At 72.0% G+C, this 57,177-nt stretch carries 49 protein-coding genes and 1 tRNA gene (1 of these 50 only partly in view); 18 read left to right on the top strand and 32 right to left on the bottom strand.

The window, feature by feature from the left end; translation table 11 throughout:
- Window positions 1-1,138 carry the 3' portion of an AMP-binding protein gene (locus ACFWGN_RS19380; RefSeq protein ID WP_377619192.1) on the top strand. It extends 485 nt beyond the left edge of the window, so 1,138 of the gene's 1,623 nt are visible here — the last part of the coding sequence; its start codon lies off the left edge, out of view; it ends in the stop codon at window positions 1,136-1,138.
- Between the two features lie 7 nt (window positions 1,139-1,145).
- On the opposite strand, the gene ACFWGN_RS19375 is transcribed toward ACFWGN_RS19380, so the two are convergent.
- Window positions 1,146-1,826, bottom strand: coding sequence for a hypothetical protein (locus tag ACFWGN_RS19375; RefSeq protein ID WP_191802129.1), 681 nt, complete (start codon window positions 1,824-1,826; stop codon window positions 1,146-1,148).
- Window positions 1,827-2,146: 320 nt separating this feature from the next.
- On the opposite strand from ACFWGN_RS19375, the gene ACFWGN_RS19370 reads away from it, so the two are divergent.
- Window positions 2,147-5,782 carry a S8 family serine peptidase gene (locus ACFWGN_RS19370; RefSeq protein WP_377619190.1) on the top strand — a complete coding sequence of 1,212 codons (3,636 nt, stop codon included), beginning with the start codon at window positions 2,147-2,149 and terminating at the stop codon, window positions 5,780-5,782.
- A 24-nt stretch (window positions 5,783-5,806) separates the two neighbouring features.
- Here the strand turns inward: ACFWGN_RS19370 and ACFWGN_RS19365 are convergent, their stop codons facing one another.
- Entirely contained in the window at window positions 5,807-6,103 is a 297-nt protein-coding gene (locus ACFWGN_RS19365) for a recombinase family protein (protein ID WP_377619188.1), read from the bottom strand.
- 1,009 nt (window positions 6,104-7,112) lie between these two features.
- Here ACFWGN_RS19365 and ACFWGN_RS19360 point away from each other — a divergent pair.
- Genes ACFWGN_RS19360 through ACFWGN_RS19350 form a run of 3 tightly spaced genes read left to right on the top strand, consistent with a single transcriptional unit; the run spans window position 7,113 to window position 9,728 of the window.
- Window positions 7,113-8,099 carry a hypothetical protein gene (locus tag ACFWGN_RS19360; RefSeq protein WP_377619186.1) on the top strand — a complete coding sequence of 329 codons (987 nt, stop codon included), beginning with the start codon at window positions 7,113-7,115 and terminating at the stop codon, window positions 8,097-8,099.
- Window positions 8,100-8,140: 41 nt separating this feature from the next.
- Window positions 8,141-9,262 carry a hypothetical protein gene (locus ACFWGN_RS19355; protein WP_377619185.1) on the top strand — a complete coding sequence of 374 codons (1,122 nt, stop codon included), beginning with the start codon at window positions 8,141-8,143 and terminating at the stop codon, window positions 9,260-9,262.
- On the top strand, window positions 9,231-9,728 hold the full coding sequence (locus tag ACFWGN_RS19350; RefSeq protein ID WP_377619183.1) for a hypothetical protein: 498 nt from the start codon (window positions 9,231-9,233) through the stop codon (window positions 9,726-9,728). Before ACFWGN_RS19355 ends, ACFWGN_RS19350 begins: the two co-directional genes overlap by 32 nt.
- Window positions 9,729-10,296: 568 nt before the next feature.
- On the opposite strand, the gene ACFWGN_RS19345 is transcribed toward ACFWGN_RS19350, so the two are convergent.
- From ACFWGN_RS19345 to ACFWGN_RS19305, 9 genes are all read right to left on the bottom strand, one after another.
- Window positions 10,297-11,703: an alkaline phosphatase family protein gene (locus ACFWGN_RS19345; protein WP_377619181.1), complete on the bottom strand. Its 1,407-nt coding sequence runs from the start codon at window positions 11,701-11,703 to the stop codon at window positions 10,297-10,299.
- Window positions 11,700-12,983, bottom strand: a complete 1,284-nt coding sequence (gene eboE, locus ACFWGN_RS19340; RefSeq protein ID WP_377619179.1) for a metabolite traffic protein EboE — start codon at window positions 12,981-12,983, stop codon at window positions 11,700-11,702. Before eboE ends, ACFWGN_RS19345 begins: the two co-directional genes overlap by 4 nt.
- Window positions 12,983-13,861, bottom strand: a complete 879-nt coding sequence (locus ACFWGN_RS19335) for a TatD family hydrolase (RefSeq protein WP_377619177.1) — start codon at window positions 13,859-13,861, stop codon at window positions 12,983-12,985. The genes eboE and ACFWGN_RS19335 overlap by 1 nt, the downstream gene beginning before the upstream one ends.
- Window positions 13,861-14,649 carry an EboA domain-containing protein gene (locus ACFWGN_RS19330; RefSeq protein ID WP_377619175.1) on the bottom strand — a complete coding sequence of 263 codons (789 nt, stop codon included), beginning with the start codon at window positions 14,647-14,649 and terminating at the stop codon, window positions 13,861-13,863. Before ACFWGN_RS19330 ends, ACFWGN_RS19335 begins: the two co-directional genes overlap by 1 nt.
- Window positions 14,646-15,590: a sugar phosphate isomerase/epimerase family protein gene (locus ACFWGN_RS19325; RefSeq protein ID WP_377619174.1), complete on the bottom strand. Its 945-nt coding sequence runs from the start codon at window positions 15,588-15,590 to the stop codon at window positions 14,646-14,648. The genes ACFWGN_RS19330 and ACFWGN_RS19325 overlap by 4 nt, the downstream gene beginning before the upstream one ends.
- Entirely contained in the window at window positions 15,587-16,576 is a 990-nt protein-coding gene (locus ACFWGN_RS19320) for an SCO3242 family prenyltransferase (protein WP_377619172.1), read from the bottom strand. The genes ACFWGN_RS19325 and ACFWGN_RS19320 overlap by 4 nt, the downstream gene beginning before the upstream one ends.
- The gene (locus tag ACFWGN_RS19315; protein WP_377619170.1) at window positions 16,573-17,793 is read right to left on the bottom strand and encodes an inositol-3-phosphate synthase; all 1,221 of its coding nucleotides are present in this window, start codon (window positions 17,791-17,793) and stop codon (window positions 16,573-16,575) included. The genes ACFWGN_RS19320 and ACFWGN_RS19315 overlap by 4 nt, the downstream gene beginning before the upstream one ends.
- 313 nt (window positions 17,794-18,106) lie before the next feature.
- Window positions 18,107-19,564 (bottom strand): hypothetical protein, encoded by a 1,458-nt coding sequence (locus tag ACFWGN_RS19310; protein ID WP_377619169.1) that lies wholly within the window; start codon window positions 19,562-19,564, stop codon window positions 18,107-18,109.
- A gap of 56 nt (window positions 19,565-19,620) precedes the next feature.
- On the bottom strand, window positions 19,621-20,217 hold the full coding sequence (locus ACFWGN_RS19305; RefSeq protein WP_377619167.1) for an RNA polymerase sigma factor: 597 nt from the start codon (window positions 20,215-20,217) through the stop codon (window positions 19,621-19,623).
- Window positions 20,218-20,338: 121 nt separating this feature from the next.
- Here ACFWGN_RS19305 and ACFWGN_RS19300 point away from each other — a divergent pair, with 121 nt between their 5' ends.
- Window positions 20,339-22,177: a DUF4012 domain-containing protein gene (locus ACFWGN_RS19300; RefSeq protein ID WP_377619165.1), complete on the top strand. Its 1,839-nt coding sequence runs from the start codon at window positions 20,339-20,341 to the stop codon at window positions 22,175-22,177.
- Between the two features lie 181 nt (window positions 22,178-22,358).
- Window positions 22,359-23,075: a peptidase gene (locus ACFWGN_RS19295; protein ID WP_191802148.1), complete on the top strand. Its 717-nt coding sequence runs from the start codon at window positions 22,359-22,361 to the stop codon at window positions 23,073-23,075.
- 79 nt (window positions 23,076-23,154) lie between these two features.
- Here ACFWGN_RS19295 and ACFWGN_RS19290 read toward each other — a convergent pair whose 3' ends face one another.
- The 4 genes from ACFWGN_RS19290 to ACFWGN_RS19275 form a co-directional block, all read right to left on the bottom strand.
- On the bottom strand, window positions 23,155-23,865 hold the full coding sequence (locus ACFWGN_RS19290; protein ID WP_377619164.1) for a hypothetical protein: 711 nt from the start codon (window positions 23,863-23,865) through the stop codon (window positions 23,155-23,157).
- Between the two features lie 236 nt (window positions 23,866-24,101).
- A complete protein-coding gene (locus ACFWGN_RS19285; RefSeq protein ID WP_377619162.1) occupies window positions 24,102-26,756 on the bottom strand; it encodes a glycosyl hydrolase family 18 protein in 2,655 nt (884 codons plus the stop codon).
- Window positions 26,757-27,020: 264 nt separating this feature from the next.
- Entirely contained in the window at window positions 27,021-28,985 is a 1,965-nt protein-coding gene (locus tag ACFWGN_RS19280; RefSeq protein ID WP_377619160.1) for a glycosyl hydrolase family 18 protein, read from the bottom strand.
- 186 nt (window positions 28,986-29,171) lie between these two features.
- Window positions 29,172-32,201: a LuxR C-terminal-related transcriptional regulator gene (locus ACFWGN_RS19275; RefSeq protein WP_377619158.1), complete on the bottom strand. Its 3,030-nt coding sequence runs from the start codon at window positions 32,199-32,201 to the stop codon at window positions 29,172-29,174.
- Between the two features lie 461 nt (window positions 32,202-32,662).
- On the opposite strand from ACFWGN_RS19275, the gene ACFWGN_RS19270 reads away from it, so the two are divergent.
- Both ACFWGN_RS19270 and ACFWGN_RS19265 read left to right on the top strand, forming a co-directional pair.
- Window positions 32,663-32,965, top strand: a complete 303-nt coding sequence (locus ACFWGN_RS19270; protein WP_377619157.1) for a hypothetical protein — start codon at window positions 32,663-32,665, stop codon at window positions 32,963-32,965.
- The gene (locus tag ACFWGN_RS19265) at window positions 32,962-33,972 is read left to right on the top strand and encodes a CorA family divalent cation transporter (protein ID WP_377619155.1); all 1,011 of its coding nucleotides are present in this window, start codon (window positions 32,962-32,964) and stop codon (window positions 33,970-33,972) included. The genes ACFWGN_RS19270 and ACFWGN_RS19265 overlap by 4 nt, the downstream gene beginning before the upstream one ends.
- 92 nt (window positions 33,973-34,064) lie before the next feature.
- On the opposite strand, the gene ACFWGN_RS19260 is transcribed toward ACFWGN_RS19265, so the two are convergent.
- The 9 genes from ACFWGN_RS19260 to ACFWGN_RS19220 form a co-directional block, all read right to left on the bottom strand.
- Window positions 34,065-35,624 carry a glycosyl hydrolase family 18 protein gene (locus tag ACFWGN_RS19260; RefSeq protein ID WP_377619154.1) on the bottom strand — a complete coding sequence of 520 codons (1,560 nt, stop codon included), beginning with the start codon at window positions 35,622-35,624 and terminating at the stop codon, window positions 34,065-34,067.
- A gap of 257 nt (window positions 35,625-35,881) precedes the next feature.
- Complete coding sequence (gene dtd, locus ACFWGN_RS19255; RefSeq protein WP_377619152.1) at window positions 35,882-36,307, bottom strand: D-aminoacyl-tRNA deacylase; 426 nt, start codon at window positions 36,305-36,307, stop codon at window positions 35,882-35,884.
- A complete protein-coding gene (locus tag ACFWGN_RS19250) occupies window positions 36,304-37,302 on the bottom strand; it encodes an asparaginase (RefSeq protein WP_377619150.1) in 999 nt (332 codons plus the stop codon). Before ACFWGN_RS19250 ends, dtd begins: the two co-directional genes overlap by 4 nt.
- Before the next feature lie 5 nt (window positions 37,303-37,307).
- Complete coding sequence (locus tag ACFWGN_RS19245; protein ID WP_377619148.1) at window positions 37,308-37,661, bottom strand: DUF2516 family protein; 354 nt, start codon at window positions 37,659-37,661, stop codon at window positions 37,308-37,310.
- 9 nt (window positions 37,662-37,670) lie between these two features.
- Window positions 37,671-38,096 carry a type II toxin-antitoxin system VapC family toxin gene (locus ACFWGN_RS19240; RefSeq protein ID WP_377619146.1) on the bottom strand — a complete coding sequence of 142 codons (426 nt, stop codon included), beginning with the start codon at window positions 38,094-38,096 and terminating at the stop codon, window positions 37,671-37,673.
- 12 nt (window positions 38,097-38,108) lie between these two features.
- Window positions 38,109-38,372 (bottom strand): type II toxin-antitoxin system prevent-host-death family antitoxin, encoded by a 264-nt coding sequence (locus ACFWGN_RS19235; protein WP_354508284.1) that lies wholly within the window; start codon window positions 38,370-38,372, stop codon window positions 38,109-38,111.
- Between the two features lie 77 nt (window positions 38,373-38,449).
- Window positions 38,450-39,601, bottom strand: a complete 1,152-nt coding sequence (locus tag ACFWGN_RS19230; RefSeq protein ID WP_377619143.1) for an aromatic acid exporter family protein — start codon at window positions 39,599-39,601, stop codon at window positions 38,450-38,452.
- Window positions 39,602-39,685: 84 nt separating this feature from the next.
- Window positions 39,686-40,897 carry a YgfZ/GcvT domain-containing protein gene (locus ACFWGN_RS19225; RefSeq protein WP_377619141.1) on the bottom strand — a complete coding sequence of 404 codons (1,212 nt, stop codon included), beginning with the start codon at window positions 40,895-40,897 and terminating at the stop codon, window positions 39,686-39,688.
- An 88-nt stretch (window positions 40,898-40,985) separates the two neighbouring features.
- Window positions 40,986-41,606, bottom strand: a complete 621-nt coding sequence (locus ACFWGN_RS19220; protein WP_377619139.1) for an FABP family protein — start codon at window positions 41,604-41,606, stop codon at window positions 40,986-40,988.
- Between the two features lie 259 nt (window positions 41,607-41,865).
- On the opposite strand from ACFWGN_RS19220, the gene ACFWGN_RS19215 reads away from it, so the two are divergent.
- The gene (locus ACFWGN_RS19215; protein ID WP_318244430.1) at window positions 41,866-42,270 is read left to right on the top strand and encodes a DsrE family protein; all 405 of its coding nucleotides are present in this window, start codon (window positions 41,866-41,868) and stop codon (window positions 42,268-42,270) included.
- Between the two features lie 98 nt (window positions 42,271-42,368).
- On the opposite strand, the gene ACFWGN_RS19210 is transcribed toward ACFWGN_RS19215, so the two are convergent.
- From ACFWGN_RS19210 to ACFWGN_RS19195, 4 genes are all read right to left on the bottom strand, one after another.
- Window positions 42,369-43,040 carry a pentapeptide repeat-containing protein gene (locus tag ACFWGN_RS19210; RefSeq protein ID WP_377619137.1) on the bottom strand — a complete coding sequence of 224 codons (672 nt, stop codon included), beginning with the start codon at window positions 43,038-43,040 and terminating at the stop codon, window positions 42,369-42,371.
- A gap of 87 nt (window positions 43,041-43,127) precedes the next feature.
- Window positions 43,128-43,589: a DUF4395 domain-containing protein gene (locus ACFWGN_RS19205; protein WP_056645122.1), complete on the bottom strand. Its 462-nt coding sequence runs from the start codon at window positions 43,587-43,589 to the stop codon at window positions 43,128-43,130.
- 90 nt (window positions 43,590-43,679) lie between these two features.
- A complete protein-coding gene (locus tag ACFWGN_RS19200) occupies window positions 43,680-44,108 on the bottom strand; it encodes a thioredoxin family protein (RefSeq protein ID WP_377619135.1) in 429 nt (142 codons plus the stop codon).
- Between the two features lie 53 nt (window positions 44,109-44,161).
- Window positions 44,162-44,896 carry a hypothetical protein gene (locus tag ACFWGN_RS19195; RefSeq protein ID WP_377619133.1) on the bottom strand — a complete coding sequence of 245 codons (735 nt, stop codon included), beginning with the start codon at window positions 44,894-44,896 and terminating at the stop codon, window positions 44,162-44,164.
- A 207-nt stretch (window positions 44,897-45,103) separates the two neighbouring features.
- Between ACFWGN_RS19195 and ACFWGN_RS19190 the strand changes: the two genes are divergently transcribed.
- Window positions 45,104-45,868 (top strand): winged-helix domain-containing protein, encoded by a 765-nt coding sequence (locus tag ACFWGN_RS19190; RefSeq protein ID WP_377619132.1) that lies wholly within the window; start codon window positions 45,104-45,106, stop codon window positions 45,866-45,868.
- Complete coding sequence (locus tag ACFWGN_RS19185; protein WP_377619130.1) at window positions 45,865-46,797, top strand: alpha/beta fold hydrolase; 933 nt, start codon at window positions 45,865-45,867, stop codon at window positions 46,795-46,797. Before ACFWGN_RS19190 ends, ACFWGN_RS19185 begins: the two co-directional genes overlap by 4 nt.
- 58 nt (window positions 46,798-46,855) lie before the next feature.
- Here the strand turns inward: ACFWGN_RS19185 and nth are convergent, their stop codons facing one another.
- Both nth and ACFWGN_RS19175 read right to left on the bottom strand, forming a co-directional pair.
- Window positions 46,856-47,554, bottom strand: coding sequence for an endonuclease III (gene nth / locus ACFWGN_RS19180; RefSeq protein ID WP_377619250.1), 699 nt, complete (start codon window positions 47,552-47,554; stop codon window positions 46,856-46,858).
- 101 nt (window positions 47,555-47,655) lie between these two features.
- Complete coding sequence (locus ACFWGN_RS19175) at window positions 47,656-48,216, bottom strand: TetR/AcrR family transcriptional regulator (protein ID WP_377619128.1); 561 nt, start codon at window positions 48,214-48,216, stop codon at window positions 47,656-47,658.
- A gap of 252 nt (window positions 48,217-48,468) precedes the next feature.
- Here ACFWGN_RS19175 and ACFWGN_RS19170 point away from each other — a divergent pair, with 252 nt between their 5' ends.
- Together ACFWGN_RS19170 and ACFWGN_RS19165 are read left to right on the top strand one after the other, a co-directional pair.
- Window positions 48,469-49,932: an MFS transporter gene (locus tag ACFWGN_RS19170; RefSeq protein WP_377619126.1), complete on the top strand. Its 1,464-nt coding sequence runs from the start codon at window positions 48,469-48,471 to the stop codon at window positions 49,930-49,932.
- A gap of 195 nt (window positions 49,933-50,127) precedes the next feature.
- Window positions 50,128-50,805 carry a Crp/Fnr family transcriptional regulator gene (locus tag ACFWGN_RS19165; RefSeq protein ID WP_056645111.1) on the top strand — a complete coding sequence of 226 codons (678 nt, stop codon included), beginning with the start codon at window positions 50,128-50,130 and terminating at the stop codon, window positions 50,803-50,805.
- Between the two features lie 121 nt (window positions 50,806-50,926).
- Here ACFWGN_RS19165 and ACFWGN_RS19160 read toward each other — a convergent pair whose 3' ends face one another.
- Both ACFWGN_RS19160 and ACFWGN_RS19155 read right to left on the bottom strand, forming a co-directional pair.
- Window positions 50,927-51,403 (bottom strand): RidA family protein, encoded by a 477-nt coding sequence (locus ACFWGN_RS19160; RefSeq protein ID WP_191802175.1) that lies wholly within the window; start codon window positions 51,401-51,403, stop codon window positions 50,927-50,929.
- Window positions 51,403-51,567, bottom strand: a complete 165-nt coding sequence (locus ACFWGN_RS19155; protein WP_191802177.1) for a hypothetical protein — start codon at window positions 51,565-51,567, stop codon at window positions 51,403-51,405. The genes ACFWGN_RS19160 and ACFWGN_RS19155 overlap by 1 nt, the downstream gene beginning before the upstream one ends.
- 187 nt (window positions 51,568-51,754) lie before the next feature.
- On the opposite strand from ACFWGN_RS19155, the gene ACFWGN_RS19150 reads away from it, so the two are divergent.
- The 4 genes from ACFWGN_RS19150 (at window position 51,755) to ACFWGN_RS19135 (ending at window position 56,711) form a co-directional block, all read left to right on the top strand.
- The gene (locus tag ACFWGN_RS19150) at window positions 51,755-54,097 is read left to right on the top strand and encodes a transglycosylase domain-containing protein (RefSeq protein WP_377619123.1); all 2,343 of its coding nucleotides are present in this window, start codon (window positions 51,755-51,757) and stop codon (window positions 54,095-54,097) included.
- Window positions 54,098-54,108: 11 nt separating this feature from the next.
- Complete coding sequence (locus tag ACFWGN_RS19145; RefSeq protein ID WP_377619122.1) at window positions 54,109-55,053, top strand: metallophosphoesterase; 945 nt, start codon at window positions 54,109-54,111, stop codon at window positions 55,051-55,053.
- 112 nt (window positions 55,054-55,165) lie between these two features.
- Window positions 55,166-55,242: transfer RNA gene (locus ACFWGN_RS19140), tRNA-Pro, on the top strand.
- Window positions 55,243-55,472: 230 nt separating this feature from the next.
- Entirely contained in the window at window positions 55,473-56,711 is a 1,239-nt protein-coding gene (locus ACFWGN_RS19135; RefSeq protein ID WP_377619120.1) for an NAD(P)/FAD-dependent oxidoreductase, read from the top strand.
- The last annotated feature ends 466 nt before the right edge of the window (window positions 56,712-57,177 follow it).

Raw genomic sequence — 57,177 nt, 5'->3', positions numbered from 1 at the left:
TCTGCGGGCCGACCTCGCGTCGTTCGTGCCCGTCGACGTGGACCTGTCCCGGGTCCTCGAGGGCACGAGCTCGGGCAGCACCGGGGCGGCCGTGGTCGTCCCGCTGCACCCCGTCGCGGTCGCGGCCGACCTCGCGCTCCTGCGGCTCCTCGTCCGGGACGCCGGCGCAACCTGGGAACCGCACGAGGACCGGCTGGGTCTCGTGAACCTCGTGGACCAGCGGGCCGCGTTCACCTACGCGTCGGCCATGACGGGCTTCGACGCGGCCTCCGGACGGGCTGCGAGCGATCCCGCCGTGCCGCTCATGGCGCGCGTGAACCTCGACCCCGGCGCGTGGCGGGACCCGGCCGACCGCTCGACGTTCCTGCGCGGGACCGACCCGCAGGTCCTCAGCAGCTCGCCCCTCCCCCTGCTGGCCCTGGCCGACCTCGACGCGCGCGAGGGGCTCGGGCTGCACCCGGTCGCGGTCGTGAGCGGGGCAGCGCACCTCACCCCGCCCGCGCGGGCCCGTCTGCGGGCCGCGTGGGGCGTCCCGGTGATCGACCTGTACGGTCTGCGCGAGACGGGGGCGGTGGCCTCGCGCGCGGACGACGGCCCGTTCGTCGTCGTGCCGCGTCGTGTCTGGGTCGAGATCCTGTCCGACGACGGCACGCCCGTCGCCGACGGCTCGCCGGGCGAGGTCGTGGTCACCACGGACGAGAACCCGTACCTGCCGCTCCTGCGCTACCGCACGGGGGACCGGGCACGGATCGTCCGTCCCCACGGGCCCGGTGGTCGGGTCGAGCTGCACGACCTCGAGGGGCGCTCGCCCGTGCGCTACCTGCACGCCGACGGGCGCTGGCTCGGTTCGGTCGACGCGACCCAGGTCCTGCAGGCGGCCGGGATCGCGGCCTGGCAGCTCCACCAGCGCGCCGACGGGACGATCGACCTGACCGTGGTGCCGGACGCTCCTGCGGGCGCGGCGCCGTCGGGCCGCGGTCCGGGCAGCGCGCCCGGGTCGGGGGCAGCGGATGCCGCCGCGCGCGCACTGCGGCAGTGGATCGGCCGCGACGTCGTCGTGACGGTCACGACGCCGGCGCGCCTGGGACACGGCCGGGCACGTCGCTACTCGAGCGACGTGCCCGGCGGTCAGGCGTGAGTCCCGGTCAGGCGATGTTGCCCTCCGGGCGGAAGACGATCGACGAGGTGCGGTCGTTCATGGACCCGAGGCTCGTGCACAGCGGGACGCAGTTGGTCGTGGTGCCCGTGTAGCTCTCGCCGTCGTAGAGCGTCGACCAGCACCGGGCGTAGGTCGCCATGGAGCTGATGTTGTTGTTCATCAGGTAGGTCGACATCTTGGGGAACCCGTAGGTGTTGCCCGTCATGCACCCATAGCCGCTGCTGCCGTAGAAGACCTTGGCGCCACCGGTCTGGTTGGTGTTCTTGTACGCGATGCCCAGCATCATGGAGCTCGCGGCGGCGGTCGTGACCGCGCCCGCTCGCGCCGTCTGGGGCGCGGCCGCCGCCTTGGCCGCCTGCTCGTTCGCGTAGCCGCGCAGGGCCGTGATGTCTCCCGCGAGGACGCGCGGGTCCGTCACGGGCTCCCCCGAGACCGACTCGAGCGCCTCGCCGAGCGTGTCGAAGCACGCGGTCGTGGGCGCGGGGGTCAGGGCGATGTCCTGCCCGGCCGGGGTCGGCTGCGCGATGACCGTGCAGACCTGGTCGTCGGTGGGGAATCCCTGCGACGTCAGATCGGGGCCGCTCGCGAGGGCAGGTGCCCCGCCGATCCCCCCGAGAACCAGGACGACCGCCGAGACGGCGGCCAAGCGCGTGATGCGTCGTGACATGTGGTGCTCCTTCACAGCGTGGGCCGGGAGCCTTCGCGACCTCGCGAAGGACCGACACGTGGGTGAGGACCGACAGCGGGACAACCTCGTCCCACGCCCCCGCACCGATCCTAGGGGTACGTCGGAGCAGTGTCCCCTTTGTCCCCTGTGTTCACCCACGACCTCCGGATCGGTTGCCCGGGGCCCGTGCGACGCGCGGTCGCCCGGCTTCCCCTATAGCGTGCAGGCACGGTCGTCTGCACACAGCCGTCGGCGACCGCAACGGGGGAACCACCAAGCACCTTCAACGCCACCGGTCCGCACCGGGGAAATGAGTGTCGATGAAGCACCGTTCGTTGTTAGCTGCAGTCTCAGGACTGGCGGTGGTCGCGGCGTCGACGCTGCCCGCCGCGTCCGCACCGTCCGACCCGGCCGGCTCGTCCGGCCCCACCCTCACCTCGCAGTCCGCGGAGTCGCTCGCGCTCGACCCGGGCAAGGTCGCCCCGTCGCTCGCCGAGTCCTCCGGGACCGTGACCGCGTTCGTCCAGCTCGACACCCCCTCGGGGGTCGAGCTGACGGAGCAGGGCGCGAGCGCCGCGCAGGTCGAGGACAACCAGGCAGTCGTCGAGCAGCTCGCGGACAGCGTCGTCCCCGCGCAGACGAACGCCCGCAGCGCCCGTGCCGCGGGCGCGCCCCAGCAGGTGTCGGTCACGAGCAGGCTGGTCCCCGGCGTCGTCGTGACGGGCGACGCCGAGCAGGTCCGTGCCCTGGCAGGTGACGACAAGGTCGTCACGGTCTACCGCATCATCCCCAAGACGCCGTCGAACAAGGGCACCGACGCGTTCACGCGCGCGCTCGAGGCGTGGCAGAGCACGGGCTACACCGGCAAGAGCGTCCGGATCGGCATCATCGACACGGGCATCGACTACACCCACGCCGGGTTCGGCGGTCCGGGCACGCAGGCCGCGTACGACGAGGCGTACGGCGACAAGGGGCAGGACCCCGTCCCCGCCGGGACGTTCGACGACGCCAAGTACCTGGGCGGGTACGACTTCGCCGGGTACGACTACGACGCGTCCGGCCGGGTGCCGGGCACGTCGCTGGTCCCCACCCCCGACGAGAACCCCATCGACTCGCTCGACACGATCGGCTCGGGCCACGGCTCGCACGTCGCGGGCACCACGGGCGGCTACGGCGTCACGGCGGACGGCGAGACGTTCGACGGCGACTACACGACCCTCACGGACATCTCCGACTGGACGGTCGGCCCGGGCTCCGCGCCGGAGTCCGGCCTGTACGCGCTCAAGGTCTTCGGTGACCTGGGCGGCTCGACCAACGTCGTGATCGACGCGCTCGAGTACGCGGCCGACCCGGACGGTGACGGCGACCTGTCGGACCGTCTCGACATCGTCAACCTGTCGCTCGGCTCGGACAACACCCCGGCCGACGACCCGGAGAACCTGTTCATCGACCAGCTCTCGCGCCTGGGCACCCTCGCGGTCGTCGCGTCGGGCAACGCCGGTGACATGACCGACGTGGGTGGCTCGCCCGGCAACTCGCGCACCTCGCTCACGGTCGCGAACTCGGTGGGCGACACCCAGACGTTCGACGGCGTCGAGGTCACGGCTCCCGCAGGCGTCGCAGGCTCCTACCCCGCGCAGAACTCGCAGAGCTACGCGGGCGGCGTGGACGTGACCGCGGAGGTCGCGTTCCTCGGCGCCACGGTCAGCGGCTGCACGCCCCTGACGTCCGCGCAGGCCGCGGCCACGGCGGGCAAGATCGCGTTCCTCTACTGGGACGACGACGACGCCACGCGCCAGTGCGGCAGCGCGGCGCGCTTCAACAACGCCCAGGCCGCGGGCGCCGTGGGCGTGCTGCTGTCCTCCGAGCTCGACGTGTTCGCGGCGGGCATCGCGGGCAACGCGGGCATCCCGGGGGCGCAGCTCACGGGCCCCAGCCACGACGCACTGCGTCCGGCGATCGAGGCGGGCGGCGTCGTCCTGACGCTCGGCCCGTCGTTCGCGAACTCGTCGTTCGTCGAGATCCCGGGCATCGGGGACACGCTCAACGCGGGGTCCTCGCGCGGGGTGCACGGCTCGCTGGGCATCGTGAAGCCCGACGTCGCCGCACCGGGCACGGGGATCGCGTCGGTGGCCTCGGGTCGGCTCACGCAGCCCGGCATCAAGTCCGGCACCTCGATGTCGACGCCGCACGTCGCGGGCATCGCCGCTCTCGTCAAGGAGGCTCACCCAGGCTTCAGCGCCCAGCAGGTCAAGACGGCCGTCATGAACACGGCCTCGCACGACGTGTGGACGGGTCAGGACGGCACGGGCGTGGCCTACGGCCCCGAGCGCGTGGGGTCGGGCCGGGTGGACGCGGTCGACGCGGTGAAGAACTCGACGCTCGCGTACGCGTCGCAGGACCGCGAGCTCGTCTCGGTGTCCTACGGGATCGTGCCCGTGGCCGACAAGCCGGTCACGGTCCGCAAGACGGTCGACGTGCAGAACACGGGCTCGGCGTCCGTGGCGTACGCCGCCGCGTTCACGACGTCCAGCACCGCGGGCGGCGCGAAGATCACGGTCTCCCCGGCGAACCTCACGGTCCCCGCCGGTCAGACCCGCACGGTCACGCTGACCCTCACGGCCGACCCGGCGACGCTCGCCAAGCAGCTCGACCCGACGTCCGACGAGGCGATCGCGGGTGTTCCGCGTGACTTCGTCGGGATGCTCACGGGGCGTCTGGTCCTGACCCCGGCGACGGGCAGCGAGCTGCGCGTCCCGGTCCAGGCGGCACCCAAGCTCGTCAGCGACCTGTCGGGCAAGGACGTCACGTTCGTCGGCCAGGACACGGCCGCCGAGCTCGACCTCGACGGCCGGGGCGTGGACGCGGGCGGCTGGACGTCGCTCGTGGCGCCGTTCGAGCTCAAGGCCACCAGCCCGCGGCTCGAGGCCGACGCGGCGGAGGGCGCCTCGGCGTCGGCCGTCGCGGCCGGTGACATCCGGGCGGTCGGCTTCTCGTCGAGCGCACCGCAGTTCGCGGCGGCCGGGGACGACCCGGCCGGGGACGACCCGGCCGAGGGCCGGATCGGGATCGGCATCGCGATGGACGGCGACTGGGCCACGCTCGGGACCAACGTGATCCCGGCGGTCGAGACGGACGTCGACGGCGACGGGTCGCCCGAGTTCGAGACGACCGTCGAGAAGTACAACGACTCGGACCTGACCGTCGCGATCACCTACACGCTCAAGCCGTGGACGTCCCCCGGCGGGCGCCAGTATGCGGCGGGGGCCTCAGTCACGATCGACGCAGCCAATTCGGTCTGGGGGGACATCGACACCTCGGTGTTCGACAACAACGTCATGATCGTCCCGATCCGGCTCGGCGCCCTGGGGATCGCCCCGGGCTCGGTGCCGACGTTCAGCGTCGCGACGTACTCGTACTACGCCTCGTCGCCGGACCAGGTCATCGACCGGGTCGGACCGTTCACGGGCGACCCCTACGACCCGGCGTACTGGTTCAGCGGCGGCGGACAGCTCCTGTTCGTGGGCGCCGACGATGCGCCGCTCACGGTCAACCGGTCCGCGGCGGCCACCGAGGCCGGCACGGGGCAGCTGCTCCTGCTGCACCTGCACAACGCCACGACGGCCAAGCGCTGGCAGACGGTCGGGGTCTCCACCCTGGACGCGTCGGTCGAGCTCTCGGTCACGGCGCAGTCGCGCTGCGTGTCGGGCAAGGCGCAGGTCACGGTGCGCGCGGTCAACGACGGTGACGTCAAGGCCGACGTCGTGGTCGAGACGGCGTTCGGGACCAAGACGTTCAAGAACGTCGCGCCGGGCAAGTCCGCGTCGCAGTCGTTCAACTCGCGCGCGGTCTCGATCGACGCCGGTGCGGCGACGGTCACGGGCACCGCGATCATCGACGGCGTCAAGGTCACGACGCCGTTCGAGGCCGGGTACGAGGCGATCAGCTGCGGCTGACGTCTCGACCCCTCGCGAGGGGGCTCAGGGTCGGCGTGACTTCGAGGTCACGCCGACCCCGCCCCCCGGAGGCATCTGCGCGACGGCCGCGAGGACGTGGACCATGAGGCGTCCAGCCGCACTCGAGGTGTCGAGGGTCTCGGAGAGTGATCGCAGCGTGACGGCGTGCTCGTCGAGGTCACGCACGAGGCGCGCGACGTGCGCGGCGGAGCGGCCGAGAAGGTCGAGCTTGGTGACGACGAGGGGGTCTCCCTGGCGCAGGCCGGCGAGCAGCCGGGCGAGTTCGGGGCGGTTCTCGCGGGTGCCGGATGCCTTCTCCACGACGACGTCGCGCTCGTCGACGCCACCAGGCCGGCGGCCTGGATGTCTACGTCCGAACCGCGACGGACGCGTTCAAGAGAATCACGACGCCACTCCCTGGCTCAACTGCCCCCGTAACCCCTTCGTACGCGATCGGCAACGTCTCCGCAGACGGTGCCTACGTGTCGGTCACGAGCAACGTAAAGATGTCCTCCGCAGCCGCGCCCTCGGCAAGCGCCTTTTCTGCCTACCGGGTCGTCATCTCGTCTGGGGCGGCGCGGGTCGTGGCGCTGTCACCTCAGACGCCATCGACGCTCAAGTACACCGTTTCCATGTCAGACGACGGGGCCAAGATGCTGGTCGACTCGTCGTTCAGACTTTGGCGCGTCGGCTTGTAGCCACGCTGAGCCGATCACCGTCCATGACCTTGCCAGCGCGGCGCGCTCAGGCTGCGCTGGCAAGGCCGGCGCTCCTTCCTAGACGCGGTGGACTACCGTCCCCTCGCGCGTGAACTCGCGCAGCGTGCGGATCTTCTCGTCACCGCTCGCCACGGCTTGTGCGCCGCGGCCGCGCGCGGGGTGCGGGGTGCGGGGTGCGGGGTGCGGGGTGCGGGGTGCGGGGTGCCGCTTCGACCCAGGCTGCGACGCACGGCCGTTTGTGTGCGCCCGGTCAACTCGCCGATCTCGCGCAACGAACGACCGGCCGTGTACTGCGCGGCCACGAAGACATCGAACCGCCGCTGCTCCACTGGACGGTTGCGGACCTTCACATCGTCGCGGAACTGCGGCAGCAGCTCAAGAACGAGCCGGGGAGGGTAAGGCATGCCTCGACCGTAGCGGAGGGAAGGCTGCGGTCTCACTGCGCGCCCTGCCGGTGCAGCGCTGTGCCTGGCTGCAGCCAACCTTCCGTCCGGGTGCACCTTGCAGTTAAGCAAATGCTTGACACCGAACTGCTAAATATGCCAGTTTTGTCCCGCTTTCATCGAAAGTCAGTCCTTCGGGCCGCTAGCCACCCGAACAGGACCCACCAAATGCACCGAAAGAGAACCTCCGCCGCGCTCGCCCTCACCCTCGTGCTCGCGCTCATCCCCACCTCGGCCCTCGCAGCACCGGCCGACAGTCCTGCCGCAGAGCCGGCCACGGTCAACACCGAGAACTTCAACCAGGTCGCAGGTGACCAAGCCACCGGTCAGGCCAAGGCCCTTGTCGACAGTCACATCGACTCGACCATGCGCTCCTCCGGCATGGTCGCCCCTTCCGACGTCGAGGTGTGGACCACCGAGGTCGACGGGACCGACATCGCAGCAGTGATCCCCGATGGCAGCGTCGTCGAGAGCGTCGCCGTCGTCAGCGACGCTGTCGAGGACACCGACATCGCCGCGTTCGGCGTCGAGATCGCCGAGACCGAAGAGGCCGTCGGAACCGCACCACCTGTCGCGCACATGAAGGGCCGGGGAACACCGCTGCGCGAGGCCTGCCGGACGCTGTGGTTCAACACCCCTGCCTCCACGAACGACGACCAGGTGTACGACTGCTATGAGAAGTACAAGCTGTCGAACTCGTCGTACATCTACAACCGGTACTCCAAGGCAACACTCGCGGCCGCTGCCAGTGGCGTACGTCGCGAGATCCACGAGTTCACGATCCGGTTCCGTCAGTACAAGAACTACAGCCGTATCACCGGCGGTCCGTACAACTACGGTCCTCTGCCCGGCAGCGCCGACTGCAGCAACGGTCAGTTCTCGTACGGCGTGGTGACGATCCCGTTGACCTCGTGCGCGAGCATCGAGAACGTCTCCGGTGGCAGCTACTACAACTCCGGCACCCGGTACAAGGGTCACGCGACCGGTCAGAAGTACGTCGACACGTATGCGCGGTTCACGTCGAACGGGACTGAGCCGATCTTTTCCGACTACGTGTGGCTCACTACGGCAGCGCGCGGCAACATGTGGGTGCCGTGCATCAACACGAACAACAACTACTCGGCCACGTGGAACGACGGGGGCTACAACCGCTAGTGAAACGACGTACCATCACCTACCTTGCAACTATCGCTGCGGTGGGCGTAACTGTTGGGGTCAGCATTGCTCTCAAGGCTGACCCCAACGGGCCGCCCGACGTCAGCGCCGAAACGAGCCCCGCAGCGCACACCGCCACCTACTCGTGCGAATACCCCGCGACCACCGTCGAAGACTTCTGCTCGATGGTCGAAGTGGACAACGCCCAGACGAGGTACGCACTGTTCCGCGCGGACGACGCCGCAGTACGCACAATGATCTACGACCCCGGCGGTCCAGGTGTGTCGACCCTGTCGCGGCACATGGGCGACATCGAAGCGATCGTCGCCGACGCCCACGAACGCAGGTACAACGTGCTGGTCATCGACGAGCCGTGGGTCGTGGCGGAGTACAGCGACGAGTGCCGCACAGCGATGAGCGGGTACTTCGCCAGCGCGACCGACCGATACCCCGCGCTGGCTGACGCCGGCCTTGCCGATGCTGTCAGGGACGAATGCCTCGACGAGCAGGCTCCCACCGGCATGACCGGTGAACGGTACCGGCAGATCATTGCAGAGATCGAGCAGACCGAGAACGTGCATGTCGAACGCCTCGAGGGGTACTCGTTCGCTTCGGTGCGTGCGGCACACCTCGGTTCGACACACCCCGATCTCGTTGTCGCGGTCGGGACGCCGTTCCCCGTCGGAGCGCCCGCGACTGCATTCTTCGGCGCGACGTCCTCCTCGCCGGCTCCGGCCGGTCTAAATACTGGGACATTGGCTTCTGACTCCGCTGCGGCGTACTACCAGATGACCGGCCTGACGACGGACGACATAGATCCCACGGTCGCTGGTCGTGCGTTGTGGCAGGCGGACTCCGACGGGCAGGTATCGCTGTCACGCGTCGGGTACCTGTCGGAGATGTGCCGGTCCTTGACCGGGTGGGACAAGATGTCCGCGGATAACCCTGGCAACCCGATGCTGAACGCGCAACGATCCGTGCACGCAGCGTGCAACGGCGTCGAGCTCGACACGCAGATGACCCTGCCGGAGCGGACTTGCTTCACCGTGCTGAGCAACGACATTCAAACCCCCTGGGTCGAGTCGGCGCTGACCGCTGGAGCCCAGATCGACGTATCGGAGGCAGGGAAGCATGGACAGGTCGACATCCCCGAGTGCGACTAGCCGGGAAATCGACGGGCATCCGTTCACGGCCACGAGCAAGCGCCCGTGGTCGGCGATCTGGGTCGTGTTCGCCGCTGCGATGGGCGTGGCCGCAGTGGACTACGTGACGCTGTTCATGAGCGTGCTGTTCCCCGGGTGGGTCTGGTGTGTCACCACCGGTGGTCTGCTGCTCGCCGCTGGCGTGGTGGCGGTGTTCAGGGACGTAGAGTCCGTGCGTCGCGAGCGCGGGTCGCTGCCGCATGATGCCGTGGCGAAGGTCGTTGCGTGTGTCGCGGTCGCGGTGTGGGCGCTGGCGCTGTGGTGGGAGCTGAACTCCGGCTGCATGGGGCAGGAGTGTGCGGTGGCGTCTCAGACGGTGAGCCTGTTCGTGGTCTTTCCGGTCATCCCGCTTGCTGCTCTGACGCTCATCGGGTACCTGGTGCGCCGTGGGCGGGTCGGGTCAACTGCGCGAGTAGGTGACAGCTGATCTGTGGTGCGGGGGCTGATCTGTGGTGCGGGGGCCTGGGGGTCCTTGGGACGCGTGTTCGCGCGCTGGCTGACCGCTGATGAGGGTCGCGACCAGCGAGACCAGGTCGGCGTGGAAGGGGCTGCTGGATGGGTAGGTGACAGTTCGTTTCAGGCGGCGAGTGCGACCTGAGTGGTCAGGATGGTCTCGTATTCGATGGGGGTCAATCGGCCGAGGCGTGCTTGTCTGTTAGTCGGGCAGTCCCACACGTCGTCGACACTCCCAGGTCAGGGGCGCTTTCGTGTCTTACGACGCGGACGTCAGGCCACCCCGCCATGAAAGCCCGAGGCTAGCTGCGCCAGGGCGGAGGCAAACAGGCTCTTCGCAGTGTCGCGTGACGGGTTCAGTGGAGGCACCGTGCGCACGACGAAGGGCGCGACCCCACGGGTCGCGCCCTTCTGGCGTCCCCGGGTCCAGAAGACACCGAGGGACCGTTCAGGACGAGCGTGGCCCCATGTTCACGCTCGTCCTGACAGCTCTGTGCCCACCAGGGGGCAGCGGGTCTGTGCCCACCAGGGGGCAGAGGGCCCTAGACCTTCACGCCCAGGTTCTGCATCTCGAGCACGAGCCCCTTGATCGCCGCGGCGGGCACCTGCCCCCCGCGCTCGACCAGCGCCGCGACCGATGCCGGGATCTCGGCCTCCGAGCACAGGATGAGCGGGGTGTCGGCCGCCGAGTCGGGCAGCCGCCCGTGCGTGCCGCGCACGTAGGACGCGTCGAGCGGCACGGTGCTCATGGCGTAACGCAGCCCGACCTTCTTCTTGACGAGGTTGAGCCCGGCCTTGGCCTTCGCCAGGGGGTCGGCGGGGTCGAAGAACAGCTCGGCCGGGTCGTAGCCCGGCTTGCGGTGGATGTCGACGCCGCGCGCGTACTCGGGCGCACGGGCGTCGTCGAGCCAGTAGTAGTAGGTGAACCAGGCACCCGGCTCGGCGACGACCACGAGGTCGCCCGAGCGCGCGTGGTCGAGCCCGTAGCGGGCCTGCGCCTCACGGTCGAGGACCTCGTCGACGCCGGGCACGCCCCGCAGCAGGTCGGCGACGCGCGCGAGCCGCGAGGGGTCGTCGACGTAGACGTGCGCGACCTGGTGGTCGGCGACCGCGAACGCCTTGGACGTCCACGGGTCGAGCTGCTCCTTGCCGTCCTGGACGTAGACCTCGAGCAGGCCCTCGCGGCGCAGGATGCGGTTGAGGTGCACGGGCCGGTTCGCCTCGGCGATGCCGTACTCGGAGACCACGACGACCGCGATCCCGTTGTTGGCCGCGTCGTCGAGCAGCGGGGCCAGGACCGTGTCGAGCTCGGCGGCCGCGGCGTCGGCCTCGGGAGAGTCGGGGCCGAACCGCTGCAGGTCGTAGTCGAGGTGCGGCACGTAGGCCATGGTCAGCTCGGGCGAGTGCGTGCGCAGGACGTGGCGGGTCGCGTCGACGATCCAGGCCGAGGACGCGATCGCGGCGGTCGGGCCCCAGTAGGTGAACAGGGGGAACTCGCCGAACCGCCCCGTGAGCTCGTCGTGCAGCGCGGGCGGGCGGATGTACGCGTCGGGCGACTTGCGCCCGTCGGCGTGGTAGATCGGCCGGGGGGTCACGGTCACGTCGGTCGTGGCGCCCATGGCGTACCACCAGCAGACGTTGGCGGTCCGGTGGTCGGGGTTCGAGCGGCGCGCGGCCTCCCAGATCTTCTCGCCCTCGACGAGCTTGTTGTGCTGGCGCCACAGGAACACCTCGCCGAGCTCGCGGAAGTACCAGCCGTTGCCCACGGCCCCGTGCTGGGCAGGCGCGAGGCCCGTCATCATGGTCGCCTGGACGCTGCACGTGACCGCGGGCAGCACGGTCGCGAGCTGGGTCTGCCAGCCGCCCGCGGCCATCTGGCGCAGGCGGGGCATGTGGGCGAGGGCCTTCTCGGTGAGCCCGACGACGTCGAGCAGCAGCACGGGCTTCATGCGGGGACTCCTGAGGGTGCGGGGACGTTCACGGGGGCCACCGGGCCGGGAGCAGCGCCGGGGGTGAGGAGGTGGTCGGTGGCCCAGCGCAGCTCGGCGGCGATGCCCGCGACGAGCGGCTCGCCGGGCTCGTCGGACGCGAGCGCCGGCGAGTCGGGCGGCAGCACGGCCCACGTGTAGGTCTCGACGTCGAGGTGCGCCTCGTCGCCGTGGGGCGCCGCGCGCACGGCCTCGACGGCCGCGCGGAGCACGTCGGTCGTCGCGCTCAGCGGCGCAGCGGGCTCGTGGTGCAGCGGCACGTGGAAGTGCACGCGCCACGGCCCCTCCCCCGGCAGCCCGGGCCGCGCGTCACCGTCGCCCAGGGCGTCGGGCAGGTCGTCGACGGGCAGGACGTCGCCGCTCGGGGCGAGCTCGCGCACCTGGTGGATGTAGCGCTTCTCGACGAACTGCCCGACGGCGGCGCGCGCCTCGGGTGCCGAGGGCTCGGCGACGTGGAGCGCGGCCGAGGCCTGCACCTTGACCACGCGCAGCCCGGCCCCCGTGATCCGCGCGACGGCCGCGGCCGGGTCGGCGAACGAGACGGCGAGGTGGCACGTGTCGAGGCAGACCCCGACGTACGCGGGGTCGATGCCCCCGGCACGGCCGGTACCAGCCGCGCCGTCGGACTCGTCGGCACCGCCGGTACGGGCCTCGAGCCACGCCACGACGTCCTCGACCGTGTCGAGCACGCAGCCGGGCTCGGGCTCGACCGCGACGCGCACGACCTTGCCCGTGCGGGCAGCGAGGTCCCGCAGCCCGTCCGAGAGGTCCTCGAACGCCCGGGTTGCGATCGCGTCCTGCGCGGGCGACCAGGGCTCCCCGCCCGGCTCGCGCCACGCGAGGGGGAGCGTCGAGATCGACCCGTCCACGCCGTCGGGCAGGAGGGCCGCGAGGACCTCGGCGCACTCGAGCGTGTAGGCGAGCCGCTCGGCGTCGGCCCACGTGGGCGAGTAGACCGCGAGCTTGACGACGTCGTCGTGGAACCCGCCGTAGGGGAACGCGTTGAGCGTGTGCACCTGCAGCCCGTGCTCGTCGAGCGCAGCCCGCAGCCGGGCCATGTCGTCGGCCGCGCGCGGCGAGGCCGAGAGCCGGTGCGCGAGCGAGGCGGGCACCCACAGCCCGACCCCGAGCACGTCGAGCCCTGCGGCCTCGCGCACGGGACCGGCGTACCGGGCGAGCTGCTCGACCACACCGTCGAGGTCCTCGGCGGGGTGGACGTTGGTGCAGTAGGACAGCAGCATCAGACCCGTGCCCCGCGCAGCACCGAGCTGCCCTCGAAGCTCGCGCCCGGTGCGGGCGCCTCGCCCTCGACGAACCCGGGCACGGGGTCGAGCAGCAGGTTGCCGGACTGCCCGTAGAACTCGACGGGGTTGCGCCACAGGACCTTGTCGACCTCGTCGTCGGTGAACCCGGCCGCGAGCATGGCGCGCCCGGTCTTGAGCGTCTTGAGGGGGTCGGAGCGGCCCCAGTCCGCGGCCGAGTTCACCAGGACGCGCTCCGTGCCGTGCTCGAGCAGGATCGAGACCATGCGGTGCTCGTCCATCTTGGTGTCGGGGTAGACCGAGAAGCCCATCCACGCGCCGGCGTCCTTGACGAGCGCGACGTTGGTCTCGTTGAGGTGGTCGACCACGACCATCCCGGGTGTGATCCCCGACTCGCGCACCACGTCGAGCGTGCGGTGGGTCCCGACGAGCTTGTCGCGGTGCGGGGTGTGGACCATGACCGGCAGGGCCGCGTCGATCGCCATGGCGAGCTGGCGCGTGAACGCCTCGTCCTCGGCGGGGGTCATCGAGTCGTAGCCGACCTCGCCGACCGCGACCACACCGTCCTTGGTGAGGTAGCGCGGGATCTCGTCGAGCACCTCGGTGCAGCGCGGGTCGTTCGCCTCCTTGGGGTTGAGCGCGATCGTCGCGTGGTGGCGGATCCCGAACTGCGTGGCCCGGAACCGCTCCCAGCCGAGCAGCGCGTCGAAGTAGTCGACGAACGACCCGACGGTCGTGCGGGGCTGCCCGAGCCAGAACGCGGGCTCGACGACGGCGCGCACGCCTGCGGCGTACATGACCTCGTAGTCGTCGGTCGTGCGCGAGGTCATGTGGATGTGGGGGTCGAAGATGCGCATCAGGCGTCCTTGCTGTGGTTCGCGTGAGAGGTCGTGGGTCCTGCGGGGGCGTCGGGCGTGCCAGGGCTGCCGGGGGCCTCGGGGGCGATGCGCGCGACGTCGTCGGGCACGACGCGCCCTGCGGCCCGGCGCTCGGCCGCGAAGTCGCGGGCCATGCGCGCGAGCTCGTCGTCCGCGCGCTCGTCGAGCGCGGCGACCGCGTCGAGGCTCACGCCCATGAAGACGAGCTTGAGGACCGCGTGGCGCCACGCGTGGTCGTCGAGGTGGGCTGCGGCGAACGGCCCCACGGCCGCCGCCACGAGGCTCTGGTCGTTGGCGCGCAGGGCGTCGGCCGCGAGCGCCGTCCCGGCGCACGCCACGGCCGGTGCCAGCCGTTCGCCGGGCTGCCCCGCCAGCGTGAGGGCGTCGAGCCCGCGCAGCACGCCGCGCCGCTCGGGCGTGTCGCCGTGCTGGTAGGTCTCGGTCAGGCGCGTCGCGAGGGACTCGCCGTCGGCGGGCAGGACGCTCGCAAGCGCGACGACCAGGCGGGCGCGCGCGGCGTCGTCGAGCGTCCCGTGCAGGACCCCGGCGGGGTCCAGATCGAGGTCGAGGGACGTGCGCCCCACGGCTCGCCCGGCGCGTGCCAGGTGCCCGCCGGCGGAGCCCGGGTCCGCGGCGATCTCGCCGCAGGCCGTGGCCAGCCAGGCGGCCTGCTCGTCGGTGAGCAGGCCCGCGAGGGCGTCGGGGTGGCCGGCTGTGACGCCGGGGGTCGTGGCGCCCGGGGCGTCGGTCAGGTCGGGGGTGGTCATCGAAGTGCCTCCTGGGGTGCGGATGCGGTGGTCGTCGTCGGGGTCCGGTCAGTCGCGTTCCACGCGGCCCAGGCCTCGGTCATCGCGGCCATGCTGCGGTGCGCGAGCCCGGGGGCGTCGTACGAGTGGCGGGGCAGCTCGACGGCTGCGACACCCGTGTAGCCGATCTCGCCGAGCGTGCCGAGGGCGAGCGACAGGTCGAGCTCTCCGTCACCGAACGGCAGGTGCTCGTGCGCGGTGTGGCGCATGTCGTCGACCTGCACGTTGAGCAGGTGCGGCGCCGCGGCGAGCAGCGCGCCGCGCACGCCGTCGGGCTCCACGACCACGCAGTGCCCCAGGTCGACCGTGACGCCCAGCTCGGCGGGCGACCCCACGGCCTCGCGCAGCCGCAGGGCATCTCCCACGGTCTCCACCAGCATCCCGGGCTCGGGCTCGAGCGCGATCCGGACCCCGTGCTCACGGGCGTGGGCCACGACGCGCGGCACCCGGGCGAGCAGGCGCTCCCAGCCGGCGTCCGCCGTCGTGCCCGCGGGCAGGACCCCCGAGAAGAACGACACGCACTCGGCGCGCAGGCCCGCCGCGACCTCGACCGCGCGGCACAGGAAGCGGACGCGGACGTCCGCGAGGTCCTCGTCGGGGTCCAGGAACGTCGGGTGGTGCTTGCGGAACGGGTCGAGCAGGAAGCGGGTGCCGGTCTCGACGACCACGCGCATGCCCAAGTCGTCGAGGCGCTCGCGCAACCGGGCGACCTGCGCGTCGGCGTCGTCCGCGAACGGGTCGAGGTGCGGGTGCCCGAGCGTGAGAGCCACGGCGCCGTAGCCCTCGTGCGCGAGCACGTCGAGCGTGACGTCGAGCGGGTGGTCGGTGAAGCCGTTGGTGCCGTACCCGAAGGTGAAGGGCGGTGCGCCGGGGCTGGCCGAGCGGCTGGTCGACGGGCTCATGACTCGCTCAGTCCCGGGTTCGGGCTCGTGCTGCGCCGGCTCCTGGCACGCAGCGCGCGACCCACGACCTCGACCGCCGCGAGGACCGCGACCGAGCCCAGGCTCCCGCCGCGCGCGGCGAGCGCGGCCTGGAGCGGCACCATCGAGCGGATGCCGGCCTTGGTCGCCGCGAACGCGTTCGCGGCGTCGGGCGCACCGACCGCCCGCGCCTGCTGCGGCAGGCACGAGGCCGCGTAGACGCCGGCCGACGCGAGCGCCGCGAGCACCGGGAGGACGGCGCGTGCGCGCCGCCCCGCACCGGACCGCCCGAGGGCGGGCTCCGCCGTCGGGCTGGTGCGCAGCGAGCGCAGCGCGCCGACCGCCACGGCTCCCGCGACCCCGACCGTGCCCGCGGCCACCGCGGCCGCGACGGGTGGGGTCGTGCCGTGGACCTCGCCACGCGAGAGGACCGTCACGCCCGCGGTGTGCACCGTGAGCGCAGCGGCCGCAGGAAGGGCGGGCCGCACCCTCCCGGCGCCTGCGCCCATGAGGACGTCGAGACCGCGACAGGCCGCCATGACGACCGGACCGGACGCGTGGTTCTTCGCGACCAGGTCGTACGTCCACACGCTCGCGGCCAGCGGGACCGCGAGGACGAGCGACCGGCGTCCTCCCCCGGCCGCCGCGAGCGTCAGCCCCGCGGCCGTGAGGCCCGTCGCGACACCGAGCGCCTGCGTGGGCGAGACGCGCCCCGAGGGCAGCGGACGCTCGGGACGCTCGACCGCGTCGAGCTCCCTGTCCGCGTAGTCGTTGAGCGCCATGCCGCCCGCGTACAGGCAGGCAGAGGACAGGGGCAGCAGCCCGAGCCGCCACGCCCGCACGTCCCCGGCACGCGGCGTGCGCGCCGGGCCGAGCCGTCCACCCGCAGCCGCTCCCGCCAGGGTGTCCCCCACCACGGACAGGACCGCAGGAGCACGGACCAGGTCGAGGTAGTCGCGCAGCGTCACGGCTCGTCGACCCCAGCCTGTGCCGCGTCGGCCTGCGCGCTCGTCCGGTGCGCCCACACACCCAGCACACGGGACTGCTCGGCGAACGAGTGCACGTCCGAGCCCCACGGGTCCTTGAAGAAGAAGCCCATCTCCGGCACGGGACCGGACAGGCCCGCGGCGTCAGCGAGCGCCAGGAGACGCGCCAGGTCCAGGACGAGGGGAGCCGCGAGCATCGAGTCGTACGCGCTCCACGTCGTCTGGAGCGTCAGCCGCGAGCCCAGGAAGCCCTCGACGTGGATGTGGTCCCACGCGACCTTGATGTCGCCGAGGTCCGGGACGTTGTCGATGTGCAGCGGCGTGACCGTGCTGCCGGTCAGGTCCTGCAGGCCGCGGTTCTTCGACACGAGCTTGCTCTGGACCGCGTGCGGGTCCGCGAGCGTCGCGCCGTCGCCGCCGCCCAGCAGGTTCGAGCCCGCCCAGGACAGGACCCGCAGGCCGCGGGCCGTGATGGCCGGGGCCAGGACCGAGCGCAGCCACGTCTGGCCGGTCTTGCCGTCCTGGCCCGCGAACGGCACGCCGCGCTCGGCCGCGAGCGCGTGCAGCGCCGGGAGGTTCATGCTCGCCGAGGGCGTGAAGCCCGCGTAGGGGGCCCCCGCGAGCAGCGCCGCGTACGCGTTGACCGAGCTCGCGGGCAGGACCTCGCGCTCGGGGTCCTCGAGGGCCGCGCGCAGGAGGTCCAGGTCCTCGAGCTCGGGGGTCGGCGCGGGCAGCGGCTCGGTCGAGGCGAGGTCGACGACCACGACGCGGGCCAGGCCGTGTCGCTCGCGGAAGTCGACGATGTCGGCCGCGAGCGCCTCGGCCGCGGCGGCCTGGGAGCCCGTGCGGTGGGCCGCGTCGTAGCCGGGGCGAATGTCCGCGTCGACCGCGTCGAGCTGGGGGCGCACGGCCTCGAGGAGGCGGTAGGGGATCATGCCAGCCTCGACGAGCTGCTCTGCCTTCTTGCCCAGGGGCGTGTCGCTGATGTCGTGGCCGCCCACGACGAGGTCCGCGAAGGCCGGCAGGGCGACGTCGTCGAGCGGGGCCTGCGCGGTGACGCAGCCGGTGGGGGCGGAGAGTCCCGAGGCGATCGCTGCCAGGCCGAGGGTCGCGGTCGTGGCGACCGACCCGCGGGCCCCGACGAACCAGATGCCGGTGCGGCCGTGGTTCCACGTCGACTGGTGGGCTGAAAGGTGCATCGTCGCTCCTGGTCCCGTCGACCCCGGGGACCGGGGCCGATGTGGCGAGCCGAGGGCCTCGTCGCCCTCGACGGGCCTGCGAGCCCGGGGCGGGCGCACTCTCGCTGCTGCGGGGCGTGCTCCTGCTGTCCGGGCCGAGGCCGTGGCCTGACCCTAACCCCCCTTTTGTCGATGGTCAATCAAAAGCCGGAGGGTTCTGCCGTGGACTCTCGGAAATGGCAGCAAAAGAAAGGGTGCCGGGAGCAACGCTCGTCGCGTCACCCCCGGCACCCCCTTCGCCTCACCCGGCGGGCGGGGACGTCGCCGTCGGCCGTCAGCCCACGGACGCGAAGTCCAGCTCGTCGTCGGTGACCGCGACGACCGACCACGCGTTGCCCTCGGCGTCGCTCAACTCGTACGACGGCACCAGCACCGCGCCGCCGTCGTTCTGGTAGTGCACGGCCCAGCCCAGGCGGGCCTCGGTGATCGTCACGTCGCTCACGGGCCAGGAGATCGTGGCGCCCTCACCGGCCGTCGGGGGCACGGTCGGCTCGGTCGGCTCGACGGACGCCACGGCCGAGTCCTCCATGATGCCGACCTGCCCGTCCCGGGCGTAGGCGATCATCCCGGAGCCCGCGAACCGCGGGTCGCCCAGGCGCTCGACCGCCACGGTAGGGCTGACGACCGGGTAGTCCCCGATCGACACCGTCGGGGCCAGCGAGCCGTAGAGCGACGACAGCCCGGCACCCGAGTAGGTGAGGTTCCAGGCGAGCCCCGTGCGCTGCCCCTCGACGACCTGTGCCGCCGTGACCGACACGGCCCTGCCCTCCTCGTCGAACGACTCGGTCGTGAGCTCGTACCCCGCCGGGTCGACCCCGAGCGAGGTCAGGACGTCCCGCGCCGCCGCGATCGCTGCGTCGGACGTGGGCGCCTCGCCCAGGTCTGCCTGGCCGCACCCCGCCTGGGGGTCGACCTGCATCTCCTCGCTGCTCGGCGAGTCCGACCCCGTGCCCGGGTCCACGAGCACGCAACCCCAGGGGTCCTTGGTCGGGTCGTTGAACGACACGCTCGCCTGGCCGTCGGGCTGGAGGTTGACCCCGGGGCCCGTGCCGTCGTTCGCCCCGACGACCCACGCCCCGTACTCCTGCCGCGGCTCGCCCGCGAGGCCCAGCGCGGCCGCGACACGCGCAGCGGACTCGGCCGAGAACACGCCCGCCGCGTCGAGGGCCCACGCCGGAGCCGAGCCGCCCTCGGTCGCCAGCCCCGACGCGGTGAAGACCGTACGACCACCGAACCCGCCGAACCCGAGGCCGCTCATCTTGCTGTCGGCCGCCAGGCTCGACGCCTCGCCCTGCTCGGTCCCGGGCGCCTGCAGGGTGATGGGTGCGTCCGCGGTCGAGGCGATCGACCCGGAGCCCCCGCCGCTCGCGCTCCCCAGCGCGTACCCGCCCACGCCGAACGCGAGCACGCCCGCGACCGCGGCAGCGGCCGTGAGCGGGAAGCGGCGACAACGCCGCGCGCGGTGCACGGCCAGCTCGTCGGGCAGGTCGGCGTCTGCCGCCTCGACCTCCGGGGGCAGCGCGCTGCCGCCCGACGACGGCAGGACCGTCCGCGGTGCGGCCTCGCTCGGGGCCGGCGCGCCGGACAGGTGCGCACGGACCGTCTCGTCCTTGGCCGCGATGGCCCCCAGGTCGGGGGTCGCCGTCGCGGCCGGGTCGGCGTCGCGCACGCGCTCGTACGCCTCGTCGCGGGGCTCGGGGGCCGGTCCAGGGGTACGGTCGTCGGTGCTCATCGGGAGCCTCCAGCTCGTCGATCCGGGGGCCCGGATCCTCTACCTCGTCTGTGTCGTCAGCTCTCCGGGTCTTGCACCGGGCGAAGCGTCGGCGTCGCCGTCCGGGCACGGACCTGCACGACCGGCACCTCGCCCGTGTCGCCCGCCCTGGCCTGGGCTGCCCAGGCCTCGCGCAGGCGCGACCTTGCCCGCGACAGCGCCGCGTCGGCGCCGCCTCGGCTCACTCCGAGGATCTCGGCGAGCTCGTCCCCGGAGACACCGTCCCAGGCGTTGAGGAGCAGGATGCGGCGGTCGCGGGACGAGAGCGCCGCGAGCACCCGGCGGACGTGGTCGTCACCGAGCGCGAGGGACATCGGGTCGACGTCGTCGGGCTCCTCCGGGACGTCGGCCACCAGGACCGGGCGCAGCTTGCGCCGGTGGTTCGCGAGGACGAAGCCCGCCGTGCGGTAGAGCCACGGGAGCTCGGCCTCCTCGGGGACGTCCGCGCGGCGCCGCCACGCGGTCGCGAAGACCTCGGCCGTCAGGTCCTCGGCGTCCGGGCCCGCCCCACCGACCTGGGCGGGCAGGCGACGGCGGAAGTACCGGTACACCGCCGTCGTGTGCGCGGTGAACAAGGCCTCGAACCAGGCGTCGTCGCGGGGCGGGGGCGTCACAGGGGCTCCAGGTGGGATCGCCGGCATCATCACCCTCCCTGTGTCGTGGCCGGGCGACTCCTTGCACCACGACGCGGTCCGAGTGCCCTTCCAGCCACGATCATGCCTCTACCCTGGGCACATGAGCGCCCCCGACGCCGCCGTCCCGACGCCGCAGCCCGCCACCCGTCCGACGAAGCGCAAGGGGCGCACGGCAGGGTGGGTGATCCTCTCCCTGTTCCTCCTGCTCGTCGCGCTCCTCGTGTGCGGCGCGCTCCTGGCGCGCGACGCGCTCGCGGCCCGCTCCTCGCTCACCGAGGCGATCGAGAAGGTCCCGGCGGTCGAGGAAGCGCTGCGCTCGGGGGACGGGGGCGCTGCCGAGGCTGCGCTGGCCGAGGTCCAGCCCCTCACCGCGGACGCGCGCGCCAGCACCGACGGCCCGCTGTGGTGGCTCGCAGGTCGCGCACCGTTCTTCGGCGCCGACGTCCGCGCCTTCTCGACCGCGGCCTGGGCGCTCGACGAGATCACCCAGGAGGTGCTCCCGCCGCTCGCAGCCGCCGCGGCCACGGTGTCGGAGGGCGGGGTCCAGGTGCACGACGGCACGGTCGACCTCGCGCCGCTCACCGCCGCGGCCCCGCAGATCGAGTCCGCGGCGGGCACCATGACCGCGGTCGTGGACCGTGTCGACGCGCTCGACGTCGCGGACCTGCACGACGAGCTCGCCGGGCCGGTGGTCGATCTCCAGGACAAGGTCGACACGCTCGACGGGCTCGTCACGACCGCGCACCGGACCACGACCCTCCTGCCCGCGATGCTCGGTGCCGGGGGGCCACGGACCTACGTCGTCATGGCCCTCAACAGTGCCGAGCTCCGCGCGCCGGGCGGCATCCCCGGCGCGTTCGCCGCGATCGGCACCGACGACGGGACGATCACGCTCACCGGGCAGGCCTCGACCAGTGCCGTGGGTCCGTTCCCCGGAGGGATCCGGCCCCTGACGCCCGCCGAGGAGAACCTGTTCGGTCCGAACCTGGCGACGTACGTCCAGGACACCGTCCTCACCCCCGACTTCCCCACGGCCGCCCGTCTGAGCGCCGACATGTGGACGGCGTCGCAGGGGCAGGAGGTCGACGGCGTCCTCACGCTCGACCCCGTCGCGCTGTCCTACCTGCTCGAGGCGACCGGGCCGGTCGACGTCGCAGGGACCACCATCGACGCGGGCAACGCCGTCTCGACCCTCCTCTCGGACGCCTACGAAGAGCTCGATCCCGGCGAGGAGACCGACGCGTTCTTCGCGGCCGTCGCGTCGTCGGTCCTGTCGGTGGCCCTGTCGGGGAGCACCGATCCGGCGAGCCTGCTCAGCGCTCTTCAACGAGCATCGAGCGAGCACCGCATGCTCGTGTGGTCGGCGCACGAGGACGAGCAGGAGCTGCTCACGGACACGGTCGTCTCGGGCGACATCGACTCCTCCGAGCGGGCCGCGGACACCGTCGGCGTCTTCTTCAACGACGCGACCGCAGGAAAGATGGACTACTACCTCGACTCGAGCGTCCAGCACGTGTCGAGCGAGTGCACCGCGTCCGGGCGCTCCGACACCTTCCGCGTGGACCTCACGTCCAACGCCCCCGCCGACGCCGCGACCGACCTGCCCTGGTACGTGACCGGTGGCGGGATCTCCGGGACACCGCCGGGAAACATCCGGACCGACCTCTTCCTCTACCCACCGCGCGGTGGACGCATCGTGAACACGACCGCCGACGGGACGTTGACCGGCAGCAAGGTCGTGGAGAATCACGGCCGCGCCGTCGCGATGCTCCAGCGCGAGCTCTCCCCGGGACAGAGCACGAGCGTCACGTTCACGGTCACGAGCGGCGGGACAGGTGGGACGAGCGCCTCGTCGGGCACCGGGCAGATCGACGTCTGGTCGACTCCGACCATCCGTCAGGGAGGCCTTGCCACCATCGAGGTGCCGGTCTGCGGGTGACGGAAAAGATCACGGCGGAGCAACAATTCTCCGCCGACAGGTTTTCACCCCGGACACCCGTCCATCTGGCACCTGATAGTCGATACCCTGACAAGCCAGGGTCCATTGACGGTACCGACGCGCACCAGAGCTTTGACCCTCCCATTCATCGACCGCCACGAACAAGACTGGTGATGACGCCATGAGCACATCAAGGACCACACTCTGGGCGCGAGGACTCGTCGTCGCAGGGCTCGTGGGTGCGACGGCTCTCGTCGGCCCCGCGGCGAACGCTTCCAGCGAGACCCCCGCCCCGACCCCGACCACCGGCGACTACGTCGAGACGACGCCGCCCCCGACGATCGACCTCACGGTTCTCCAGCCCGTGTGCGACGGCGACGTGCCCTATCTCGTGTACGACGTCGACGTGACGGGCACGCCGAACGAGACCGTCACCATCACCTGGCTCAACCCGTCGGGCGAGAACGTCGTCCAGGCCGGGCTGCCCCTCTCCGGGCGCGTCCTGTGGCCCGGGGCCACCGTGAACGCCGCTGGCGAGCCCACGGGCTGGCCGGGCTGGGTGTTCGAGGACGGTGAATGGGTCGAGGGAGGCAGCTTCGGCTGGGTCCGCCCCACGGTCGACGTCCTGTTCCAGGTCAACCCTGAGACCACGGTCTCCGTGGCCTACCCGCCGTCCAGCCCGAACTGCAACACGAACCCGCCGGGCAAGACGACACCTCCCCCGGGGACGACCGTCGACGGGAAGGTCACGACCGTGGCCAACGTCTCGGACTCCCAGGGCGGCCTTGCGGAGACCGGTGCCACCGTCGGCAAGTTCGTCGGTATCGGCGCGGCCCTCCTGCTCGTCGGTGGCGGCCTCGTGCTCGTCGCCCGTCGCGGTCGCAAGGGCAACGCCTGACGAACCCCGCAGAGCACGAAGGCCTCCGGTGTTCATCACCGGGGGCCTTCGTGCGTGCGACGACCAGGTCTCGCGTCGGCTACGCCGACGCGGTCGCCCAGGTACCCGCGTAGAGGCGGGACTCGAGCCCCTCGAAGGCCCAGCGGTCCGCGATCAGCGTGGGGCCGTTGGGCGACTCCGGGATGAACCACTGGAGCTGCTCGACCGTCATCTGCTCGGCGCCGTTCGCGTCGACGCAGCTGAGGTCGAAGCGGGTCAGGGTGCCCTTGGCGCCGTCGATCTCGACGTCCAGCGTGCTGGTCTCCTTCGACGCCCCCACCTCGAGCCTGCCCGGGCCCGGGCAGAACGCCCCCTCGGGGACGTAGGCCTGCGCCGTGTCGACCTCACCGACCGCATCACCGCTCAGGACGTCGAAGCTCGGGCACGACTCACCCTCGGGGCAGCCTCCGGCCCGCACCTGGGTCAGGCCCTCCGAGGGCTGCACGATCGACCAGTAGTCGGCGGCGAAGAGAGCGAGCGGGCCCACGTCCACGGTGTTGGTGTGCTGGCCCTCGTGCTCGTCGTGATGCTCGGCAGCAGCCGGCCCGGAACCCGAGGGGTCCGTGTCCGCCGTGGCCTTGTCCGTCGCGCCCCCGGTGCAGGCCGACGCGAGGAGCCCTACCCCCAGGACGACCCCCGCGATCGGGACGAGGCGTGCGCGGCCGGTGCGGCGTCGTCGGGCGGGCTGGGGAGCGTCCGCGACCGCAGCCGCTGGTGCGGCCGGAAGAAGGATCGACTGGTGCTTGTCCACAGGGGTACTGCCTCACTCATGTAGGTCGGCCCCGGCGCGACTCACTGGGGAGAGTCGCGCCGGGGCCTCGGACGATTTCACGCTACTGATGCCGGGCCGGGACGGAGATGAGGGGAACCCACATCCTTGCCCGCGGGGTACGGGGAATCCCGTATCCCGGGTGTCGAACCCGAGGCCGGCAAGGCTGGACGAGGACCTTGCCTGACCGACCTCGGGTCCGGTGACGGTTCAGGTCGTCAGCACACGCCGCTGTCGGCCCATGCTCCCCATTCCTTGGAACCCGGAGCCTCGCCCTGGGTCCAGTACTTCGCCGTCCACGTCCGGCCGGAGTGGCTGACCACCTTGCTGCCCGTGTACGTCTCGGTCGCGGACCAGGCCGGCGCGAGGCACGTCCCCGTCCCGCCTGTCGAGCCACCCGTGGTCCCGCCGGTCGAGCCACCCGTCGTGCCACCGGTGGGCTCGACGACCGTGACACCCCGCGGGTGGTCGTAGGTCGTCGAGTACGACACACCTCCGATCGTGACGATCACGTTCGAGAACTGCGCGATCGGCATGGTCCACTTCAGCTGGTTCGTGATGCTGCCGCCCGCGGGGATCCCGCCGAGGGGCACCGTGAACTGCGCGGTGTGGAAGTCACCCTTGAGCCCACCGACGTTCGGGCCCGTGTGCCCCTTCGTGATCGTCGCGGTCTTCATGCCGGACCAGTCGCTCATCTCACCCGTGTCGGTCGTCCCGTACTGGAACGAGATGGTCGCCCCCGCCGGGATGTCGGTCTTCGACCGGTTGGTGAAGACGACCTTCGGGTTGATCGGGTAGTTGCTGTCCCCGAGCGCGAACTGGGTGTAATCGATGCTCATGTCGATCGCCTGCTGGGGCATGACCCGGTCGGCGTTGGCCTTGGTGGCCCCGTAGGCGGTCGTGGCGCTCAGCTTCGCGTGCATGAGGTCGACCATGGTCTGACCGATCTCGTACTGCCCCTTGGTCGAGTTGTAGCCGTAGTCGCCCGCGAGCTCCCAGATCATGATGCCGCCGAGTCCCGTGTCCGCGACGTAGTCGGCCTTGGCGCCGATGGCCTGCGTGGTGTCCCCCGAGAGGAAGACCTTCTTGCTCGCGTTCCACCACCACTCGTTCTTGGTCACGGGATCGAAGTGGTGCACGTACGAGCCCGTGACCGCCGTCGGGACCTTGTAGGAGGCCGCGTAGTCGCCCGCGATGCCCTTCTGGAGGTTGAGCGCGTGCCAGATCGGGTTCACACCCGCCGGGACCGCGTTGCCCTGGGGATCGGAGTCGAACCAGAGGTTGTCGACGCCCTCGGCCCCGTAACCGCACTTGCCGTTGGTGCCCGCCGGGCACGCGAAGCCAGACGGCGGGACCGCCTTGCCCCCCATGCCGTCGACGCCGCCCTGGACTCCCTGGAACCCCCGCGTGTAGAAACCGACACCGAGATTGACCCGCCCTGCCGGCATGGCGCCGCGGAAGTAGTGCGCGGCCCAGTCGCCGTTGAGGTAGCCCATGCCCTGGTACGCCGTGTAGACGCCCGCGGCCGTGAGCTCGGGGTCCTTGCCGTCGTCGAACAACGGCGAGTTCCCGCCGACGTGCTCGTTCCACGCACCGTGCAGGTCGTAGGACATGAGGTTGACGTAGTCGAGGTACTGGACGACCTGGAAGGCCTCCATGCCGCGCAGCAACCACCCGGACGACGGCGTCGCGGTCGTCAGCATGTAGTACTCGCCGTCCTCGGCGCCCGCCCTGTCGAGCTTCTCGCGAAGCGTCTTGAGCAGGTTCACATAGCCCTGGAAGTGCTTGTCGCGCTTGGCGTCCGAGAACGCGAAGTCGTCCGGGTTGCCCGCGCCCTTGTTGGACGTGGGGTACTCGTAGTCGATGTCGATGCCGTCGAACCCGTACTGGCGGATGAACGCGACCGTCGAGTCGGCGAACGTGTCGATCTTCGCCTGGGACTCCGTCATGGTGTAGAAACCGCCGGACGCGACGCGCTTGCCGTCCGCGTCGAAGTACCCACCCGTCTCGGCCCAGCCGCCGACGGCGGGGATCACCTTGACGCCCGGGTTCGCCTTCTTGTACTTCGCGAGCAGGTTGAAGTGCCCCTGGTACGGCAGGCCCGGGTCCATCTCCGCACCGGCGACGCCCGGCCACGTCATGCCCGTCGCCGGGTTGCCCGCTGCCTGTGCGTTGACCGAGATCTTGTTGTCCGCACCCACGTGGGCGAACGCGTAGTTGATGTGCGAGAGCTTGTCCCACGGGATGTCGCTCGCGAGGTAGCGAGGCTGCCCGTTGGCACCCGTGCGCCAGCTCGAGAAGTACCCGATCACGCGGCGGTCGAGCCCGTTGGGGAGCTTCTCCCGGCCGTCGGCGTCGTAGACGTCGCAGTAGGGCACGTCGACGCCGGGGGTCTTGTACATGCCGTCGGGACGGCACGCCTCGTGGCCCGTCGCCGGGGTCACGGGCGGCGTGGCCGTCCCCGTGGGGTCGGGCGTCCCCGTGGGGTCGGGGGTGCCGGTCGGGTCGGGGGTACCGGTCGGGTCGGGCGTCCCCGTGGGGTCGGGCGTCCCTGTCGGGTCGGGCGTCCCCGTGGGGTCGGGCGTCCCTGTCGGGTCGGGGGTGCCGCACACCCCCTGGGACTCCCAGGGGCTCGTCGTCTCGGTTCCCGGGACGTTGCCCTGCGTCCACCACTTCGCGCGGTAGTTCACGCCGCCGTACGAGGCTGTCGCGGACCCGGTGTAGGTGGCCGTCGAGGACCACGCAGGCGCGCAGGCCGTGGCTGCGGTCGAGGACGTGGCGGTGGCCGTGACGACCATCGTCGCGAGCAACGCTGCCGTCGTCGCGAGGGCCGCGCCGACCCGAGCGCGGTGCCCGGTGAGTTTCACGTGCATGAATCTGCCTTCGTTGTGCGGAGCGCGGCACACGGTGTGCATGCAGCGCAGAGGACCGCAGGGCGTCACCCTGCGGGAGGAGGGGCTGGACCCGGGGTCGGTCGGGCACGAGGCGATGCCCCTGCGCGACCGACCCCGGTCCGGCGGCGGAGAGCCGCTCCGTGGGTCCCGCCGACGACCGAGCCTCGTGGGGCGTCGGTCCTCGGCGGGGGCCGGGGGTGCGAGCCGGGGGCGGGGCGGGGTAGCCCGCCCCCGGCTCGGCTGTCAGCAGGCGCCGAGCGCCTGCCACGGGCCGTACTGCTCGGCTCCGGGCACGTTGTTCTGCGTCCACCACTTGGCCGTGTACTTCTGACCCTGGTGAGAGACGGTCGCGCCGCCCGAGTAGGTCGCGGAAGCGGACCAGGCCGGTGCGGTGCACGTCCCCGTGCCCGTCGTGCCACCGGTGGAACCGGTCGTGCCGCCCGTCGTCCCACCGGTCGTGCCACCCGTCGGGTCGGTCGTGCCGCACGCGGCGACGAGCTCCCAGGGGCTCCCAGCCGTGCCGGGGGTCTCGTTCAGGGTCCACCACTTGGCCTTGTAGTTCTTGCCGCCGTGGGACACCGTCGCGCCACCGTTGTAGGGGCTGCTCGCAGACCAGGCCGGCGCGCACGTCGTCCCCGTCCCGCCCGTCGGGTCCGTCCCTGTCGGGTCGGTGCCCGTCGGGTCGGTGCCCGTCGGGTCCGTCCCGGTCGGGTCAGTACCCGTCGGGTCGGTGCCCGTCGGATCCGTCCCGGTCGGGTCACCACCGGTCGAGCCGCCCTCGACCGGTCCGGTCGCAGCGGCGCGGAACTTCGTCGCGAGCCCCTTGAGCAGCGAGCCGTCCTGGTTGCCCGTGAGGTCCCACCACATGGCCCCGCCGAGCTTCTTGCTGGCGATGTAGTCGCCCTTCACACCGACGGACCTCGGGTCGTCGAAGCTCCACCACTGGTTGCCGTCGTAGCGCCAGGAGGCCACGGATACCGGGTCGAAGTACCCCGTGCCGAGGTTCTTCAGCTTGTCGTAGTCCTCGTTGCCGGCCTCCCACGTGCCGGGCCCTGCATCGGTCGCGACGCCCCAGGGGGCCGACGACGTCGCGCCCTTCCAGCCGCGCCCGTACATCGCGAGGCCCACCGTGAGCTGCTTGGCCGGGACTCCTGCGTCGAGGTAGGCCTTGACGGCCTTGTCGACGCTGTACCGCTTGTCCGCGGGACGCGTGTCGGTCGGGTCGTCGTACAGGTTGCCCTGGTGGCCCGTGAGGGTCTTGTTCCAGGCACCGTGCAGGTCGTAGCCCTGGATGTTCCCGAAGTCGAGGTACCGGTAGTTCTCCGGGTCGTTCCACCCGCCGGACGCGATGTCGTCGGGGTTGGCCGGGAGGAACGCGCTGAGCTGGTAGTGCTTGCCCGTCGTGGCGCCGTACGCGTCGAGCTGGGTGCGGAACTCCTTGAGGAGCGCCTTGAAGTTCGCCTTGTCGTTCGCGACGTCGACGATGTTGCCGACCTCGCCGTTGAGCGAGCCGGGCCACTCCCAGTCGATGTCGAAGCCGTCGAACACGCCCGCTGCCGAACCGGCGCCACCGCGGCCGTCGACGACGGGCAGGTTGCCCTTCAGGTACAGGTCGATGCACGAGGACACGAGCTTCTTGCGGCTCGCGTCGGTCGCGGCGGCCTTGGAGAAGTTCTTGGACCAGGTCCAGCCGCCGATCGAGAGCATGGCCTTGAGCTGGGGGTTCTTGGCCTTGAGCTGCTTGATCTGGTTGAACGAGCCGGCGAGCGGCTGGTCCCAGGCGTCGGCCACGCCCGCGACCGAGTTGGCCGCGGTGTAGCCCATGCCGTAGTCGGCCCACGCGTCGCCCGCGCCGTCGGACCCGTTGGGGCCGGTCCCCTGCGCCTTGTTGGCCTCGAAGCACGTGAGGGTCTGGTGGTGGATGTTGCCGAACGCGTAGTTGAGGTGCGTCAGGTCCGCGGCGGCGCCGGAGTCCTGGAGCTCCTTCATCTTGAAGTCACGCCCGTACACACCCCACTGGGTGAAGTACGCGACGTTGCGGTAGCCGTTGATCGCGCTGTCGCCAGAGGTGGCGGTCGCGGTGGCTGCGGGGACCTGGGCTGCGGTCGCGGCGCCGGTGCCGGCGACCAGGGACGCGGCGAGCAGGGCCGTCGCGGTCAGTCCCGCGGCCACCTTCCTCGCGTGGCCTCGTGGGGTTCTCAGTCGCATGTGTCTACCTCACTGGGTGGGGGCGCTCGGCCCGGTGACCCCGGACGTCGTTGCCCAGGAACACCCCGACCCTAGGGAGCGACCACGCCCTCGTGAATCAGCGTTTCCCACATTGTTCACCTCGCGTACATACACGGGTCCGCGTAGGTGTTCCCCCGTACGTACCGTCCGCGGACGTACGTGCTCTCAGCGCCCGACGCGGTGCGCGAGCACCGCGAGCTCGACCCGCGAGCGCACCCCGAGCTTGCGGAAGACGCGTCCCAGGTGCACCTCGACCGTGCGGACGGAGAGGTAGAGCTGGTCCGCCGCCTCACGGTTGGAGCCGCCCTGCACCACGAGGAGCGCGACGTCGAGCTCTCGCTCGGTCAGCTCGTCGGACCACCGCCCCCGCAGCTCGTCGAGCGCGTCGTCGGACACGTCGCTCTCGCGCGCGGCGAGCCGTGGCCTCCCCAGGCCCGACGACGTCGCTCCCGTCCCCGCCCCGGCTCCACCCGGGGTGCCGGGACCGCCGTGCGACGACGGGGTGACACGGGCGTCGGGCGTCGCGAGACCGTCGTCGAGGAGCGCGAGGACCCGGCCCAGCTCCTCCTGCGCCTGCCGCGCCCACGCCCGGGCACCCGACTGCGTGAGGAGCTCGACTGCCGAGAGCAGGTGCTCGTGCGCGGCAGGCAGGTCCCCCCACCGGGTGAGCGCGCGCCCCAGGCACAGCTCGGTGCGGCCGTGCTCGAACGGCGAGGCGATCCCGCGACCCGCCGACGCGACCGCGTCGCGCAGCACGACCGCGTCCTCCGGACGCGCCAGGGCGATCTCCGCACGGGCGAGCGTCGCGACCCGGTTCGCCGGGGAGAGGTCCTTGGCCTCGACCCTGCGCCGGGCGAGAGCGCGCTCGGCCGCGTCGGGCCGTCCCGCGAGCACCCACGCCTCGACGTCGTCCATGCCCGGCAGGTGCAGCATGTGCGCGCAGTCCCGTCGGTCGGTCTCCGCCGCGAGCTCGAGCAGGGTCGCCGCCTGGGTGTGGTGCCGTGCGAACGACGCCCCGATGGCCCGGTCGACCAGGAGGCCGAGCCGGACCGGGCGCGACGTCGGGCACGAGCACGTCTCCTCGAGCGCCGTCGCGAGCGTCCCGACGCTCCCGTGGACCGCCATGTCGAGGCGCCGGGCGACCGCGACGCCGGTCCCCGCGAACGGCAGGCCGACGGGGAGCCGGAAGGCCGCCTCCTCGAGCTCGCGGCGCGCCCTGGTGATGTTCCCCGACCAGAAGTGGACCAGGACCTGGGCGAGGCGCAGGTGTGCCTCGACGTACGGGGTCACGGCCCCCGACGGGGTGTCGAACCACCGGCCCCCGGAGTGCACCGGGGCGAGGTTCGCGACCGCGCTCGCGAGCGCCTGGCCCGCGACGTCGAGCGCGTCCTCGTCCGCGAGCGAGATGGCGCGGCTGACCTGGGAGTAGGCCTCCTGCTCCGCGGTGAGGGCCGAACCCGGTGCGCACGGTCCTTCACCGCGCTCCCCGACCCCGTAGTTCGCGAGCCAGGAACGGGTGATGTCCAGGCCCCCGACGCCCTGCGTGCAGCGCCGGGCCAGGCGCTTGGCCGCGTCGAACGCCTGCGCGGCCGCGACGCCGTCGCCTCGCTCGGCATGCAGCGTGGCCGCGCTCGTCAGCCCGCGCACGACGTCCCCGATCTCGCAGCTTCCAGCCGCTTCCCGTGGGCTTCCGTCCCGGTCGACGCAGCACGTGCACGCGTCGTCGGTGTCGGCGAGCGCGAGGTAGGGCGCGATCACGTCGTCGGGCACCTGCCCCTGGACGTGCGTGAGCGCGACGACCAGCGGGCCGAGGATCTGGGCCGCGCTCACGGCGCCGTCGCAGCGGGCGGCCCGCCGCAGCCAGTCCGCGGCGTCGTGCACGTGCCCGGACTGGAGCGCAGCGGTGCCGGCGAGGACGTAGGCCTCCCCGCGCTCGGGCCCCGTGGCCTGGCTGGCGGCCTCGCGCGCTACCTCGTGCGCCCAGACGACGTCGCCCCGGTCGAGCAGGCGCTGCGCGAGAGACACCAGGCCGGGGACCAGCGCCGCGTCGCCCGCGAGGGTTGCGAGCGCCGTGTGCCAGGTCGCGATGTCCTGCTCGTCGACCGCGGTGTGGACCGTGGCCAGGCGCAGGTGCGCTGCGGTCTTGTCCGCGAGCCGCGCCTCGCCGTGCACGAGCGAGCGGACGCGGGGATCCGTGAAGGCGAACCTTCCCGAGACCAGCGACAGGTACCCCGAGAGGGGGCCGTCGAGGACTTCCTCGATGCTCAGGCCCGAGGCGGCGAGCAGGATGTCGGTGCGTTCGACGACCGCGACGGCCGCGATCAGCAGCGCGCGTCGCTCGTCGGGCGCCAGCTCGCCGAGACGCTCGCCGAGCAGTCTGCGCACCGCGGGGACCGGCGGAAGCGGGTCCGGCAGGATGGCGGTCCCCGCGAGCTGCTCGGTCGAGAGCGTCCGGGCGGTCTGCGAGATCGCTGCGGCGTTCCCCGCCAGGTGCGTCGACAGCCTCGCGGCGACGTGCGGGGCGACGGACAGCCTCTCCTCGACGAGGAGGAGGTGCAGGGCCTCCGCGGGCCCGAGCGGGGCGAGCTCACGCACCTCGACGGGGTACGGCAGCGGGCGCTCGAACCCGCCCGGGACCGACGTCGCGAGCAGGACGAGCGAGGCGCGTCGCTGGGCCACGAGCCCCACGATCACGGCCCGGCTGATCTCGTCGACCAGGTGGAGGTCGTCGGCGAGCAGCACGACCGTCCGGTCGGGGACCGATTCCTCGAGGTACTCCGCGAGCGCGACGGCACCGACCTCCGGGAGGTAGCCGTACTCGGGGTCCGCGACGTCGAGCGGCCGCACGAGGCGGTCGGGGACGTGGCGCCCTGTCGCCTGGACCAGCTGCGAGACGATCGACCGCACCGCGCCCCCCGAACGCTGCGCGCCGACGCTCTGCGCGACCCGCAGGACGAGCGGCGGGCGGGGCCCCTGCGTCTCGTGGAGAGCCTCGTGGACGAGCTCGAGCGTGGTGCTCGCGCCCATGCCCGGCTCGCCCGACCACACGAAGGCGCCGCGGCCGTCCGCGACCGCGGCCAGCGCGAGGTCGATCTCCGCCCTCCGCGAGGACAGCCTCTCCGGCCGGTGCTCGATGGCCGTGCGGGACGCGCGTCCCTGCTCTGAGGTCAGGAAGTCTTGCTGGCTGGCTGGCATGTCAGACCCTCCCGTCCGGGGCAACGATGGCCGGACGACTCTCAGGAATGTTAACAACCCGACGTAAAGCCAGGCATCCTGTGCTGTTACCCATGCGTGTCCGCGACGGTCTCCCCCGTGGTGGCTTGCCGCCACCGGAGACCAGGTCTAGGGTGACCTCGTCCCTCCGTCCTGACTGCCGAATGCTCGGTACCTCAGTACGTGCACGGAACCAGAAGCAGATGAGAAGGAGGTGAGAGCGATGCAGGACGGCAGCAGTCATAGATCCCCGCACTGCGCGTTCGCACCCCTTCGTCCTGCCCGCTGACCTTCGTCAGCCCTTCCGGCCGGCCTTCCGGGGCGGTCGCCAGTGCGCTCCGTGCACCGTTTCCCCCGCCGCTCCTCGACCCCGCGCTCCAGCGCGCCGTCGGGCCCGGCGTCCGGTCGGCACCGTCGAGAGCACGGCGCCGGGAAGGACCAGCATGTCGACGACGACCCACCTCAGCACCGCACGCCCCACCACGTTCGGCGGTCGCGTGCCGCAAGAGCGACGCGGCGACCCCGCGCCCGCCCGGCCCAACCTCGAACGACAGTCGATCACCTTCACGATCGGCCTCTACCTGTTCATCTGCACGGCCCTGCTCGGGACCCACCTCGTGGCCTCCCGAGCGGACGCGGCTCCGGAGGCTCCCACCACCGCGGTGACGTCCTCCGCTATGACCTCGACCGCGGGACCCGGTGCGACGCCGTCGGGCCGCGTGCCCGTGCAGGAGGTGACCCCGTGACCACCACGCCGCCCACCCTGCTCGAGTCGCCCGGCGCGCACGACGCGCACAGGGTCCCGCCCACGCCGACCACGCGCTCCTCCCCCGCCCCGGGACAGCGCTTCGACCCCCGCACGCTGCGCCGCCACTGGCTCCAGGTCGCGTCCCAGGACCCCGGTGCGCTCCAGCACGCCCGCGACGAGGGCGTCGACTTCGCGGTCGCCGGCGGGCGGGTCTGGGAGACCGACGAGCACGTGTACCTGCCCGTCGTCGCGACGTACCGGCAAGGAGAACGGGTCGCCCGCGAGACGCTCGTGTTCGCGCTGTCCCCCGACCGCGTCGCGACGCTCCAGCCCACCAGGCACTACCCGATCTTCGACAAGGCCATCGCGCGGATGCGGCGCACACCGCGGCTGGTGCAGTCGTCGTACGGCGTCATGTACGCCCTCGTCTACGCGCTCAACGAGGCCGCCGAGCGCGTCATCCACCACGCGAGCGACCTGCTCGAGGAGATGTCGGACCAGATCGAGGAGGCCACGCTGGGCTACGACCGGCGAGGTCGGGAGATCGGCGTGACCGACATGCAGGGCACCATCTCCCGCATGAACCGGGCCGAGGAGATCGTCTCCAGCACGCAGGAGTCGCAGCTCTCGCTCGAGCGGGCCGCGCGGCACCTGCGCAGCGAGATCGCCGACACCGACCCCGTGCTCGCGGGGCTCGTCGAGACCCTCATCGCGGACATCGACGGCGTCAAGGAGCACGCGAGCTTCGAGCACGACAAGGTCCGCTACCTGCAGCAGGCGATCATGACCTCGCTCGACGTCAAGCAGAACCAGATCGTCAAGGTCTTCACGATCATCACGGCCGTGTTCCTGCCCCCGACGCTCATCACGTCGTTCTACGGCATGAACTTCACGCGCATGCCCGAGCTCGAGTGGGAGCTCGGCTTCCCGTGGATCGTGCTCGTGACCCTCGTGGCGGCCGTGATCCCGCTCGTCTACATCAAGCGGCGAGGCTGGCTGCGCTGACCGCTCGCGCACCCGGACGCGCCGACGCCGTCGGGACCACGACAGGCAGGTCGTGGTCCCGACGGCGTCGGGTGCGCGGGGCTCGCGTCAGGTCAGACGCACGAGCCGACCACGCGCCACGGGCTCCAGTACGTCTCGGTGCCCGGGGCGTTGGTGTGGACCCACCAGTTCGCCTGGTAGTTGACCCCCTCGTGCGACGTCACGTCACCCGCGGTGTAGGTGCCCGCCACGCTCCACGCGGGGAAGCAGCCGCCGGCGGCCCCGGAGTCGACCGGACCCGTCGGTGACGCCCGGTAGACGTCCGCAGCGGTGCCGACCAGCTCGTCCTCGTAGTCGCCCGCGAGGTCCCACCACATCGAACCGCCGAGGCCCTTCTCCGCGACCCACCTCGCCTTGAACTCGACCGCGCGCGGGGTGTCGACCGACCACCACTCGTTGCCGTCGTAGCGCCACGACGAACCGGTCGCCTCGTCGAAGTACTCGGTGCCGAGGTCACGCAGCTCGAAGTACTGCTTGTTGCCTGCCTCGAACGTGCCGGGGGCCACGCCCGTGGCGTACTGCCAGGCACCGCTCGTGCCGCCGTCCTCGACGCCGGTCCAGCCGCGCCCGAACGCCGGGATGCCCACCGTGATCTGCTCCGGGTCGACGCCACGGCTCAGGTACAGGTCGACGCCCTGCTCGACCGAGATGTCCCCCGAGAACGTCGGGTCGTCGTGCAGGTTGGACTGGTGCCCGGCCAGGTTCGGGGACCATCCGCCGTGCAGGTCGTAGCCCTGGATGTTGCCGTAGTCGAGCGAGTCGAAGATCGCCGGGGCGTCCCAGCCCGCGTTGATGACCGTCGGGTTCACGGGGATGTAGGCCGAGAGGAGGTACTCCTCGCCCTGCGACGCGCCGTACTCGTCGAGCTGCTCGCGGAACTCGGCGAGCAGCGCCGTGAAGTTCGCCTTGTCGTTGACGGGGTCGATGTGGTTCTCGGGGTGCTGCGACCAGTCCGGCGCTCCGGGCCACTCCCAGTCGATGTCGATCCCGTCGAAGACGCCCGCGGCAGCAGCGGGGCCGCCACGACCGTCGATCACGGGCAGGTTGCCCTTGAGGTACAGGTCGATGCACGAGGACACGAGCTTCTCCCGCGACTCGGGCGTCGCGGCGGCCTTCGAGAAGAACTTGGACCAGGTCCAGCCCCCGATCGACACGAGCACCTTGGTGTCGGGGTTCTGCTCCTTGAGCTTGCGGAGCTGGTTGAAGTTCCCGGCGAGGGCCTGGTCCGCCGTGTCCGCCACCCCGTCGATCGAGTCCTCGGCGCTGACGGCGTCGACGAAGTCGGCCCCCGCCACACCCGCACCGTCGTTGCCGCCCACCTCGGGCGTGCCCTCCTTGTCGGAGATGAAGCACGAGAGGTCGGTCGGGTGGATGTTCCCGAATGCGTAGTTGATGTGCGTGATCTGGTCGGCCTGACCGGACTCCTGGAAGTCCTTGACGGTGTAGCCGTAGTTCTCCGGCGCCCACGACATGAAGTATCCGACGTTGCGGTAGCCGTTGATGTCGTTCTCGCCGTTGGGGCTGGCTGCCGCAGGGGCAGCAGGGACTGCCGTCGCGCTGCCGGCCGCGACCAGGCCGGTCGCCACGAGCGCGAGCGTCGTCGCGGACACCATCGCGCCGAGCGCTCGGCGGCGCCCCGGTGAAGGAGTGGTTCGAGATGCGTGCAAAGGGAGGCCTCTTCGTCTTCCGTGCTGCGGGCCCCGGACCGTTCCGGAGCCCCAGATGCTGGGCTCTTCGAACCTAACCAGGCTCACGCACGAAAGATGTACGAGTGTTCCACATGGTTCACAGCGGTCACATAAGGGATTTCCCGTAGAAAGTCCTCGAAGGGCTCGAAACAATGCGAACGGTCACCATTCGCGCCAGGACGCTACGCCTCGACCAGGATCGTCACGGGCCCGTCGTTGACGAGCTCGACCTGCATGTCCGCGCCGAACACCCCGGTCGCGACCTCTACCCCCTTGGCGCGCAGCTCAGCGACCACGGCATCGACCAGCGGCTCCGCGACGTCCCCCTTGGCCGCGCCGTTCCATGACGGTCGTCGGCCCTTCTTGGTGTCCGCGTAGAGCGTGAACTGGCTGATCACCAGGACCGGGGCCCCTTCGTCGAGCACCGACCGCTCGTCGCGCAGGATCCGCAGCTCGGCGATCTTGCGCGCGACCAGCTCGACCTGGGCCGGGCCGTCGTCGTGCGTCACGCCCACGAGCGCGACCAGGCCGGGCCGGTCGACGCGCCCCACGACCTCCCCGCCCACGCTCACGCTCGCGCGCGTGACCCGCTGGACGAGCGCCCTCATGAGGCGGCCCCCGAGGCGAACGCGGCGCGCACCTCTCCCACGGGCGCTCCTCCGCCCAGGACCGGGGTGCGGCCCACGCGGTCGAGCGCGTCGGCGTCAGCCCCGGGAAGATCGCCCGCACCGAGCGCCGCGAGCGCGGCGACGAGCACCGCGGGCCGCGGGCGCGGCGACCCGTCGAGGACCTTGAACGCGAGCGCACGGCCGTCGGGCAGCCCGACCCCGTACACGCCGTCCGCGCCGTCCTTGGCCACGAGGCCCGGTACCGCCCGCATGACGTCGGTCGCGTCACGACCGGTCCCACCGACCATCTCCGGGAACGCGGACATCGCGCGGGCGACCTGGGCCTCGGGCGACGCAGGATCGGCGACGGGCGCACCGGCCAGACGGCCGAACGCCCGCGCCATACCCTGCAGCGTCGTCGAGAACAAGGGCGCACCGCAGCCGTCCACCGTGACGTGGAGCCCGGACGCATCGTCCCCCGTGAGCTCGAGCAGCGTCTCGCGGATCGCGACCTGGAGCGGGTGCTCAGGATCGAGGTACGTCTCGGTGTCCCAGCCCGCTGCGACGCACGTCGCGAGCATCGCGGCGTGCTTGCCCGAGCAGTTCTGCGTGATCGAGGCCGGACCGTTGCCCTGCTCCTGCCAGGCGAACGCCGCCGGCGGGTAGACGGGCATGTCCGGGGTGTTGCGCAACGCCGACTCGTCGAGGCCCACGCCCGCGAGGATCTCGCGCGCCCCGGCGAGGTGGAAGTCCTCGGCGTTGTGGCTCGCGGCGGCCAGTGCCAGGAGGCGCGGCGGCAGCGACAGGCCGTGACGGAGCATGGCGACGGCCTGGAACGGCTTGACCGACGAGCGGGGCCAGATCACGGTCGACGGGTCGCCCACCGCGAGATCGACACCACCTGACGCATCGAGGGTGACCAGGTGGCCCAGGTGCACGGACTCGACCAGGTCGCCCCGGACCACCTCCGCGAGCGGAGCGGCCGAGCGCAGCACGGGTGTCACCACCCGCCCGGACGGCCGCCGCGCGACCCGCCGGAGCCTCCCGAACCACGCCCGAACCCGTAGGGCTTGAGGCGCGGGCGCACGTCGACCAGGTAGATGAACGCGGGGACGAGCGCGATGAGGTTGAGGAAGCTGGCGCTCGTCAGCATCATGGGCGGCAGGCCGAGGAATCCGATCGCTGCCGCGACGCCCAGGATCGCCGACCAGATCGGCTTGGTGAGCTTTCCCTCGGCCGTGAACCCGTTCGCCGGACGCCGGAGCGCATCGATGAGCGCGACGGCCTGGGCGACGAACACCACGACCGCGAGGACGACGAGGACGAGCCACTGGGCTCCACCGAAGCTGATCACGTTCCGAGCCTACGGCAGGACGCGCAGCGACTCCGCGCGGGCTGCCGCGGCCACCCGCTCGTCCCAGACCGCGAAGATCGCGTCGTCGTGCCGCAGCGTCAGCGCCGAGGCCAGGTGGACGGCGTCGGCCCCGCGCAGCGCATGACCGTTGGCACCCGCGAGGGCGCTCGCGCGGTCCAGGACCCCCGGGGAGACCTCGACCAGGTGCAGCGCGGGCCACAGCAGCTCCCACGTCGCGAGGGCCTCTGCCCGCTCGGCTGCGTCGAGGACCCCCGACCGCTCCCCCGCGGCGAGGGCCGCCCGGACCTCGGTGTCCGACAGCCGGCTCGTGGTGACCACGTCCGCCCGGTTCCAGAGCGCGCTGGCCAGCTCGGAGCCGGGCTCGGCGACGCACAGCTTCACGAGCGCGCTCGCGTCGAAGTAGACCAGTGCCACGAGGACCGCCGGTCAGCGTCGGATGCGGCGCACGAGGCCCGACATCGCCGACTGCTTCGCGGCCGGGCGCGCCGGCGGCGTGTGGACGGGGCGTTCCTCGGTGGCCGGCGTCAGGAGCCCGTCCCTGGTCAGCGACGCGATGAGGTCTGCGCTCCCCACCGCGCTCAGCCGCGCCACGGGGATGCCGCGCTCGGTGATCACCACGTCCTCTCCGTCACGTGCCCGCTCGATCCACGACTTCAGCTCGGCCCGCAGGGCGCTGACGGAAACCTCCATCCCCCGAAGGTACCGGCACGTGCCCGGATTGCGTAGACCTCCACGCGATCGGATCTCACGAGCTTCCGGGCGTCGCTTCAGAGCTCGGTGAGGGCCTCGCGTGCCTCGCGCGGAGACATCCCCGCGGCCTCGAGCGTGTCGACGATCGGGGACCGCAGGAGCATGACCAGCGACTGGACCTGCCAGTCGCCCGCGCCCACGGTCCTGGGGTCCGCCGCGGCGGCCGTCTCCGCGAGGATCTCGCGGGCCGTGACCGGGTCCTTGCCCGCCCCGATGGCCTCGGCGAGCACCCGGGTCCCCGCCGCGTACCGGTCGACGATGGCCGCCACGGGCAGGAGGTCGTGCTCGGGCCCGGCGACCGGCCGCGAACGGCGTGCGAGGACCCGGACGCTGCGCATCGCCCGGTCGACCAGGACGGCCTTGCGCTCGAGGTCGCCCAGCTCGGTGCGGTGCTTGCGGCCCACCGCGCTGACACGGGACAGCTCCTGCGCGCTGGTCGCCGTGGCCTGCCACTCCTCGAGCGCGGGCTCGGACGCCCGGCCGCGCACGAGCGCGGCGTCCAGGTCGTCCGCGTCGCCCGAGCGGAAGCCGCGCGCGAGCAGCTCGAGCGTCTCGGCGAGCTCGGTGGTCGCCTCGTCCCCCAGGATGCGGGGTCGACGGCGCGGGTCCCCCGGGGTCAGCGTCGCGGCGAGCAGCGCGATCGCCCCGCCCACGAGGGCGTCCACGAGCCGCCCGCCGGGACCACCCGTCTGGGCAGCGGGCAGTCCCACGATGACGATCGCCTGCACGCCCGCCTGGGTCGCCAGCAGGGCACCGCGGTCGATGAAGCGAGCGACGAGGGCCGAGGTCGCGAGCACGACCGCGACCTGCCACCACCCCGAGCCGATGAAGTGCACGATCAGGTCGCCCAGGCCCACGCCCACGGCGACCCCGATCGCGAGCTCGCCCACCTTGCGCACCTGCCGGTCCAGGCTGAACCCGAGGCACACCCACACCGAGACGGGCGCGAAGAACGGGTACGGGTGCCCGAACACGTAGTGCGCGATCCCGTACGCGATCCCGGCCGCGAGCGAAGCCTGGATGATGGGCCAGAACGCTGCCCTCACCCGGGAGCGCCCTTGGCGGAGCCTGGCGCGGAGCAGCAGCCGACGGAAGGCCTTGCGGGCCGTCTCGACGGCCCCCGGCTCCGGTACCGCGGTCCCGTCGGAGGTGTCCTGCGACTGCGTCATGCGCTCCTGCTCACCGGGTCCCGGTGACCCGGCGGAACCCGGGGTCAGTCCGTGCGGTGGTCGCTGCGGGCCGCGGCGCGGTCATCAGATCATGCTCCGGGGGGCGTCCTGCCCGCGGGGCGTGATCCCCCGAGCCACGGGACCACGCGGGGCCGGACGGTCGACCGAGACCCCCTCGCCCGGGACGACGACCTCCTGGGCCGCCGCCACGGCGCCTCCGTCGCAGTCGACCACGAGCTCGACGTCCTCGGGGGCGCTGCGCTTGAGGACAGCGAGCGCGATGGGCCCGAGCTCGTGGTGGCGCGCGACCGAGGTCACGGTGCCGACCGGACGGCCGGTGGGCACGGCGTCGTCGGCACCGGGCTCGCCACCGGGCAGACGGACCTCGGCACCCGCGACGGGCAGCAGGTGCCCCGACCCGTCGAGGTGGAGCATCACGAGGCGGCGCGGCGGCCGACCCATGTTGTGCACGCGCGCGACCGTCTCCTGCCCGCGGTAGCAGCCCTTGTTCAGGTGGACGGCGGTCCGGAGCCAGTCGAGCTCGTGCGGGATCGTGCGGTTGTCCACCTCGGTCGCGAGGCGAGGACGCCAGGCCTCGACCCGCAGGGCCTCGCTCGCCCACGTCCCGGCCAGCCGCCAGCCGGCCGCCTCCCGGGACGCGACGGCGTCGGGCAGCTCGGCACGAGGCACCAGGACGAGGCGCCACGCGCGGTGCGCACCGGGGTGCTCGTCGTCCGCGGGGCCGTACCGCGTGCCGCCGGGCGCGGTATGCGGCCAGGGGTCGCGCCAGGTGACGGGCTCGCCCTCGGCGCCCTCCGCGTCACGAGGCTCGCCGAGCACCGCGATCTCGTCGGTCATGTCCGTGATCTCGACGCGCAGCGCGAACTTCATACGGTCGAGCCAGGCAGTGAGCGTCGGGGCGTGCGACCCCTCGGTCACGAGCCACGTGGACTCGCCGTCGTCCACGACGCCCGCGGAGTGCTCGACGTGCCCCTGCGGGCTCAGGACGAGCAGCTCGGTCGAGGTCCGGGGTGCGAGCCCCAGCAGGTTCTGCGAGGTGATCGAGTTCAACCAGGTGAGGCGGTCGGGGCCTTCGACGCGCACGACCCCGTGGTGCGAGAGGTCGACGACAGCGCCGCCCGCCTCGAGCGCACGCTGCTCGCCCGTGGGGTCGCCGTAGTGCCAGGCGACTCCCGCGTCCGGTCCGGAACCCGCGACCGCACCGGGGCGGGCCAGCAGCGGGCTCGTCCGGGCGGGGGCCTCGGTCTGGGGTGCGTCTTCGGTGCCAGCAGTCACGATCGAACAACCTCCTCGGCGCCGCGGGCGGCGCGCACGTCCGTCCGGCCGCGCGGTGGCGACGGCCGTACCTCACGCGTCGGACGGGCTACAGACGGTCCAGCTTCGCCGACGCATACGACTGCAACGGTTGACCGAAGGCCGCCAATTCCCAGACCCACATGAGCTGGCCCTGCACGTTGCCGTACAGGCGGTTCGACGCCGACACCTCGGCGGACGTCGAGGTGCGCACCATGGCGTCGCTCGACAGGTCCACGCGGCCGTTGCCGATCACGCCCAGGTACAGGGTCATGCGGCCCGACGGGTCCGCGATCATGACCTCGATCGCCGCCTTGTCCTCGGGCAGGCCCTCGGGGCGTTCCGGGGACACGCGCCAGTAGCCGGTCTCGGTGGACCAGATCCGCCCGGGCGCGAGATGACCCTCGGTGCTGGCCTCGGTCGAGTCGCTCGACGGGTCGGCCTCGGGGTCGGCGGGCTGGTCCGCGGTCCAGGACTCGGGCACCGTCTCCGGGACCTCGGCCTCGAGGACGCGGATCGTCGACTCGTACCGCAGGTAGGGGCCGCCGTCGTGGTCGAACGTCACGTCCTGGACGAACGGCGTCTCGGGGATGCCCGGGTAGGCGATGACCCCCTCGCCGCGCCACGAACCCACGAGCCACGCGAGCGGGTAGGCCTCGGGGGCGAGCCCCTCAGGGAACGCGAAAGCCATCTGGTGGTACCTCCGGCGGTGCCGGTCGCGACGGACCGGTGAGTGACGACAGGGAGAGACGGGACCCGGGTCCCGCCGGGCGACGGACGCCCGGCGTGACGATCAGGTCAGCGCTGACCCTGGTACAGCTTGTAGACGACGAACCCGGCGAACCACGTGATGGTCACGGTCGCGGCGATCAGCAGTCCCAGGAAGATGAGCTCGAGTGCATGCGTGGACATGTCGCCGATCCTACCTTCCGGCCTCTAGGCTCGCGCACGTGACCACCCAGCCAGTCGTGCCGCAGCCCTCGACCGCCTCCGCCCAGCGCTCGCTGGTCGTCAAGACGACCTCGGGGCTCGAACGCCCCGAGGCGACCAACCAGGCGTTCACGGTCGCGTCCGCGGCCGTCGCCGCGGGGGTCGAGGTGAGCCTGTGGCTCACCGGGGAGTCGGCGTGGTTCGGGCTGCCGGGGCGTGCGAGCGAGCTCGAGCTCGAGCACGCGGCCGCGCTGCCGGACCTGCTCGCGGTCGTCCTCGAGGCGGGGACCGTCACGGTCTGCACCCAGTGCGCGGCGCGCCGCGGCATCACCGAGGCCGACGTGCTGCCCGGTGTGCGGATCGCAGGGGCCGCGGTGTTCGTGGAGGAGTCGCTCCGCCCGGGGGCGCAGGCGCTCGTCTACTGAGACGTGCGCGGTCCGCCGAGGACGGCGTGCGCCGTACGTGCCGCCGCCCCTGCCCGACGGCGGAGCACCCCGCGGTCATCGCACCACGTGCCGTGGCCTCAGTCCTCGACCCGGATCCCCAGCTCGGCCGCGAACAGCGGGGCGAGATCCACGAGCTGCGCCGGGCTCACCGTGGCCCCGGCGAGCCTCTCGATGCTCGTGATCCGCCGCAGCGCCGCACCCCGCAGGTCGACGTGCACCAGGCGGGCGCTCGCGAGGACGACGTGGTCGACCGTCGTGTCCTCGAACGCGACCCGGGTGGCCTGGGCGTTCGTCAGGTCGAGCTCGTCGACCGTGCAGCGCGTGAGCCGCAGGTCGCGGACCGTCGCGCCCCGAAGGTTGACGTAGCTGAGCTTGCAGTCGACGAGCTCGACCGACCGCCACGCCGACTCGTAGAGCTCGGCCGACCCGATCCGCGAACCGTCCAGGACCACGTCGTGCCAGACCGAGCGCGGTGCGCTGAGCACGGGGGCGTCGATCCTCTCGAGCCGCGACTCGCTGAACGTCGCGGCCCGCAGGTCGGCCTGGTGGAGCGAGACCCCGACGAGGTCGCAGCGCTCGAACGTGATGTCCGCCAGGTCGGCGTGGGACAGGTCCGCGCCCTCGAACCGCTCGTCGTGGCGGCGCTCCTCGGCCCCGAGCCCTGCGGCGTCACCCGGGGGCCTGACGCCGGCACGCAGCCTCTTGATCCTGGGCGGGACGGTGGTCGGGGGGCTGGACTGTGCTGGCACCGCTCGACCCTACGCTCCGCACGCGGACGCGCCGAGACCTCGCGGGCCCCGGCGCCGTCCTCCGTGGTCGAGAAGGCGACGCGCGCCTCAGCGAGCGGGCGCGAACCGGCGGATCAGCAGGTACATCTCGCAGCCGAGGCACAGCCCGAAAGCGGCGTTGAGCACCGCGGCGACGAGAGCGAGCCCCGCCGCGACCGGCACCGCCACGAGGGACACCGTGAAGCCCAGGACCACGCCGACCCCGGTGATGACGAACCCGACCCCCTGCGCGAAGCGAGGAGGACGCGGGTCCTCGCGCTCCGCCGTCGGGCCCAGCCGTGGCTGGACGAAGGTCTTGAAGACCCATCCCTGCCACGTGCCCTGCGCTCCGCGCAGCGTCCCGAGCAGGAAGCTCAGCGCGACGAACGTCAGGACCCACAGCGCGGCCTCGGACGATCCCAGGAGGAGGGTGACCGCGAGCAGCAGAGCAGTGATCCCGGCTCCGACCCGGGGCCCGCGCGGATCGATGCCCTGCGGCGCGCTCACGGCGGGGGTGGACTCGTGCGACATACGGGCTCCTCGGTGGGACGGGCCGTCAGCGGGGCCTCGGGCGGGGTACTCGGCAGGTTCTCGGCGGGACGATCGAGCCGCACGGCCCGCTCAGGCGACCGAGCCTGCCGGGACGTCGAGCGCCTCGAGCGCGTGCGCACGGCTCACGCTGCCGCTCATGCGGGCGACCTCACGACCGGCCGGGTCCAGCACGAGGACGGTCGGCGTGCGCAGTATGCCGAACGTTCGCACGAGGTCGTGGTGCTCGTCGACGTCCATCTCACGATGTGTCACGTCGGTGCGGGCCGCGACGACCTCGTCGAGCACCCTGGCCGTGTGACGGCAGGGCGAGCAGAACTCGGACGAGAACTGCACGAACGTCCTGTGGTCCCCCAGCACGATCCCGCGCGAGGACCAGTCCACAGCGACATCGGGCTGCCCGTCACGGAGCCGGACCACTCCCTGCCGCCGCTGCCACCACACGCCGAGGAGCACGCTCGCGCCGAGCAGCGCGAGCAGGATCACGATGCGCCAGACCATGGTTCGACCTTTCCCGTCGTCCGTCCTGCGGTGCGTCCGGAGAGCCGGGCAGGTCAGCCCACGAGGACCCGACCCACCACGAAGACCAGGATGCCCCCGACCGTCACGGGAAGCACTATGGCAGCAAGGGCGGCAGCCCTGCGCTCGAGGGCCGGCAGCTGGTCGAACAGCGCGTGCAGGGCTGCGACGAGCATCCCCGAGACGGCCCCTGTCCACAGCCCGTTGACGGTCACGACGTCGGGGAGGGCCCACGCGAGAGCACCGCCCGCGGCGATCGACGCAGCGAGCGTCAGGAGCGTGTTCCACCAGCCCGGCACGGGCAGCGCCGAGACCGCCGAGGCCACGGCCAGCGTCGCCGCGCACGTCACGACGAGAGCTGCACCGGCGTCCGTGCGGTCCGTCGCGATCCACCCGGCGGCGGAGACCGCGACCACGAGCCCGCTGACGGTGCCCAGCAGGGACTCGACCAGACGTGGTCGCCCGTCACGGCGGAGCATCTCGGCGACGAAGGCCAGGACGACCCCCATGGCGAGCACGAGCGGCAGGTTCCGCAGCGAGGGCTCGCCCTCGGTCGCGGCGACCGCGGCGACCGCCCCGACCCCGGTCAGGCCGATGACCAGCCCCGACCCGCCGGGGGCAGGCTGGTTGAGCAACGAGGGCCACCCGATCGCCACGAGGACGGCCAGCGCCGCGGACGCGAGGGTGAGAGGGACGAGCCCGAAGAAGGCTGCGACGGCGACCGCGGCGGCCACCACCGCGGTGGCGACTGCGCGTGAGGAGAGGCCCACTAGACGCACGCTCCCTGCATCGAGGAGCGAGCGGCACCGGGTCCGGGAAGGCTGAGCACGAACATGAGTCTCCCAGATGACGCGCGGCGCCGAACACGAAACAAGGTTGTAACAGCAGAAAGGCCCTGGTCACCCCGTTGACGTCTGTTCAACGCGCTACGGTAATGATTCCGGCCTTCTCGAAGGTCACTGGGAGGAGGTGCGTCGGTGGCAGAGCTGTTGATCCTGACACCGGCGACAGGTGGGTCCGTCGAGGTCCTGCCTGCGCTGGGACTGTTGTCGCACCGCATACGGGTGCTGCCCATGGAGCCGTCGGCTCTGGTGGACGCACCGGACTCGGACGTCCTGCTGCTCGACGCTCGTCGCGACCTCGTCGCGGCGCGCACCACGTGCCGCCTGCTGCGCGCCACGGGTCTTGCGGTGCCGCTCGTGCTGGTCCTCACCGAGGGCGGCCTGACCGTCGTGACGGCCGAGTGGGGGGCGGACGACCTGTTGCTCGAGTCGGCAGGACCGGCCGAGGTCGAGGCCCGGCTCCGCCTGGTCATCGAGCGGTCGGCGCACGGACGGGCAGAGGACGCCCCGCAGGAGATCTCCGCGGGCGAGCTCGCGATCGACGCGGGCGGGTACACCGCCAGGCTGCGCGGTCGCCCGCTCGACCTGACCTACAAGGAGTTCGAGCTCCTCAAGTACCTGGTGCAGCACCCGGGCCGCGTCTTCACGCGGGCCCAGCTGCTGCAGGAGGTCTGGGGGTACGACTACTACGGGGGCACGCGCACGGTCGACGTCCACGTGCGGCGCCTGCGCGCCAAGCTGGGCCCCGAGCACGAGCAGCTCATCGGCACGGTCCGCAACGTCGGCTACCGGTTCGACCCGCCCAAGGACCGCCGGGCGCAGCCCGCCGAGATGCCGGACTCCGCCGAGCCCACGGACGAGGTCGCCCTCGCGGAGGACCAGGTAAGTTCGTCCGGGTGACGACCGACTCGAGCGACTTCTCCGCAGCACTCGTCGACGGCCCCTGGCGGCACGAGTTCGTGCCGGCCAACGGTGCGCGCTTCCACGTCGCCCTCGCGGGACCGGAGTCCCGTGGCGGGGGTTCGAGCGCGCCGCTCGTGCTGCTGCTGCACTCCTTCCCGCAGTTCTGGTGGGCATGGCGCCACCAGCTCGAGGCCCTCGGCGAGGCGGGCTACCGCGTCGCCGCCATGGACCTGCGGGGTACCGGCGCCTCCGACAAGCCGCCAATCGGGTACGACGCCCCGACCCGCACGCGTGACGTCGCGGGCGTCGTCCGGTCGCTCGGTGCTGACCGCGCCGTCGTCGTCGGGCACGGGACCGGGGGCGGGCTCGCCTGGGCCATGGCCGCGCTCCAGCCCGCCGTGACCGCGGGCGTCGCGGCGCTCGCCGCGCCGCACCCCTCGCACGTGCACGCCTCGGGCCGCCGCCTGCTCACGCCCGTCGCCCAGCGGCACCTGGCCTTCGCGCAACTGCCCACGCTGCCCGAGCGTGCGCTGACCCGTGACGACCTGGTCGCGCGCGTCCTCGCGGACGGCGCGGCCTCGCCGCTCGCCCCCGAGGCGGTCGAGACCTACACGACGGTCATGCGCATCCCGTTCGCGGCGCACTCCGCGATGGAGGCGATCCGCTGGTCCGTGCGGTCCACGCCCCGGCCCGACGGGCGTCGCTACCGCAGCGCGCTGCGCCGCCCGCTCAACGTCCCGACCCTCCAGGTCCACGGCGGGGCGGACGGGTTCCTGCGTCGCGAGCTCACGGACGCGGACGCCGCGGCGGTCTCGCGCAGCCTGCGCTTCGAGGTCGTCGAGGGGGCGGGGCACTTCCTCCCGGAGGAGGCGCCCGACGACGTCACGCGCCTCCTGCTGGACTGGTTGCCGACCACGCAGGGCTGAGTCGCGCGGCAGACGAGAGCGACGGCCTCCCGGGCCGCCGCTGTCGTGAGACCTGTGCTCAGTCGGTCTTGACCAGGGTCGCCGCGACCACGGGGTCCGTCTCGCCGATCCCGAACGACGGGCACAGGTGCGAGATGGTGCAGGCCCCGCACGCGGGCTTGCGCGAGAAGCAGACCCGGCGCCCGTGGAAGATCAGGCGGTGCGAGAGCATGGTCCACTCACGCTTCTCGATCAGCTCGCCGACCTCGGCCTCGACCTTGACCGGGTCCTCCTCCGAGGTCCACTCGAGCCGGCGGACGAGACGTCCGAAGTGCGTGTCGACCGTCAGACCGGGGACGCCGAACGCGTTGCCCAGCACGACGTTGGCCGTCTTGCGCCCGACCCCGGGCAAGGTCACCAGGTCGTCGAGCTTCTTGGGGACCTGCCCCCCGTAGCGCTCGACGAGCGCCTGACCGATCCCGATGACAGCCTGCGCCTTGGCCCGGAAGAAGCCGAGCGGACGCAGGACGTCCTCGAGGTCGAGGCGGTCCGCCGCGGCGTACGCGGCGGCGTCCGGGTAGCGCGAGAAGAGCTCGGGAGTCGTGAGGTTGACCCTCTTGTCCGTCGTCTGGGCCGAGAGCACCGTCGCGATCAGGAGCTCGAGCGGCGTGGTGAAGTCCAGCTCGCACCGTGCGTCCGGATACGTCTCGGCGAGCTCACGGTTGGTGCGCCGCGCACGGCGGACGAGCGCGAGGCGTGACTCGCCGGACGAACTCACCGCACCGTGCGACGGCGCGGGCGCAGGAGAGGGAGCAGGACGCGAGGTACCACCCGAAGAGGTCACGTTCGGCAGCCTACTCGGCCCCACCCACACGTCCGTCAAGCGGTGAGGAGCGCTCTGCGCAGCAAGCGGCGTGCGCGTGTGCTCAGCTGCTCGCGGCGGGAGTCGTCATGGGTGCTCGCGATCCTGTCGGCCATCGCGACCGCCACCATGAGGTCGTCCACGTCGACGTCCGGACGGACGACCCCGGACGCGATGCCTCGCTCGAGGAGGGGCTCGAAGGATGCGGCGATGCGCTCGCGGAGGTCGGCGAACCACCGGACGTCCGCCCCGGTGAGGACCTGGGTGAGGCCTCGGTTGGCGAGGCCCACGTCGAGGACGAAGTCGAACAGTCGCGCCAGGCCGTCGGCGTCGTCGCGCACCTCCTCCGCACGGTTCTCGATCCGTTCCACGTTGTCCTCGAAGACCGTGGCGGCGAGCTCCTCGCGGGTCGAGAAGTTGCGATAGAGGGTCGTGCGGCTGACCCCTGCCACGCGTGCGACCTCCTCGAGCGCGACGTCGTGCCCGCGCTCGGAGAACACCTGACGCGCGGCCACCAGCAGCCGCTCACGGTTGCGCACGGCGTCCCGCCGCGTCGTCGAAGGCGCTTGTCCGCTCATCTCGCCCACCCTAGTCGCCGGACACGAACCGTACAGTGGTGTACGGTTTACTCTCCCTCACGCGGCGGGCCATGCACCCCCCAGCCCCGCCCGGCCCGACGTTCTCGCGGACGTCGGCCGTGCGCCCCGCTTCTTCCCCTGGTTCTGATCTCGCCCGCCGGGCGCCGGTCCGGACGTCCCACGCCTGCACGGTGTGGTGCACCGCGCGCAACGCACGGTGGACCTGCCCCTGCCCGTCACGAGGAGTCCCCTATGAGGGCACCCGAGTCCCCGAAGAGCGTCAACGCCGTCATCGCCACGCTGGCACTGGCCGGCACCGTCGCCGCGATCATGCAGACCCTGATCACCCCGCTCATCGCCGAGCTCCCCGACCTCCTGGGCACCACCGCGTCGAACGCAGCTTGGGTCATCACCGTGACGCTGCTGGTCTCCGCGGTGTGCGTTCCCGTCACCGGACGCCTGGGCGACATGTTCGGCAAGCGCAAGATGCTGCTGATCTGCACGATCCCGCTCGCCCTCGGCTCCGTGGTGTGCGCACTGGCCGTGTCGGTCGTCCCGATGATCGTCGGGCGCGGCCTCCAGGGCATGGGGATGGGCATGATCCCGCTCGGCATCGCGCTGCTGCGGGACATCGTCCCCGCCGAGCGGCTGAGCTCCGCGATCGCCCTGGTCAGCGCGTCGATGGGCATCGGCGGTGGTCTCGGCCTGCCGATCGCCTCCGCGGTGGCCCAGTACGCCAGCTGGCGCGTCCTGTTCTGGGGAGCCGCAGCGCTCTCGGTGATGATCACCGTCCTGGTCCGGGTCGTGATCCCCGAGACCCCCGTGGCGGCCAAGGGGCAACGGTTCGACCTGCTCGGCGCGATCGGCCTGGGGGCCGGGCTCGTCGCCCTGCTGCTCGCCGTGTCCAAGGGAGCGGACTGGGGCTGGGGCTCGGTCACGACGATCAGCATGTTCGTGGCATCCGTCGTGATCCTGCTCGGCTGGGGCGTCCTGCAGCTGCGCACGCGCGACCCGCTCGTCGACCTGCGCACGACGGCCCGCCCCCGCGTCCTCGTCACCAACGTCGCCTCGATCTTCGTCGGGGTCGCCATGTACGCGAACATGCTGATCATGCCGCAGCTGCTGCAGCTGCCGTCCACGACCGGCCACGGGCTCGGGCAGTCGATGCTCGCGGCCGGGCTGTGGATGGCCCCTGGCGGCATCATGATGATGGTCGTCTCGCCGCTCGGAGGAAGGCTCACCAACCACCGCGGCCCCAAGTTCACCCTCGTCGCGGGCACCCTCGTCATCGCCCTCGGCTACGCCGCCTCGCTGGTCCTGATGCCGTGGGCCTGGGGCATCATGCTCGTCGGCATGATCGTCAGCAGCGGTGTCGGCCTCGCGTACGGAGCGATGCCCGCGCTCATCATGGGATCGGTCCCCGTGTCCGAGACCGCGGCCGCGAACGGCTTCAACACCCTCATGCGCTCCCTGGGCACGTCGATCGGCGCCGCCGTCATCGGCGTCGTCCTGGCCTCGATGACGACGGACCTCGGCGGCCACGCCCTCACGTCGGCGAGCGGCTTCCGCACCGGCCTGCTCATCGGCTGCGGCGTCGCCGTCGTCGCGGCTCTCGTCGCGTCCGCGATCCCGGCCGCACGCGCCGCGCGGGAGGACGCCACCGACGCGGGGGCGACGTCCGGTCCCGAGCTGGTCCCGGTGACCGCCGATGCCTGATCTCGACCCCTCACCCATGACCCGCTCGACACCCCCGACAGAAGCCCTCGCGGGCCCCCGCGGCCCCGTTGGCGTCCCAAGTTGCGCGCATGAGGCAGACTTGTGGAAGGAATCACGAGTACCGGTTCGCTCGAACTCCGCCGATGCAGACGGGCACATGCCGGGAAAGTCCGCTCAACACCCGAAGGACATCGCGTGGACGACGACGTAGTGCTCTCCGCCCCCCTCTTCGCCACCATGGACCGCGAAGAGACCCGGACGCTGTTCGACTCGATGCAGCAGATCGAGCTCACCCGTGGGGACGTACTGTTCCGCGAGGGCGAGCCCGGCGACAGGCTGTACGTGATCGCACAAGGCAAGATCAAGCTCGGCCGACGCTCGAACGACGGCCGGGAGAACCTCCTGTCCATCCTCGGACCGGGCGAGATGTTCGGTGAGCTCTCGCTCTTCGACCCGGGCCCCCGCACGGCCACGGCGAGCTCGGTCTCCGACGCGCTCCTCTACGAGCTGCGCCACGAGCAGCTGATCGAGTGGATCGAGAAGCACCCGAGCGTGGCGAAGCACCTGCTCAACGCGCTCGCCCGCCGCCTGCGACGCACCAACGAGACCCTCGCGGACCTCGTGTTCTCCGACGTCCCGGGCCGTGTGGCCAAGGCGCTCCTCGATCTGTCGACCCGCTTCGGCGAGGAGACCGAGGAGGGGGTGCGCGTCGCGCACGACCTCACCCAGGAGGAGCTCGCCCAGCTCGTCGGCGCCTCGCGCGAGACCGTGAACAAGGCCCTCGCCGACTTCGCGACCCGCGGGTGGGTCCGTCGTGAGGGCCGTGCCGTCGTGCTCCTCGACGTGGACCGCCTGGAGCGTCGCGCGCGCTGACCGCGCCCCCCCTCGTCGACCGGAGGCCGGTCGGACCACCCCTCGTGGGGTCGGCCCGACCGGCCTCTCGTCGTGCTGTCGTTCCCGCGGACGAACCGTGCTGCGCGCTCGGGAGGACGGGTCAGTCCGCGAGCTCCACGACCAGCTCGACCTCGACCGGCGAGTCCAGCGGGAGCACCGCGACACCGACCGCGCTGCGCGCGTGCACGCCCGTCTCGCCGAAGATCTCGCCGAGCACCTGGCTCGCGCCGTTGACGACGCCCGGCTGCCCCGTGAACGACGGGTCGCTCGCGACGAAGCCCACGACCTTGACGATCCTGGTCACCTGGTCGAGGTTGCCGACGAGCGCGTGCACGGCCGCGAGCGCGTTGAGCGCGCACGTGCGGGCGAGCACCGCGGCGTCGGCAGCAGCGACGAGCCCGTCGCCCTCACCGACCTTGCCGGTCACCGGGAGCGCGCCGTCGACGAAGGGCAGCTGACCCGAGGTGTAGACGTACCGTCCCGTGCGCACGGCAGGGACGTACGCGGCGACGGGCGCTGCGACGTCGGGCAGCGTGATGCCCAGCTCCGCGAGGCGGGCCGCGATGCTCGCCGCCACTACTGGCCGCCGGTGGGGCGCTTGAGGTAGGCCACGAGCCCGTTGCCGTCGGGGCCCGTGACGACCTGGACGAGCTCCCAGCCGTCGGAGCCCCACTGGTCGAGGACAGCCTTGGTGTTGTGGATGATGAGGGGGATGGTCGCGTACTCCCAGGTGGTTGCCATGCGACCGAGCGTAGCCGGGATCGCCGGTCCGGTCAGCGCATCGTGACCTGCGACGCGGCCGTGGTCCACGGCCTTTCTGCGGTCACGGATGCTCCGCAACCCGGCCCGTGGATGCTTACACAACCCGCACACCCGGCAGGGGTGAGAACGCCCGGGAAGCGTCGGCGCCCTCCCGTAGGCTTGGGCCATGGCCTCACCTGCGCGTCCCCGTCGACAAGTCAACGCCTATCAGCTCATCGCCCTGCTGCTGGCGTTCGTCCTCGTCTCAGGGGTCGGCGGAGTCCTCGGTGCAGGCCTCCTGATCCCGCTCGCGGCCGGCGCGAGCCAGCTCACGGACAGCACCGTCCAGATCTTCGACGAGCTCCCCGACGAGCTCGTGCCGGGGCCGCTCTCCGAGAAGTCGAGCGTCTACGCGAACGACGGGACCACGCTCCTCGCGACGTTCTACACCGAGAACCGCATCGTCGTGCCTCTCGAGGAGGTGTCGGTGCACATGCGCAACGCCGTGGTCGCGACCGAGGACAAGCGCTTCTACGAGCACGGCGGGGTCGACATCGAGGGCACCACGCGTGCCGCCATCAACAACGCCACGGGCGGCGCCAAGCAGGGTGGCTCGAGCCTCACGCAGCAGTACGTGAAGAACGTACTGATCGAGCAGGCCGTGCGCGACGAGGACCCCATCGCCGTCGAGGCGGTCAAGGAGAGCTCGATCGAGCGCAAGGCCCGCGAGGCCAAGCTCGCCATCTCGCTCGAGAAGCGCATGACCAAGGACGAGATCCTCCAGGGCTACCTGAACATCGCGCAGTTCGGCATCCGGGTCTACGGCGTCGAGACCGCGTCCCAGCACTACTTCGGCAAGCACGCCGCCGACCTCAGCATCGTCGAGGCCGCGACCATCGCGGGCGTGACCAACGCGCCGGGCGCCTACGACCCGGTGTCCAACCCGGTCGACTCCGAGAAGCGTCGCAACCTCGTGCTCGGCCGCATGCTCGAGCAGGACTACATCACCCAGCAGGAGCACGACGAGGCCGTCGCGACCCCGCTGGCCGACACGCTCAACGTCCAGCCCGTCACGGTCGGTTGCCAGGCCGCCAACGGCGCCGCGTTCTTCTGCGACTACGTCACCAAGGTCATCACGTCGGACCCGATCTTCGGCGAGACGCAGAAGGAGCGCCAGGCCCTGCTCTACCGAGGTGGCCTCGACATCACCACGACGCTCGACCCCCGCCTGCAGACCGCCGCAGAGGCCGAGGTCACCTCGGCGATCCCCGCGTCGGACCCCAGCGGCATCGAGAACGCGCTCGTGACGGTCGAGCCCGGCACGGGCAAGATCCTCGCGATGGCCCAGAACCGGCCCTACGACGCGTCGCTCGAGGCCGCTCCGGGCACCACGGCCCAGAACTACAGCGCGGACCAGGCGCACGGCTCGTCGCGCGGCTTCTCCCCCGGCTCCACGTGGAAGCCCTTCCTGCTCGCCGAGTGGCTGAACGCGGGGCACACCCTCAACGAGACCGTCAACGCGAACCGGCGTGAGTGGAACGTGGGGCGTGACTTCACGTCGTCGTGCACCAAGCTCAACGTCGGCGAGAAGTGGAACCCCAACAACTCCGACGGCCAGGGCAAGGGCAGCATGACCGTCCTGGCAGCGACGGCCAACTCGGTCAACACCGCGTACGCCGACATGGCGAGCAAGCTCGACCTCTGCGCGGTGGCCAGCACCGCGAAGTCCGTGGGCTTCGCCCCGTCCCTCACGAAGGACAAGGGCGAGGTGGAGGTCCGCCCCTCCATGATCATCGGCACCCAGAACTCCTCCCCGCTGCAGATGGCGGCCGCGTTCGCGACCTTCGCGAGCGGTGGCACGTACTGCGAGCCCGTCGCGATCACGAGCGTCGTCGACCAGTCCGGCGAGGAGATCGAGGTCCCCTCGGCGAACTGCAACCCGAACGCCCTGGACCCCGCGGTCGCCAACACCGTCACGTACGCGCTGCAGGGCGTCATGACGCAGGGCTCGGGCAAGAAGTCCCAGCTCGCCGACCGGCCGAGCGCCGGGAAGACGGGGACCGCCCAGCTCAACACGCACAACTGGTTCGTCGGCTACACGCCCCAGCTCGCCACGGCCGTCTGGATCGGCAACGCCGAGACCGACATCCAGATGCGCAGCAACGGACGCGGCCGGTTCTACATCAACGGTGTGGGCAAGCAGTGGTGGTTCGGCTCCGACCTGGCCGCCCCCATGTGGAAGAACTACATGACGGCAGCCCTCGAGGGCGTGCCGGTCGTCGAGTTCCCGGCTCCGGACCCCAAGCTCCTCGGCAAGGTCCAGGCACCGCCCACGACCGACGGCGGCACGACCGGATCGGGCAGCAACGGCACCGGGAACGGTGGCACCGGATCGGGCAGCAACGGGTCGGGCTCCGGGAACAACGGGTCCGGTGGCAACAACGGATCCGGCAACGGCAACGGGAACAGCGGCGGCGACAACGGCGGTGGCAACGGCGACGGCGCCACGACCCCCGGGGAGCAGGACTGACCCGGTCCCGCGTGCACCCCGCACTGGTCGGTCTCGGCGCTCTCGCCGCGGTCGGTGCCGGGGGGCTCGCGTACGCCCACGTCGAGACCAAGCTGTTCACGCTCCGCGAGGTCACGGTCCCGGTGCTCCCGCCGGGGCACGCCGACCTGCGGGTCCTGCACTTCTCGGACCTGCACCTCACGCCCAGCCAGGAGCGCAAGATCGAGTGGGTCCGGTCGCTCGCCGCGCTGCGCCCCGACTTCGTGGTCGACACGGGCGACAACATGGCGCACCTCGACTCGCTCGAGCCGCTCCTGTACGCGCTCGAACCGCTCCTGAGCAGCGCGCCCGGTGCCTTCGTCATGGGCTCGAACGACTACTACGCCCCCTCGCCCAAGAACCCGGCACGCTACCTGCTGCCGGACGCGCGGATCTTCCACAAGATCGATCCGCCGAAGCTCCCGGCCGCGGAGCTGGCTGCCGCGATGTCCTCGGCCGGCTGGATCGACCTCACCAACCGGCGCGACGCGGTCGACGTCGGCGGTCTGCACATCGACCTGGTGGGCGTCGACGACCCTCATCTCGACCGGGACGTCTTCCCTGCCGCACCCGAGCGGGCGGCGCGACGCGCGGGGACCGGCGCTGCGCCGTCGGGCCTGCGGATGGGCGTGGTGCACGCGCCCTACGTGCGCGTCCTCGACCAGATGCACGACGACGGCGCCGACGTCATCCTCGCCGGCCACACGCACGGCGGCCAGCTCTGCGTCCCGTTCTACGGGGCGCTCGTGACCAACTGCGACCTGGACCGCGGGCGGGCCAAGGGCCTGCACGGCTGGCCCGGGGCACGGCCCGACGCCCCCGGCGGCGAGGACTCGACCTGGCTCAACGTCTCGGCCGGAGCGGGCACGTCACCCTACGCGCCGTTCCGATTCGCGTGCCGTCCGGAGGCCACGATCGTGACGCTGACCGCACGCTGAGGCAGCGGTTTCGTCCCAGGGGCAAACGTCCGCTATTCTAGGCAGGCTCCAGCGCGCAGGTTTGGCGGGACCTTTCGAGGACCCCTCACCGACCTGACGCAACGAGAGCAATCGGGGTGTGGCGCAGCTTGGTAGCGCGCGTCGTTCGGGACGACGAGGTCGCAGGTTCGAATCCTGTCACCCCGACCAGCACGAAGGCCCGGAGTCCACTGGACTCCGGGCCTTCGTCGTTCCCGCACCGCTGCGCCCACGACGGTGCCGCTGCCCCTGAGCGGGCGGCCCGCCCCCTCGCCCCCGCTGCGCCGGGCCCGCTCCGGTGACACGATGAAACGGTCCTGTCCTCCGACGGAGGACCCGTCGTCCTGGGTGGGGCGCTGAGCAAGCAGAGGGTCCCCGCACCCCGCACCGGAGGAGTCGTCATGGCCGAGGAGCCGATCGTCGTCGTCGGAGGTGGGCTGGCCGCCGCGAAGGCCGCCGAGACGCTGCGCACCGAGGGGTACGACGGCGACCTCGTGGTCGTCTCGAGCGAGCCTCACCGACCCTACGAACGCCCGCCGCTGTCCAAGGACTACCTGCGCGGCGAGGCCGAGCGCGACGTCCTGTTCCCGCTGCCCGAGGACTGGTACACCGACCACCACGTCGACCTGCGGACGGCCACGCGGGCAGCGGCGATCGACGTCGCCGGCCACGCCCTGACCCTGATCGACGGCAGCGTCCTGCCCTACTCGCGGCTGCTCCTCGCGACGGGCTCGACACCACGCTCGTTCGCCGTCCCCGGTGCCGACCTCCAGGGCGTCCACTACCTGCGCACGATCGAGCACGCCGACCTGCTGGCCGCCACGCTCGAGGCCTCGGCCCGCGAGGGTGCGGGGCGGCTCGCGGTCGTGGGCGACGGCTGGATCGGGATGGAGGTCGCGGCGTCGGCGCGCACCATGGGCCTCGACGTCACGGTCGTCGGGCGCTCGGTGCACCCTCTCGGCAGGGTCCTGGGCCCGCTGCTCGGCGAGATGTACGGCAAGGTCCACGCTGACCACGGGGTGCACCTGCACCGCAACGCCCAGGTCGTGGGGATCACGGGCAGCGAGGGACGCGTGACCGGCGTGGACGTCGAGGACGGGACCCACGTCGCGGCCGACGTCGTCGTGGTCGGCGTGGGCGTGACCCCCAACGTCGGGTTCGCCGAGGCCGCGGGCATCGCGCTCCGGGACCGGTCGCTCGGTGGAGGGCTCGCGGTCGACGCGACCCTGCGCACGTCCGCCCCGGACGTGTGGGCCGCAGGGGACATCGCGAGCGTCCCCTCGCAGCGCTACGGGCGCCCGCTGCGCGTCGAGCACTGGTCGGTGGCCCTCGAGACCGGTCCCCACGCGGCGCGCTCCGTGCTGGGCTCCCGAGAGCCCTACGACAAGCTCCCGTACTTCTTCTCCGACCAGTACGACGTGGGCATGGAGTACCTGGGGTTCGTCGAGGACCCGGCCGAGACGGAGGTCGTCGTGAGCGGGTCGCTCGAGACGAGCGAGCTCGTCGCGTTCTGGGTCGCGGGCGACCGCGTCCAGGCCGGGATGGCCGTCAACACCTGGGAGCAGATGGAGCGGGTCGAGGAGCTCGTCCGGGCCGAGGGGCCCGTCGACCGCGAGGCCCTGGAGGCGTTCCGCGACTGACCGGGGGCGCGGGGTGCCCCGCATACTGGCCATCTCGCTGTGGATGGACGGGTGTTGAGGACTGGCCGGAGACAGGGTGGGTCACCGCCCGAAGCGAGCGGCATCGTCCTCGAGGTCCCCCTTGGCGCGCCAGCACCTGGGGTACCTGGCGGCCTCCTCTGCCACCGCCCTCGACGTGCCCCGACAGTCTGCGGGGATGGACATGCCGGGCTCAGCGCCCACCTGACGCGCACACCGTGGTGGCGACCGGGAAGGCACCGTCGATCCCTGATCGCGCGCGGGTGTCGTGAGGCGCGATCAGGGATCCCGTCGGGTGATCTATCCCTTCGAGGTTCGTCGGGTGCGACCTCTGGAGGCGGTCGGGTTCGGTATCACCGCAGCGATGTCGAGAGGTAGATCCTGGCTTCCCAAGGGGCGAGCGAGAGGCGCCCCTCCTTGGGTGGTGTGCCGGTCTCGGTGTTGCTGA

The organism is Oerskovia sp. NPDC060338 (genome assembly GCF_042726295.1).
Taxonomy (GTDB): domain Bacteria; phylum Actinomycetota; class Actinomycetes; order Actinomycetales; family Cellulomonadaceae; genus Oerskovia; species Oerskovia merdavium.
This window is presented reverse-complemented; position numbering and strand designations above follow the sequence as displayed.

What these genes read in the sequence shown, in the direction of transcription:
- ACFWGN_RS19375 (WP_191802129.1), bottom strand. Translation starts at nt 1,826, where the DNA reads ATGTCACGACGCATCACGCGCTTGGCCGCCGTCTCGGCGGTCGTCCTG.
- ACFWGN_RS19370 (WP_377619190.1), top strand. Translation starts at nt 2,147, where the DNA reads ATGAAGCACCGTTCGTTGTTAGCTGCAGTCTCAGGACTGGCGGTGGTC.
- ACFWGN_RS19360 (WP_377619186.1), top strand. Translation starts at nt 7,113, where the DNA reads ATGCACCGAAAGAGAACCTCCGCCGCGCTCGCCCTCACCCTCGTGCTC.
- ACFWGN_RS19350 (WP_377619183.1), top strand. Translation starts at nt 9,231, where the DNA reads ATGGACAGGTCGACATCCCCGAGTGCGACTAGCCGGGAAATCGACGGG.
- ACFWGN_RS19345 (WP_377619181.1), bottom strand. Translation starts at nt 11,703, where the DNA reads ATGAAGCCCGTGCTGCTGCTCGACGTCGTCGGGCTCACCGAGAAGGCC.
- eboE (WP_377619179.1), bottom strand. Translation starts at nt 12,983, where the DNA reads ATGCTGCTGTCCTACTGCACCAACGTCCACCCCGCCGAGGACCTCGAC.
- ACFWGN_RS19335 (WP_377619177.1), bottom strand. Translation starts at nt 13,861, where the DNA reads ATGCGCATCTTCGACCCCCACATCCACATGACCTCGCGCACGACCGAC.
- ACFWGN_RS19330 (WP_377619175.1), bottom strand. Translation starts at nt 14,649, where the DNA reads ATGACCACCCCCGACCTGACCGACGCCCCGGGCGCCACGACCCCCGGC.
- ACFWGN_RS19325 (WP_377619174.1), bottom strand. Translation starts at nt 15,590, where the DNA reads ATGAGCCCGTCGACCAGCCGCTCGGCCAGCCCCGGCGCACCGCCCTTC.
- ACFWGN_RS19315 (WP_377619170.1), bottom strand. Translation starts at nt 17,793, where the DNA reads ATGCACCTTTCAGCCCACCAGTCGACGTGGAACCACGGCCGCACCGGC.
- ACFWGN_RS19310 (WP_377619169.1), bottom strand. Translation starts at nt 19,564, where the DNA reads ATGAGCACCGACGACCGTACCCCTGGACCGGCCCCCGAGCCCCGCGAC.
- ACFWGN_RS19300 (WP_377619165.1), top strand. Translation starts at nt 20,339, where the DNA reads ATGAGCGCCCCCGACGCCGCCGTCCCGACGCCGCAGCCCGCCACCCGT.
- ACFWGN_RS19295 (WP_191802148.1), top strand. Translation starts at nt 22,359, where the DNA reads ATGAGCACATCAAGGACCACACTCTGGGCGCGAGGACTCGTCGTCGCA.
- ACFWGN_RS19285 (WP_377619162.1), bottom strand. Translation starts at nt 26,756, where the DNA reads ATGCACGTGAAACTCACCGGGCACCGCGCTCGGGTCGGCGCGGCCCTC.
- ACFWGN_RS19280 (WP_377619160.1), bottom strand. Translation starts at nt 28,985, where the DNA reads ATGCGACTGAGAACCCCACGAGGCCACGCGAGGAAGGTGGCCGCGGGA.
- ACFWGN_RS19275 (WP_377619158.1), bottom strand. Translation starts at nt 32,201, where the DNA reads ATGCCAGCCAGCCAGCAAGACTTCCTGACCTCAGAGCAGGGACGCGCG.
- ACFWGN_RS19270 (WP_377619157.1), top strand. Translation starts at nt 32,663, where the DNA reads ATGTCGACGACGACCCACCTCAGCACCGCACGCCCCACCACGTTCGGC.
- ACFWGN_RS19260 (WP_377619154.1), bottom strand. Translation starts at nt 35,624, where the DNA reads ATGGTGTCCGCGACGACGCTCGCGCTCGTGGCGACCGGCCTGGTCGCG.
- dtd (WP_377619152.1), bottom strand. Translation starts at nt 36,307, where the DNA reads ATGAGGGCGCTCGTCCAGCGGGTCACGCGCGCGAGCGTGAGCGTGGGC.
- ACFWGN_RS19235 (WP_354508284.1), bottom strand. Translation starts at nt 38,372, where the DNA reads ATGGAGGTTTCCGTCAGCGCCCTGCGGGCCGAGCTGAAGTCGTGGATC.
- ACFWGN_RS19230 (WP_377619143.1), bottom strand. Translation starts at nt 39,601, where the DNA reads ATGACGCAGTCGCAGGACACCTCCGACGGGACCGCGGTACCGGAGCCG.
- ACFWGN_RS19220 (WP_377619139.1), bottom strand. Translation starts at nt 41,606, where the DNA reads ATGGCTTTCGCGTTCCCTGAGGGGCTCGCCCCCGAGGCCTACCCGCTC.
- ACFWGN_RS19205 (WP_056645122.1), bottom strand. Translation starts at nt 43,589, where the DNA reads ATGTCGCACGAGTCCACCCCCGCCGTGAGCGCGCCGCAGGGCATCGAT.
- ACFWGN_RS19200 (WP_377619135.1), bottom strand. Translation starts at nt 44,108, where the DNA reads ATGGTCTGGCGCATCGTGATCCTGCTCGCGCTGCTCGGCGCGAGCGTG.
- ACFWGN_RS19175 (WP_377619128.1), bottom strand. Translation starts at nt 48,216, where the DNA reads ATGAGCGGACAAGCGCCTTCGACGACGCGGCGGGACGCCGTGCGCAAC.
- ACFWGN_RS19170 (WP_377619126.1), top strand. Translation starts at nt 48,469, where the DNA reads ATGAGGGCACCCGAGTCCCCGAAGAGCGTCAACGCCGTCATCGCCACG.
- ACFWGN_RS19155 (WP_191802177.1), bottom strand. Translation starts at nt 51,567, where the DNA reads ATGGCAACCACCTGGGAGTACGCGACCATCCCCCTCATCATCCACAAC.
- ACFWGN_RS19150 (WP_377619123.1), top strand. Translation starts at nt 51,755, where the DNA reads ATGGCCTCACCTGCGCGTCCCCGTCGACAAGTCAACGCCTATCAGCTC.
- ACFWGN_RS19135 (WP_377619120.1), top strand. Translation starts at nt 55,473, where the DNA reads ATGGCCGAGGAGCCGATCGTCGTCGTCGGAGGTGGGCTGGCCGCCGCG.